Genomic DNA, 52,944 nt, shown 5'->3' on the forward strand with positions numbered 1-52,944 from the left:
TTGTCGTCGAGAAACTCGATCAGGCTCAGGCGGGGCAATCGGCGCCCGGGCTGAGCCTGATAGCGTTCATGAGACACGGTTCCAGCAGCCTTGCGTGACTGCCTTCCCATACGCTTATTCATGCTTTCGGGGCTTGACAATCGTCGCCATGATCTATGGGTGTCGACGTCGCCAAAACCCTACATATGGGGTGTGAGCTGATTTTGGACACAAGATAGTGTTGTTTGGTGGGGCGTGCAAGTGGATAACTTGTGGGTAAGGTGTGGTTGAAAATCCGGCCTTGTCGCTGGGGGATGTCAAGAGTTCAGGTGTTAAATTTTCTGCGCTCCGTCAATGCAGATGGTGCCTGCGCTGCTGGCGCGTAAACGCCCAAATTGGCGTATCATTCGTGACAAATCACCCTGAAAAGGTTACGACGTGGCACAGGAAAGTAACTGCTTGTGAGCTGCTGGCCACGTTGACCCAACGATGCGGATGGAATGCCCTTGGATACCAATGCGCAAGAACATGTATTGATTGTTGAGGATGACGAGCGTCTGGCGACACTGACGCGCGAATACCTCGAAGCCAACAACTTCCGCGTGAGCGTCGAGAATGACGGCGCGCGGGCGGTGGACCTGATCATCAGTCTGCGCCCCGACATCGTGATTCTGGACCTGATGCTGCCGGGCGAGGATGGTCTGTCCATCTGTCGTCGCGTGCGGCCTCAGTTCGCCGGGCCGATCCTGATGCTGACGGCGCGTACCGATGACATGGATCAGGTGCTGGGTCTGGAGATGGGCGCCGACGATTACGTGCCCAAGCCGGTGCAGCCGCGTGTATTGCTTGCACGCATGCGGGCCTTGCTGCGTCGCGCCGATGGCCCCGAAGTGGCCGCCGGTGAGACGCGCCTGGTGTTCAATGATCTCGAGATCGACAACGCCACCCGTGAGGCATGGTTGGCGCGCGAGCGCATCGAACTGACCAGTGCCGAGTTCGACCTGCTGTGGCTACTGTCCTCGAACGCGGGACGCGTGCTGACGCGCGAGGAAATCTTCTCTGCGCTGCGCGGCATCAAGTACGACGGCCAGGACCGCTCCATCGATGTGCGTGTCTCGCGCATCCGCCCCAAGATTGGCGATGACCCCAATCATCCTGAGCGGATCAAGACGGTGCGCAGCAAGGGATACCTGTTCGTCAAGGACCTCTAGAAGATGCGCCGGGCTCTCTCCGACAGCATCTTCCTGCGTGTCTATGTCGCCTTGCTGGTGGCATTGGTGCTCACGCTGGGCATCGCGCTGGGCGGCTTTCAGCTGACCAACATGGTCCGGCTGGAGGCCTACCAGACGCGTCTGGGCGCAGCGCCGATGCGCCTGCTGGTGAGCCAGATCGCGGCCACGCCGGAGGCTGAGCGCGGGGCCTTCCTCAATCGGACCGCCCGCCTGCTGGATGGGCGGTTGTTGCTGGCACCGGCGGCGGTCTTTGACCTCAGCTGGTGGGAGCAGCGCCGCCTTGAGGCCGGGCGGCCGCTGGTGCGGCCACATGATGACGCCGGCTGGCAGCTGCTGATGGCGGTGCCCGGCGAAGAGAGAGTGCTGGAATTCCGGTTGCTGCATCTCGCGGAGCGGCAGTTGCGCGGGTTGATGGTGTCGCTGCATGACACCCTGCAGCCCATGAATGCCGAGCAGCGCAGCGACTTGCTGGCCCAGCTGCAGCAGGCCTCCGGTCTGTCCTTCGCGCTGCTGCCGGACATTCCGCAGAATCTCGATGCGCAGCAGGCCAGTCGCCTGGAGGCCGGTCGGGTGGTGCTCAACGTGGCCAGTCACGGTCAGGCGATGGCGCTCTATGCTCGACTGGGTGACCGCGCCATGCTCAAGGTCGGGCCCATTCGCGGCTTCGAGACGACACCGCCGGCCTTGATCATTGCCATGATACTGGCGGTCATCAGTCTGCTGGGCGGCGTCATCTATCTGGTGGTGCGTTCACTGGAGGCGCGCCTGACGCGTCTGGAAAAGGCCGCGACCCGCATCGCGGGCGGCTATCTCGATACGCGGGTGCGCATCGAGTCCAATGACTTTCTCGGGCGTCTCGGCATGGCCTTCAATGGCATGGCCGAGCGGGTGCAGGGGTTGCTGGGCGCGCAGCAGGACATGATTCGGGCGGTCTCGCATGAATTGCGCACGCCGGTGGCGCGTATCCGCTTCGCGCTGCAGATGATCGAGGACATGGTCGATGATGATTTCGTCCAGCGTCAGATAAAGGGCGCAGACGGCGACATCGAGGAGCTCGACAAGCTGATCGACGAGATCCTGACCTATGCACGCCTCAACAATGCCGCCGGTATCCAGCTGGACCTCGGCATGGTGGATTGCCGCGAGATCGCGGAGCAGGTCTGCGAGACGCTGGCGCCGCTGCATCCTGAGTTGCTGCTGAGCATCGAAGGCGAGGCGCTGGAGGTCGAGGCCGAGGCACGCTATCTGCAGCGGGCGCTGCAGAATCTGGTCTCCAATGCCTGCCGGCATGCGGATTTCCGTGTACTGGTGCGCATTACCAGTGACCCGCAGGTGGTCAGGCTCGATGTCGAGGACGATGGCCCCGGCATCAATGAGGAAGATCGCAAGAAGGTCTTCAAGCCCTTCGCGCGCCTGGACGATTCGCGTACGCGTGCCTCCGGCGGCTACGGGCTGGGGCTTTCCATCGTGCAGAAGATCCTGCATTCCCACGGCGGCAGCGTGGTAGTGGACAAGGGCAGGTCGCTCAAGGGCGCGCGCTTCAGCCTGTTGCTGCCACTGACCTCCAGCCAGCTGGAACGCAAGGCGCCTGTGCCCTTGCCGCCAGTCAAGCCGCCGTCACTCCAGGACGAGCACGCCACCTGATCACGACCGTTTGAGGAATCGGCCATGCGGGAATCTTCCTTGTCACTGCATCCTGACTTGATCGGCGCGTGGCGGCTCGAGCGTTTCTGGTATGCCTGGCCGGATGGACGCGAGCTGGAGCCGCTGGGCGAGTGCAAGGGCCAGCTGCATTACATGGCCAATGGCTATATGAGCGTGCAGCTGGTGTCCTGTGAGCGTCAGCCTCTGGGAATGGCGCCGACGGATGATCAGCTGGTCGCCGCCTTTCGTGAGGGCTTTGCCTACTGTGGGCGCTGGCAGTGGGACAGTGAGCGGGAGGAGGTCTGCCATCATCTGTCGCTGGCCACGATCGCTGATTGGGATGAAGTCACCCTTGTGCGGCGCGTCACGCTCGAGGGAGACCGCCTGCTGCTGGGGACCGATGCGCCGAATCTGCAGCTGCCGGAAGGGGGATTTCTGACCTGGCTGGAGTGGCATCGCTTGGCGACTGTGTGAAGTGATTGTCGAAAAGGCTTGACGTGATCATGGGTTAGCGTGCAATGTAGCCCCTGTTGGATAGCAAGACGCACCACTCAGTCGCCTGTGCTGCTCGGTAAATCGCCTTGAGCGCCCCGAGAAGCCTCGCTGATTTGATGCATGGTTTTGCTTTGCCCACGCTCTTCGGGTAATGCCCGTTATTTCAAACATGCTAATCAGAGAGGAATTTCTCATGGCTACAGGTACAGTTAAGTGGTTCAACGACGCTAAAGGTTTTGGTTTCATCGCTCCGGCTGACGGTGGTGACGATCTGTTCGTTCACTTCTCCGAAGTCCAGGCTGATGGCTTCAAGACCCTGCAGGACGGCCAGCAGGTCTCCTTCGACGTGACCCAGGGCCAGAAAGGCCTGCAGGCAGCCAACGTCAAGGCTATCGACTGATCATCACTCATTGCGGAATGCTTTCCGCTTGAGATGATAGATGTCAAGAACCGCCCCAGCTCATGCTGGGGCGGTTCTGTTTGTGCTGAAGAAAAAGTCTTGGACGCAAGCCGTAGTGATATGGCGCGAACAAGCAGTGATCAGCATATGCACGAAAGCCCCACCACTCGATGCCTTGCGGCCTGTCGAGTGATGGGGCTTTCGTGTATCCATTCTTCGTAAGCGCTGAGGCCCGGGTATCAGGCAGGCTTCACGCCACTCAGCACCTCGAATGATGTCTCACGGGCGGTACGCAGGAAGTCGTCCATCCACGGCGTGCCGAGCAGATCTTCTCTGACGGCGGCGTAGAGTGTCGCCCAGACACCGTCGCCCAGCGACAGGCCGCGCACGTAATCGCGCGTCAGATACTCGGCCAGCGCCCAGTTGGGGAGCGCCGTGACGCCGCGGCCGCTGGCGACCAGCTGCATCATCATCACCGTCATCTCAGCGCTGCGGATCTCGCGCGGGCTCACGTTGGCCGGTTCGAGGAACTGGGTGAAGACGTCCAGGCGATCATGCTCGACTGGATAGATGATCAAGGTCTCGTCACATAGGTCCTGCGGCTCCACATGGCCCTTGATGGCCAGTGCATGCTGGCGTGCCACGGCCAGCATGACCTCATAGCGGAACAGCGGAATGTACTGGATGCCGGTCATCTCCACCGGGTTGGCGGTGATGACCAGGTCCAGCTGCTCGCGGCCCAATGCCTGCAGGGGAGCGAAGCTGTGGCCCGAGGGGATATCGACTTCAATCTCCGGCCAGTGATCGCGGAAGCGATCCACCGTCGGCATCAGCCACTGAAAACAGCTATGGCACTCGATGGCCATGTGCAGCCGGCCCTGCTCGCTACCCGCCATGCGAGCAATGTCTCGCTCAGCCATGCGGAACTGCGGCAGTACCTGCTCTGCCAGCGACAACAGGCGCTGTCCGGCGCGGGTGAACTCCACGGGGCGCGTCTTGCGGATGAACAGCGGCGCGCCCAGTCGCTCCTCGAGGTCCTTCAGCTGATGGGACAGGGCGGACTGGGTAAGGTGGACACGCTCCGCGGCTTCGACCAGCGAGCCAGCATCACGCAGGGCCAGCAGGGTACGCAGATGGCGCAATTCAAGCATGATGAATGGTGCTCATGTTGAGAGGTTGAGAGAGATACATTGTGAACGGCAAGTTGAGACAGGTCAGTTGAGACAGGTCAGTTGAGACAGGCAAGCCGAGAACGTTAAGTCGAGAACGATAAGTTGAAAGTCCTGGCGCAAGCCGCGCGCGGGTCAATCACTCCCGCGTGACTGGATCAGTGGGAGAGTGGCAGCGGGATTTTCTCCCCGCCAAGCCACCATCGTGACGCGCGGCTGCCCGAGAGTGCTCATGACACTGTCTCATATTCATGGCGATTCGCGTATCACTCGGGGCGGCGGAACACGAAGGGCGCCGGAGTCAGGCGCCAGGAGGGTGTCATGCAAGGCCGGCAGGGCACGCGCCTTGTACCCTCAGTGCATTCCCATCCCCACAAGCCCCGCTGCGCTTGATAGACTTTGGCAGGGTGCGCCAGGAAAGCCGCCGTCTCCGCCTTGAAGTCCAGCCATGCCGCAGTGTCTCATCATCAGAGTCCTGCGCTGCATCTTGTCGTCCGACATGCCCAGGGAGGGTTCATCATGTCACGTCACTGCTGTCGTCTTTTTGCCATTTCCCGTGTGTTGCCCCATAGGTGGGCCGCGAGCCTCACGCCAGGGATGATCGCTGTCGGTCGAGCGGGCTTGCGCCTGTCGCCTCTGGCGGTGCCCATGCTGCTGGCCGGATGTACCTCCCTGCCGTGGAGTCAGGATGCCGCGTCAGGGACGGATGCTGGCCAGCCGCCGCTCAAGGTGCCGGCTCCCGCACAGGGCCCGGGCCCCGTGGTGCATGAGGTGGCAAAGAAACCTGCGCCGCCCAGTGCGGAATCGCTGGGCAAGGCCGCTGCCGTGACCTTGCCCTCCAGTTTTCTGCCACCGCCCCGGGCGAGTGAGTATCAGGTGTGGCGCTGCACCCCGGCGCAGGATCTGCTGATGGCCTTCAGCGAAGGCGACTCCGAGGCGTCGCATGACTGGTTGCGCCTGTGGTCGCGGCGGCATGCCTATACCCTGGAGCGGGTCGTCAGTGCCTCGGGCGAGCGCTATCAGGCCAATGCCGGTGCATCGCCGGCCGAGAAGGCGTCTGGTGATGTGAAGGCGCTGCCCGGTGAAGAGGGGCTGGAGGTGTGGTTCAAGGGTTCCGAGGCGATGCTGCAGAATGCCCATGGCAATCTGGAATGTGTGCAGGATGATCGGCGCGTGATTCATCCGACGACGCAGAAGCCGCTGTTGGTGGCGCAGGGCAACGAGCCCGGCTGGCAGGTCAGTCTCGACAGCGAGCACAACCTGCTGACGCTGACGGCCATGCAGGGCTTGCTCGAGTTGCCGCACGAGGCGCAGGCATCCGAGCGCTCTGCAGAGGCGGAGGCTGGTGCTCGCTCGTCAGGTGTCCAGGTGGTGAAGCTGCCTTATCGGGTCGCCCGTGAGGCAAACGATAGCCGTGTGCTCAAGGCGCAACTCCCGGCTGACGGCAAGCAGGGCGAGCCATTGCAGCTGGTGGTCGCGCCGGGCGCCTGCTTCGATTCCATGCAGGGCGCGCCCTATCCACTGACGGCGACCTTGACGATTGCGGGGCAGGAATTGAAGGGCTGTGGTGAGGCGTTCCGTTATCAGTCAGCGGTCGAATAAAAGGCTGGCTGGATTTAATATTCGCTTTTTTCGAATGATATGGGCGATTTAAGTCGCTTTTCGTGTGGAATGGTTCATTTATCATGCTGTCCATGCGGATCGGGTCGAATACCGTCGACAGGATCGCGCCTCACTTTCATGGAGACCCTCCACATGTCAAAAGCTTCGCTCAATGTCCTGCTGGTGTCTGCTTCCCTGTTCGCCGACAAGGGCAATTCACGTGCGCTGGCCTCATCCTTCGTCAGTGCGCTCGAGGCCTCCGGGCAGCCATTTCAGCTGACGCATCATGATCTGGTCGAGCGTGACCTGCCGCATCTCGATGGCGCGGAAATGCAGGCCTGGATGACGCCGGCGGATGAGCGTAGCGCCGAGCAACGCAAGCTCGCCGCACTGTCCGATGGCTTTCTGGCCGAGCTGAGAGCGGCAGACCTGCTGGTCGTTGCGGCACCGCTCTACAATCTGGGCTTGCCGACGCAGATGAAGGCGTGGTTCGACCGGGTGCTGCGTGCCGGAGAGACCTTCCGCTATACCGAGAAAGGGCCGGTGGGCCTGCTGGAAGGCAAGCAGGCGCTGGTACTGGCGGCGCGTGGCGGCATGTACGCGGGCACTGAAATGGACTCCCAGACACCGCATCTGAAATCCATGCTCGGGCTGATGGGCATCACGGATCAGCACTTCGTGTATGCCGAAGGCCTCAGCATGGGCGATGAGTCCAGGGCCGCCTCGCTGGCCGAGGCCAAGGCAGCCATCGCCAATCAGGTGGAAGCCCTGCAGTTCCGCTGAGAGAAGTGAAAACACGAACGCCATCGCCGCCCCTTGTCCGGGCGGCGATGGCGTTCGTGTTTGTGGAGAACCAAAGGGAGGCGCTGGCGTCGGTCAGTCGCTGGTGCAGATCAGTCGCGGGAGTCGAGCACTTCCAGCGCTCCCTTGAGGCGCGCATGCAGTTCTTCCAGCGGCGGCTGGGTGCCGCCTTGCGGCCAGCCCGCCGTCAACACCACGCCATCGGCACCATATTCGCTGGCATCCACCGGCACATCGTAGCCGCTCAACCAGTGGCGAACATCGGCCTCATGGGCGAAGCCGACTTTCAGACGCCTGGGCGTGCGCGGCGTGAAGGTCGTGGTGGGCAGGTGCTCGAGCGCCTCGAGCACCGCGCGGCTGTATGCCCGCGCCAGGCCGCCGGTGCCCAGCTTGATGCCGCCGAAGTAGCGGATCACCACGCAGGCCACCTGGCCGACGCCACTGCCTTCGAGCACCTGATACATCGGCCTGCCAGCAGTGCCGCCCGGCTCGCCATCATCGGAGAAGCCGATGGCATTCTGCTCATTGGGTGCCCCAGCGATGAACGCCGTGCAGTGATGGCGTGCGTTGGGGTGGGCGAGATGCGCCTGAGCCAGCAGCCGCGTCATGCCTTCTGGCGTCGGGGCATGGGCCAGCCAGGCGATGAAGCGGCTCTTCTCGATCTCGATGCTGTGTTCATGGTGCGCCTCGGGCGCCAGTGCCGGTATCAGATAGGTCATGGCACCATCTTACCAAAGCGTCGCCCTCAGTGAGTGACGGCATTGCCGCGCACCACGCCCATCACCATGCCCAGCACTTCGATATCGGCATTCTTGAGATAGATGGGGGCCATGCTGTCGTTGGCCGGTTGCAGGCGCACGCCGGTCTTCTCGATATACAGCTTCTTCAGCGTCACTTCCTGCTGATTGATCATCACCACGGCGGTCTCGCCATTCTCGGCGCTTTCGCTGCGTTCGATGATGATGATGTCGCCATCATGGATATTGCAGTTGATCATCGAATGGCCGCGCACGCGCAAGGCGTAGGTATTGCGGCGCACCATGCGCGTCGGCACGGCAACCGTACCGCAGTCGGCGATGGCTTCGATGGGCATGCCGGCGGTGATGTTGCCGAGCAGCGGGATATCCATCATGTCGCTGGCGGTGATTTCCTGCCAGGCCTGGTCATTGAGCGGCAGGTTGTGAAGACGCTGAAGGTAGTGCGGAGCGTGAAGACGTGACATGAGCTATCCCCTGATGCCGTGCGGTCGGCGCGGATGGTGCGTCGGCCTGCGGTGCAGCGTGGAGGGTCGTCAGGCTGAGTTCATCTGTCGCCTGCTAGGCTCCGCGAACATGCTGGCAACGCGTTGAGCCGACCCGATCAGTCTGTGCCTGCACTCGGCAGGCGTGTGATGAAGGTACTGTATGGATACTGTTTTTGTATACAGTGTCTGCATCATAGCAAGCTCTCGCGAAGTGGCAAGAGGTGAGCGGATCGACTGGCGCCAATCCAGCGAAAGTGTGTCGTATGAATGTGCACCACATGTCGCTGATATATTTCTCGAGTGCTTGACTGCCCGTCATGGCGGGGCTGCGAGGTCAGGCGATCGGCTGCTCGGTGGTCAGTGTCGACCTCAGCTCGTAGAATGGCTCGCAGTGACCCCACGGGGTCAGCCCTTGATGTCGCACTCCGCGACGGCTCAGCCGCGAGAATCCGGGATGCCCAGCCAGTCTGCCAGCGATGAAGTCTGTAGCGCGCCGCCTCTGTTGGCGGTCGTGGCGCTCGGCTGTGAGCGTGATGAGCGGTGGCTGTTCGAGGGGCTGGATCTTTCGCTGCATGCGGGAGAGATCCTGCAGGTCGAGGGCCCCAATGGCAGTGGCAAGACGACCCTGCTCAAGATTCTGTCCGGTCAGTTCCATGACTACGAGGGCGAGGTGCTGTGGCGCGGCCAGCCCACCTCGCGGGTGCGTGACGACTTTCTGGGCTCACTGCTCTATCTGGGTCACCAGCCCGGCATCAAGGGCACCCTTACCGCATTGGAAAACCTTGCCTGGTATCAGGCGCTTGGCGGTCAACCGCAGGCGAAGGCAGAGGCCCGCCGCGAGCTCGCCTGGGCAGCGCTGGACGCCGTGGGGCTGGCCGGTTTCGAGGATGTGCCTGCCCAGCAGCTGTCCGCCGGTCAGCAGCGACGTATCGCGCTGGCGCGGCTGCATCTGACGCCACGCCGGCTGTGGGTGCTCGATGAGCCCTTTACCGCCATCGATCGTGACGGCGTTCAGGCGCTGGAGGCATTGCTGCTGGCTCACGCCCAGCGTGGGGGCAGCGTGGTGATGACGACTCATCATCGCTTCTCACAGGCCTCGCGCTTGCGCCGCCTGTGCCTGGGCGCGAAGGAAGGGGAGAAGGCCGGACAGGGATCGGAGCAGGGGCTAGAACAGGGTTCAGAGCAGGGCGTGGGCGGGAAAGACACAGCCTCGACACAAGGCGCCTCGGCATGAACCATGAGCTGCTGACGGCACTGCCCGAGGCCCCGCCCACCAGTTCGCTGGCCGGGGCCTTCAAGGCGACCCTCGCGCGCGACCTGCGTCAGGCGCTGCGCCGACGCAGTGAGCTGATCAATCCACTGGTGTTCTTCGCCCTGGTGATCACGCTGTTCCCGCTGGGCATCTCACCGGACAAGGCGCTGCTGGCGACGCTGGCGCCGGGCCTGCTGTGGGTGGCGGCATTGCTGGCGACGCTGCTGTCACTGGACGGTCTGTTCCGGCAGGATCTGGAGGACGGCAGCCTCGAGCAACTGTTGCTGACGCCGCAGCCATTGCCGTTGCTGGTGCTGGCCAAGGTGGCGGGCCACTGGCTGCTGACCGGCCTGCCGCTGGCGCTGATGGCACCCTTGCTGGGCGTGATGCTGGGGCTGCCGAGCGGCGCCTTTGGCGTGTTGATCGCCTCGCTGGCGCTGGGCAGCATGAGCCTGTCATTGATCGGCGCGATCGGTGCGGCGCTCACGGTGGGGCTGCGGCGCGGCGGAGTGCTGCTCTCGCTGATCATCCTGCCGCTGTACATTCCGGTGCTGATCTTCGGCGCCGGCGCCGTACAGAGCGCCGTCAACGGCATGCCCAGCCTGGCCCATCTGGCCATTCTGGGCGCGATGCTGGCGCTGGCCCTGCTGCTGGCACCGCTCGCCATCGCCGCCGGACTCAGGCTGAGCATCAATGGCTAGCCCGATCAAGAACTGCATGACGCTGCCCGAGCATTCTCGGGCATTCGCAAGGCTCTTCATTGCCCCTGACAAGAGGCCCGTGTGACCGCCGACTCCGACTCTCCTCAAGCGCCTGCCCGCAAGGTTCGCCCCCGCAAGGGCGGGCTATGGCCGTGGCTGCATCGCATGGGCGCACCGGCGACCTTCTTCGCGGCCAGCCAGCGCTGGCTGCCATGGTTCTGGGCCCTGGCCATCATCGCGCTGGTGGCCGGCAGTGTCTGGGGGCTGGCCTTCGCGCCCGCCGACTACCAGCAGGGCAACAGCTTCCGCATCATCTATGTGCATGTGCCGGCGGCGATTCTCGCCCAGTCGTGCTTCATGCTGCTGGCGGTGTGCGCGCTCATCTTCCTGGTGTGGAAGATCAAGCTGGCGGACATGGTCGCCACGGCCGCCGCGCCCGTCGGTGCGCTGATGACGGCGCTGGCGCTGTTTTCCGGCTCGGTGTGGGGCATTCCCACCTGGGGCACCTGGTGGATCTGGGATGCCCGGCTGACCTCGATGCTGATCCAGCTGTTCCTGTATCTGGGCGTGATCGTGCTGCGTGGCTCCTTCGCCAGCCGTGACAGCGGTTCGCGCGCGGCCTCGATCCTGGCGCTGGTCGGCATGGTCAACATCCCGATCATCAAGTATTCGGTGGACTGGTGGAGCACACTGCATCAACCGGCCACCTTCACGCTCAGCGAAGCGCCGCCGATGCCGGCCAGCATGTGGATCCCCTTGCTGATGATGGTGATCGGCTTCTACGCCCTGTTCGGCGCGCTGGTGCTGATGCGCACGCGGGTCGAGTTGCTGAGACGCGAGAGTCGCAAGCAGTGGGTGCGTGATCTGCTGAGTCCATCTGCGCATGCGCACCCCGACGCGGCGGTAGTCGCGACAGAAGGGGACAAGCCATGAACCTGCCGGGCATCGCCTTCTCGAGTGTCAGCGAGTTCTTCGCCATGGGCGGCCATGCGCTGTATGTGTGGTCGGCCTGGGGGCTGACGGCGGCGTGTCTGGTGGGGCTGGTGATCGCCACGCGGTTGTCGCGTCGCGCGCTGGAGGCGGATATCCGTCGCCGCCTGCGCCGTGACGCTTCCCGTCATTCTTCGCACCCTGCTTCACACCGCGCTTCGCATCGTTCGTCACATCAGGCTTCGCGCCACACCTCTCGTGATTGAACCTGTTTTCTCCCTCCCGCGGCGGTTGTCCCGCTGACCGCGAGAGGCTTGACCGTCCCTTGCCCTGATCGAGCCCTGACCATGACTCCCAAACGCAAGCAGCGCCTGTATATCGTCACGGCCATCGTGCTGCTGGCCGCCCTCGCGGTGGGCCTGACCCTCTATGCCCTGCGCGCCAACATCAACGCCTTCTATACCCCGACGCAGATCGCCACCGGCGAAGCGCCCCAGGGGCGGCAGATCCGTGCGGGCGGCATGGTGCGTGATGGCAGTGTCAGGCGCGACAACGAGACGCTGGATGCCATCTTCACCGTCACGGATTTCGATCATGACGTGACGGTGCATTATCAGGGCATCCTGCCGGACCTGTTCCGTGAAGGGCAGGGCGTGGTGGTGATGGGCACCTTCGATGGTGAGTATCTCGAGGCCAGCGAGGTGCTGGCCAAGCATGACGAGAAGTACATGCCGCCGGAGGTGACCGATGCACTCAAGGCCTCCGGGCGTGATGTGTCTGGTAACAGGACGGGCAACCTGACCAGCGACAGCAGCGCAGCCAAGGCCGCGCTCGATCCGCAGGAGACCCCGTGATGGTGACGCAACTGTTGCCGGAAATCGGCCACTTCGCGCTGATTCTGGGCGCCTGTCTGGCCTGTGTGCAGGCGGTCGTACCGCTGGCGGGGGCCAGTACGCGCCGTCCGCTGTGGATGAGCTTCGCCCAGCCGATGGCCTGGGGGCAGTTCCTGTTCGTGCTGATCGCCTATGCCTGCCTGACCGCGAGCTTCCTGCTGGATGATTTCAGCGTCACCTACATCGCCAACAACTCAAACAGTCAGCTGCCGTGGTACTTCAAGTTCAGCGCCGTGTGGGGCAGCCATGAGGGCTCGGTGCTGCTGTGGAGCCTGATACTGGCCGGCTGGGGCTTTGCCGTCTCGCTGGGCGCGCGCCATCTGCCGCGCGACATGCTGGCACGGGTGCTGGGCATCATGGGGCTGATCTCCACCGGCTTCATGGCCTTCGTGCTGCTGACCTCCAATCCCTTCGCACGCCTGCTGCCGGACATGCCGGCTGACGGCGCGGACCTCAATCCGCTGCTGCAGGACATCGGGCTGATCATCCATCCGCCGATGCTCTACATGGGCTATGTGGGCTTCTCGGTGGCGTTCGCATTCGCGATGGCGGCACTGATGGGCGGGCGTCTCGATGCCGCCTGGGCACGCTGGGCGCGCCCCTGGACCAACATCGCCTGGGCCTTCCTCACCGTCGGCATCGCGCTGGGCAGCTGGTGGGCCTACTACGAGCTCGGCTGGGGCGGCTGGTGGTTCTGGGACCCGGTGGAGAATGCCTCCTTGATGCCGTGGCTGGCCGGTACCGCCCTGATCCACTCGCTGGCGGTCACCGAGAAGCGCGGCGCCTTCAAGAGCTGGACGGTGCTGCTGTCGATCTTCGCCTTCTCGCTGTCACTGCTGGGCACCTTCCTGGTGCGCTCCGGCGTGCTGACCTCGGTGCACGCCTTCGCCAGCGACCCCGATCGCGGGCTGTTCATTCTGGTGCTGCTCGGCATTACCGTCGGTGGCTCGCTGCTGCTGTTCGCGCTGCGCGCGCCGCGCGTGCGTTCGACGCTGGGCTTTCACTGGTTGTCGCGGGATGCCTTCCTGCTGGTCAACAATCTCGTACTGCTGGTGATGATGGTCACCGTGCTGCTGGGCACCCTCTATCCTCTGGTGCTGGATTCGCTGGGGCTGGGCAAGATCTCGGTGGGCCCGCCGTACTTCAATGCGCTGTTCGTGCCGCTGACCACGCTGCTGTGTGCCTTCATGGGCCTCGGGCCGGCCTCGCGCTGGAAGCAGATGCCGGGCCGCGAGCTTATGCGTCGTCTGGCGCTGGCCGGCTGCGCGGCACTCGTCATCGGCGGCCTGCTGCCACTGACGCTGGATATCGAGTGGAGCTTCTCGGTGGCGCTCGGACTGGTCATCGCGCTGTGGGTGGTGCTGCCGCTGCTGCGCGACCTGTGGGACAAGAGTGCCTCTAAGGCGGGTCGCTGGGCGGGGCTCAAGCGCCTCACACCCAGCTACTGGGGCATGCAGCTGGCGCATCTGGGGCTGGCGGTGACCATCGTCGGCGTGACGCTGGTCTCCAATGCCGAGGTCGCCGAGAACGTGCGCATGGTGCAGGGCAAGGAAGTCAGCGTGGGCGGCTATCAGTTCCGCATGACAGAGCTTGGTGAATATCGCGGCCCCAACTACCTGTCGGACCGCGCCACGGTGGAGGTCAGCCGTGATGGCAAGGCGGTGACGACACTGCATCCCGAGAAGCGACTGTTCCTGGCCAGCGGCATGCCGATGACCGAGACCGCGCTCGATGCCGGCTTCACGCGTGACCTCTACGTCGCCATGGGCGAGAAGCTGGATGACGACAGCTGGGCGGTACGCATCCAGGTCAAACCCTTCGTGCGCTGGCTGTGGCTGGGCGCCCTGTTGATGGGGGCGGGCGGCGTGATCGCCGTGCTGGATCGCCGTTATCGCCGCCGTGTCGAGGCCAGTATGGCCTCTGACACCCGCTCCCTCGCCACGCAGGAGGCTCGCCCATGAATATTCGTCGTCTGGTGCTGTTCGTGCCGCTGGTGGTCGTGGTGGGGCTGGGCGCCTTCCTCTACCAGCGCCTCGATGATGACCCCTATGCACGGGACTCCGCGCTGCTGTCGCGGCCCTTCCCCGAATTCTCGCTCAGCACCTTGAGTGATCCGCAGGCGCGCCTCGATGCCTCGCTGTTCAAGGGGCAGGTCAGCCTCGTCAACGTCTGGGGCGAGTGGTGCCCGACCTGCAAGCACGAGATGCCGCAGCTGCTGGATCTCGCCAGCCGCGGCGTGCACATGGTCGGTGTCGACTACAAGGACACCCGCGCCAAGGGCCGCCAGTTCCTGGAGGAATTCGGCAACCCGTTCAGCGTCAATCTGTTCGACCCCGACGGCACGCTGGGCTTTGATCTTGGCGTCTATGGGGCACCGGAAACCTTCCTGGTCGATGCCGAGGGCGTGATCCGCTATCACCACACCGGCTACATCCGCCCCGAAGATGTCCGCGACGTCATCCTGCCGACGCTGGAACGCATTGCAGAGCCCGCGACTGACGCCGCCAGCACGCCCGATGAGGAGGCCAGCTCATGAAAACCGTGCTCAGGAGTTTCGCCATCCCGCTGGTGCAGGCGCTGGTGGTGCTGATGTTTCTTGCCTGGCTGTCTGCCGGCAAGGCGCAGGCCGCCATCGAGATGCATCAGTTCGACAACCCGGTGCTGCAGAAGCGCTACGACAGCCTGACCGCCGCACTGCGCTGCCCCAAGTGTCAGAACCAGGCGATCGGTGACTCGGACTCCCCCATCGCCGGTGACATGCGCCAGAACGTGGCGGACCTGCTCAAGGACGGCCGCAGCGACAGCGAGATCCAGAATTTCATGGTCGCGCGCTTCGGCGAGTACGTGCTCTACAACCCGCGCCTCGATGGGCGCACCTGGCTGCTGTGGGGCGGTCCCGCTGTCCTGATTCTGCTCGGCTTGCTGGTCGTGACCCTGATCGTGCGCGCCCGGCGGCGTGCGCGAGTGCGTGCGCTGGATGATGATGAGCAGGCGCGCCTGTCGGCACTGCTTGCCACGCACCGCCAGTCCAGCGATGAGCAGCCCGGCGCTGGGCAACACACTGCCAAGGAGCGCTCATGATCCTGTTATGGCTGGCGATTGCCGTGCTGTTGATTCCCGCCGGCTGGCTGCTATTGCTGCCGTTGCGGCGGGCGCGTCGCGTGCATGCCGATCAGCAGGCGTTCGAGGACAACGACAGCCTCGGCGCCGAGAACGTGCGTGTCTATCGGCGTCGACTGGCATCGCTGGAGCGCGGCCATGCGCGCGGCGAGCTGGATGACACGGCGCTGGCGGAAGGGCGGGTCGAGCTGGAACGCAGCCTGCTGGAAGACGCCGAATCCCTCAAGCGCTCCCCGCTCCAGGCGGCCAGCAGCGGGCGCGTGCTGGTGCCCGTGTTGCTGGTGGCGATGGTGGCGGGCTCGCTCTACTGGTATCAGCGCGAAGGCGCGAGCGGGGACCTGGCGCTGGCGCAGGCGATTGCCGCCACGCCGATCCACGATGCTGCCAGCTTTGAGGCGCGCATCGCCCGGCTGCGCGCCGAGGCCGAGGCCCAGCCCGACAACGCCAAGGTGTGGATGGCGCTGTTCCCGCTCTACCGCGATGCCGGACGTCTCGATGAGGCCATGCAGTCGCTCGAGGCGTTGATCGCGCTCGAGGGTCGCGTGCCTGCGCTGATCGCGCAGCTGGCGCAGCTCAAGTTCTTCGCCGCCCAACGCACCCTGACTGATGAGGTCCAGGCACTGGTCGATGAAGTGCTGGCGGCCGATCCGCGTCAGCCGACGGTACTCGGCCTGCTCGGGATCGAGGCCTTCGATCATGCCCGCTATTCCGAGGCCATCGATTACTGGCGCAAGGCGATTGCCGGCTTCGAGAATCCCGATGCCGCCAAGGCGCTGCGCGAAGGCATCAAGGCCGCACGCCAGCGCATGGCCAGTGCCGGTGATGTCGATGCCTCGGTCGCCCTGGCCAACTCGGTCGCGCCAGACCAAGGCTCGGCGGCTCAGAGCACTGCGGCTGATCAGGACAGCAAGGAGGGCGCCGCACGTCTGACGCTCAAGGTGTCACTGGACCCGGCGCTCGAGGCGCAGCTGGCGGCGCTGCCGGTCAGCGCCGAAGCGGCGACCCTGTTCATCGTGGCGCGCGATGGCGAAGGCAAGCTGCCGCCGCTGGCAGTGGTGCGCACCACCGCGGACAAGCTGCCGCTGACGCTCACTCTGTCGGACGACAACGCCATGGCCCCGATGGCGCGGCTCTCGATGGCCGAGCGCGTCACGCTCGTGGCGCGTATCTCTGCCTCTGGGCAGCCGACTGCCCAGCCGGGGGATCTCGAAGGCAAGCTCGAGAATGTCATCGTCACCCGCAGTGCCGATGACGATGACGAGAAGGGCACTGATGCGACACAGGCGCCGCTGGCACTGCGCATCGATCACCGCGTCACTCAGTAAGTCGCGATTGGCCCCTGGCCCGCGCGATGACGGCTTCGTTTGTCATTGCGCCGGTTGGGGCCATCGCTGCTTTTGGGTAGACTGCGCGCTGGTTTTTCGAAAATACCCTCGATGACCGGCTGTCTCGTCGTAAGGACATGTTTACCTTGCGGCGGTGCGGGCTCTTGTCGAAAGGCCTGCGACGCCGCGGTATTTCAGGTTTTCCTGCGTCAGAGCTTCTTTCTCCAGAAGTTGTTTCTTCAGACCTTCTTTCTCCAGACTCAAGGACGCGCCAGGCGCAATGCGGCTCAAATCGATCAAGCTGGTCGGCTTCAAATCCTTCGTCGATCCGGTCACCGTGCCCTTCGACAGCAACATGACGGCGATTCTCGGCCCCAACGGCTGCGGGAAATCGAACGTCATCGATGCTGTGCGCTGGGTGATGGGCGAGTCCAGCGCCAAGAATCTGCGCGGCGAGTCGATGACGGACGTCATCTTCAATGGCTCCACCGGGCGCAAGCCGGTGGGGCAGGCCTCCATCGAGCTGACCTTCGACAATGCCGATGGCAGCCTCGGTGGCGCCTGGTCCGAGTACGCCGAGATAGCGGTCAAGCGTCTGGTGACGCGCGATGGCCAGTCCGGCTACTTCCTCAATGGCCAGAAGTGTCGCCGGCGTGATATCGCCGACGTCTTCCTCGGTACCGGCCTCGGGCCGCGCTCCTACTCCATCATCGGTCAGGGCATGATCTCGCAGCTGATCGAGGCGCGCCCGGATGACCTGCGCAGCACCCTCGAGGAAGCCGCGGGCATCTCCAAGTACAAGGAGCGCCGCCGCGAGACCGAGAACCGCATGAAGCGCACCCAGGAGAACATGGAGCGCCTGGATGACCTGCGTGAGGAGCTCGACAAGCAGCTCGAGCGCCTCAAGCGTCAGGCCGAGGCCGCCAAGCGCTATCAGACCCTCAAGCAGGATGAATACCGCCTCAAGGGCGAGCTGGCCGTGCTGCGTCGGCGGGGCCTGCGTGCGCAGCAGCGCGAGCAGCAGTCACGCGTCGCGGAGCTGGAAACCGGCGTCGAGCGCGAGATTCTCGGTCAGCGTCAGTGCGAGAGCCAGCTGGAAGAGCAGCGCTATCAGCACGACGAGCTGGCGGGAGAGCTGGAAACCCATCAGGCCGCCTTCTATGAGACCGGAGCCCAGATCGCGCGCCTCGAGCAGAGTCTCGAGCACGCCCGCACCCGTGAGCAGCAGCTGGCGGCGGATCTCGAGATGGCCAGGCGCGAGCTGAGCGACATCCAGCGCGTCGAGGGCGAGGACGGTGAGCGCCTCGAGATGATCGATGCGCGCCTGGAAGACATCGCCCCGGAACTCGAGCTGGCCCGCGAGACCCTCGAAGGGCTCGAGCTGTCATTGGAGGAGGCCGAAGAGCGCCGCCAGGACAGCCAGAGCGAGTGGGAGCGCTTCAGTCAGGCCGACAACGAATCCCAGCGTGGCGCCGAGCGGGCCCAGAGCGAGATCCAGCAGCTCGAGAATGCCATCGCCGACGCCGAGCGCCAGCGCGAACGCCGTCGCCAGCAGCTGGCGGAGCTGCCGGATGTCGCCGAGTTGCGTGAAGCCCGCGAGGAGCTGCGCGAGCAGCTCGATGAATTGTCGCTCAGTGGCGAATCGCTGGAGTCGCGCCGCGAGCAGGCCAGTGAAGCCCGTGAGCAGGCCCAGGCTGATCGTCTGGCGCTGGATGGAGAGCGTGATCAGCTGCGCCAGCGTCGCAACGTCTTGCAGGGCGAGAAGGCCTCGCTTGAGGCACTGATCAACGCGGCGCTGCGTGACGACGATGACAGTCTGGCGAGCCATCTGGAGCAGCATGGGCTCGCCGAGACCCCGGCGTTGGCCGAGGGGCTCGAGGTCGCCGAGGGATGGGAATCGGCCAGTGCCTGGGTGCTGGGGCCCTTCCTCAAGGCGCGCCTGGCGGCGAGCGAACCGTCGCGGCTGGCCACGCTGATGGATGAGCTGCCCGGCGGCGAGCTGTTGCTGGTCGATGGCACGCCGGCGTCCAGCGCGGCAGCCCGCCCCGCCGGCACATTGGCGGCGCAGGTGAGCGGCGCGGATGCCTTGGCCGGCTGGCTGGCCAGCATCCACTGTGTCGAGTCACAGGCAGCCGCCTGGGCCAGGCGTGAATCGCTGGCCGCGCACGAGAGCGTGCTGACGCCGGACGGCCTGTGGTTGGGGCAGGGCTGGAGCCGCCGTCAGGTAGCCGGTGAACGTGCCGATAGCGTCATCGCCCAGCGGGCGCGCCTCGAGCAGGTCGTGCTGGAGCTCGAGTCACTGGATGAGCGTCTCGAGGAGATCGAGACGCGTCTGGCCGCAGCCGCCGAACAGATTGCCGGCGCCGAGCAGCAACTTGAGCATCTGCGCGTCGAAGAGCGCGAGCTGGGCGAGCGCCAGCGTGAAGTCAGTCTAAAGGAGGCCGGCATCGCCAGCCGCCTGGAGCATGTCGATGGCCGCGCTCGTGAGCTGGATGAGGAGCTCGAGCAGCTGGCGGAAACGCGTGAGACTCAGGCCCTGACGCTGGAGGAGGCGCGCGAGCGCTGGCAGCAGGCATTGGAGGCGGTCGAGAACAATGCCCAGTCGCGCGAGTCGCTGGAGCGTTCACGGCGCGAACATCAGGAGGCGCTGGCCGGGCTGCGTGCCCAGCTGGCGCCCGCGCGTGAGCAGGTCAACCGTCTCGACATGGAGCGTCAGCGCCTGACTACCGAGCGTGATGGCATGCAGGGCCAGCGCATGCGAGCCGTCGAGCAGCGCGAGAAGCTCGCCGAGCGCATCGAGATGCTCGAGGCCAGCCGCGAAGAGGCCTCACTGCCGCAGGAAGAAGAGCGCGAAAAGCTCGAGATGCTGCTCGAGACGCGTCTGTATCAGGAAACCAAGCTCAACGCCTGTCGTGACAAGACTCATGAATTGGTCGAACAGATGCGTCAGGCGGAACAGGCGCGTCAGACTCATGAGCGCAATCTCGAGGGGATTCGCCAGCGCCTCGAGGAAGGCCGCATGCAGGTGCAGGCGCTGACCCTCAAGGGCGATGCGCAGGACGAGCAACTGGCGGAACTGGGTTATGACGAGGCAGCGATCACGCAGCTCGAGGACGAGCTGGACCCCAATGCCACCGAATCGGCCTGGAGCCACAACCTCGAGCAGATCGGCGAGCGCATCAAGCGGCTGGGGGCCATCAACCTGGCGGCCATCGAGGAATACGACCAGCAGGCCGAGCGTCGCAACTATCTGGAAGCCCAGCATGCCGAGCTGAGCGAAGCGCTGGAGACCCTCGAGCGCGCCATCCGCAAGATTGACCAGGAAACACGGGTGCGCTTCAAGGACACCTTCGACAAGGTCAATGCCGGAATCCAGGCGCTTTTCCCCAAGATCTTCGGGGGCGGAACCGCATGGTTGACGCTGACTGGTGATGATTTGCTGGAGACGGGAGTCGCGATCATGGCGCGGCCACCGGGCAAGAAAAACTCCACCATTCACCTGTTATCAGGCGGCGAGAAGGCACTGACGGCACTGGCGCTGGTCTTCGCCATCTTCCAGCTCAATCCGGCCCCGTTCTGCATGCTCGATGAGGTGGATGCACCGCTGGATGATGCCAACGTCGGACGCTATGCAAGGCTGGTGAAGGAGATGTCGGAAAGCGTACAGTTCATCTATATCACCCATAACAAGATCGCCATGGAAGCGGCAGATCGGCTGATGGGTGTCACCATGCAGGAACCCGGCGTCTCGCGCCTTGTCTCTGTAGGGATAGAAGAAGCTGCCGTGCTTGCCGAAGCGTGAGGGAAAAGCCGTTCAGGAGGGCAAGGTCATCCTCCGGCGCGGTAGCCAGTGGCCGCCTTGGCGGCCTAGTTGGCAAGATCGTGTTGCATCTAGAGATCGAAAGCACTACGAGTTTGCGTCATAGTGTCAGTCAGGGATAATTGAAGGGCGATTGCGCAGGTCACCACCACAGGATTGACATTCGAAAAAATGTCCCCTTTTTCTGCAATCGCGCTATGCTGTTCACGTGCATGGTGCCCAAGCAAACAGGCTAATGACCCATGGAATTGAGAGAGTGGCTCATCTTGTTGGGGTTGGTGCTGGTCGCAATCATCGTCGTTGACGGTGTGCGCAGGCTCCAACGTCAACGTCGAGTACCCCGACTGGATCGAGCGGGTACAGAGGATTCCACCGACGATGCGGGCAATCCCGCGGTGGAAGAAGAGGAAGAACGTGACAACTGGGAGCTGCCGAACGGCGGCTACCGGGTGGTTGGCGATTCCGAGACGCATGCCGAGGCCGAGGAAGATGTCGTGCTCGACAATGCGCACGGCATCAAGGCCTCGCGGGTGACTCAACCGAGTCGTCCGGCGCAGCCCATGGAGCGCCGTGAAGCGCCGGAGCGCAAGGGCTTCGGCGAGCGTGCGGCTGCCTTCGGTGCGCGTGCCAGCCAGTCAATGCGCGATGTGACGGCTAGTCTGGGCGCACGGCGTGATGACGAGCATGAGCACGACGATGCGCATCGTGAGCCCGTGCTCGGCAGCGCCTCCAGCGAGCAGGTCGAGACGGCGCGCGAAGACGACTTCCATGAGAAGCCGGTGATCACCGCCGAGGACGACAGCATCAGCGTCTCCTCCACCCAGGCCGATGATCTCGAGCCGATGGCCGAGATCGAGGAAGGTCAGGATGCGAGGACTGAGGCGTCCTCCGCTGGCAAGCCGGCCGATGTCGCCGGCAGTGCTTCCCAGCGCCAGGAACCTTCACTGGAAGCGGCCGCTGCGCCCGCTGCCGATGCCACAGCGCCCGAGGATGATCGTCATCCGCTGGTGCTGCGTGCCGAACGCAATCAGGTCGATGACCAGCTCGCACGTGACACCTTGGCCGATGCCAGTGAAGTCATCATCATCTCGGTGATGGCGCGCGGCGATGAAGGCTTCAGTGGTGAAGACGTGCTGGGTATCTCGCTGGCCTGTGGTCTGCGTCATTCCGAGATGGGGCTGTTCCTGCGCCACGAGGAAGATGATGACGACAGCCCGCTGCAGTTCGCGATGGCCAACGTGGTCAAGCCGGGCATCTTCAAGCCGGCCGAGATGGTGGACAGCCAGCTGGATGGCGTCACCTTCCTGATGCCGCTGCCGGGCGCGGACGACACCTCCGCCGCCTTCGAGACCATGGTCGAGATCGCCATGCTGCTGGTGCGCCGTCTGGGTGGTGAGCTGAAAGACGAGAACCACAGCGTGATGACGGCCCAGACCATCGAGTTCAAGCGCCAGCAGGTGCACGAGTTCGAGCGTCGCAATCGTCTGCATCGCTACCAGGCCAACTGATCGACTCCCCAGCCATTCTCTGAGTCGACCAGTCATGCCAAAACGCCAACGGCGACCTTCGGGTCGCCGTTGGCGTTTGCGTGTCCTGCCGGCCTTTTGCAGCCTCTGACGGCCCCTGCCAGCCCCCGACTGTCGCCCTGAGTGCTTGAATGTGTGGCCCGTCGTTCACATTGAGTACAATGGCAGCATCAAGGCGACCCCTCCGCCTGCAAGCCTTTGCAAGCTCTTGCGAGTGCGTCAGGTCGGAGGGTTCGCCACCCGTTTTCAGGTCGCTCAGCGCTGCCTTCTGGCAGTGCTGGCGAGCCACTGTTTCGAGTGAGTGTCATGTCAGCCCAGGATGATCTGTTTTCGGCGCCTGCCGATGATTCCAACGCCTCGAGCGCTTCTCGCTCCGCTGCACCGGCCGCGGTGGAAGGCGTGCCTGCCAAGGTGATGGAGGAGGTCGCGCAGCTGCATCGCGAGCTGCTCGAGGCCAGCCATCGCTATTACGTGCTGGATGATCCGACGCTGACCGATGCCGACTACGACACGCGCCTGCGCCGTCTCGAGGCGCTGGAAGCCGAATATCCCCAGCTGATCACCTCGGAATCGCCCACCCAGCGCGTCGGAGCCGCACCGACCAGCGGCTTCGAGGAAGTGCAGCATGCGGTGCCGATGCTGTCGCTCAACAACGCCTTCGATGACGATGAGCTGCGCGCCTTCGTGCTACGTGCGGCGAAAACGCTGGAGCTGGGAGACGCCCAGGATGCGGGTGACGAGCTGAGCTTCTGCTGCGAGCCCAAGCTCGATGGCCTGGCCGTGTCGCTCATCTACGAGAATGGCGTGCTGGTGCAGGGCGTGACGCGCGGCGATGGCCGCACCGGCGAAGGCATCACCACCAATCTGCGCACCATCCGCTCGATCCCGCTCAAGCTGCGGGGTGATGATCTGCCGGAGCTGCTGGAAGTGCGCGGCGAGGTCTACATGAGCCACGCTGGTTTCGAGGCGCTGAACGCGCGCGGCCGCGACGAGGACGGCAAGGTGTTCGCCAATCCGCGCAATGCCGCCGCCGGTAGCCTGCGCCAGCTGGATTCCAACATCGCCGCCTCGCGTCCGCTGGAATTCTGCGCCTATCAGGTCGCGCGGGTGGATGATGCGCTGCTCGCCAGCGAGGCCGGCCAGAATCATTCCGGTCTGATGGCGCTGCTCAACGACTATGGCTTCCGCACCAGCCTGCAGCTTGAGGTGGTGCGCGGCGCTCAGGGCATCATCGACTACACCCGCCGCCTCGGCGAGCAGCGTGATGGCCTCGATCACGACATCGATGGCGCGGTCATCAAGCTCGATGCACTGCGCCTGCAGCGTGAGCTGGGCTTCGTGGCGCGCGCACCGCGCTGGGCCATCGCCTACAAGTACCCGGCGCAGGAGCAGGAAACCACCCTGGAAGGCGTCGATTTTCAGGTCGGACGCACTGGCGCGCTGACACCGGTCGCCCGGCTGGCACCGGTGCAGGTCGCCGGTGTGGTGGTCTCCAATGCCACACTGCACAACATGGACGAGGTGGAGCGTCTCCGCGTGCAGATCGGTGACAGCGTCATCATTCGGCGCGCCGGCGATGTCATCCCGCAGGTGGTGCGGGTCGCCAGCGAAGGCGCCAACCGCGAAGCCATCGTGCTGCCGGACGGCTGCCCGGTGTGTGGCTCCGAGATCGAGCGCCTCGAAGGCGAGGTGGTGGCACGCTGCGCGGGCGGACTGATCTGCGCCGCGCAGCGCAAGGAAGCCCTCAAGCACTTCTCCAGCCGCAAGGCGCTGGATGTCGATGGCCTCGGTGAGAAGCTGATCGAGCAGCTGATCGAGCGTGAGCTGGTCAAGACGCCGGCGGACCTGTTCCACCTGGAAGCTGCCACCCTGGCCGAGCTGCCGCGCATGGGCGATAAGTCCGCCGCCAATCTGGTCGCCTCGCTGGACAAGAGCCGCAACACCACCCTGGCGCGCTTCATCTACGCCCTCGGCATTCGGGAAGTCGGTGAAGCCACCGCCGCGAATCTGGCCACGCACTTCGGCACCCTGGAAGCGCTGCGTGCAGCGGATCAGGCCGCGCTGGAGGCAGTGGAAGATGTCGGTCCCATCGTCGCCGCGCATATCCATACCTTCTTCCAGCAGCCGACCAACAACGAGACGCTGGACGCGTTGCTCGCCTGTGGTCTGAGCTGGGAAGAGGTCGAGATCGGTGAGCGCCCCCAGCCGCTGGCAGGCCAGACCTGGGTGCTGACCGGCAGCCTCGACAGCATGACGCGTGATGAAGGCAAGGCGCGTCTGCAGGCGCTGGGCGCCAAGGTGGCGGGCAGTGTCTCGAAGAAGACCGCCGGTGTGGTCGCCGGCGAGGCAGCGGGCAGCAAGCTCGAGAAAGCCATGCAGCTGGGCCTCACGGTGCTGGACGAAGAGACCTTCGTGAAGCGCCTGGCCGAATGGGAATCCGGTGCTGATGCACAGCAGGACAATCCGCAAGACAGTGCGCAAGCCAATGTGCAGGACAGCGCGCAAGACAGCGCGGGAGAGGATGCATGAGTACGGATACGCTGAACGATGCACCGCAGGCGGCGCCACGCCACCCTGATGAAGGACAGGAGCTACCCATGAGCCAGATGCCACTTGATCAGATGGACCCGCGGGACCGCTTCATCGAGGTACCGCAGACCATGCTGCCCGCCGATACACGGCGCGCCCTGCTGGAAGCCTTCGTCACCCGTCAGGGCTATGACACCACCGATGTCGGCGAAGGCATGGTTGGCTGGGTCGCGGAGCTGGAAGGCCAGCTGTCACGCGGCAAGCTGCTGATCGTCCACGACATCGGCACCGAATCCACCGAGGTGATGACGCTGGAGCAATGGCAGTCCTTCGGTCGCCAGCTGGCGGACGACGAGGAAGAGGGCGACTGAGCCCGGCCAGCGGTCATGCTGTGTTGAGCATGCCCTGCCCCTGACCCCGGGGCTGGAAACGACAACGCCCCTGGCACAGGCCAGGGGCGTTGTCGTTCATGATGCACCAGTTGTTGCACCAGTTGGTGCGGCTAGTGACGTCTGGCGATGCACCGGATCATGCGAACCACATCGGCACGACCAGGCTCGAGATCAACAGGATCAAGGCCCCGCCCAGGCGCGAGGAAATCTGCGCGAAGGGCATCAGCTGCATGCGATTGGCCGCCGAGAGTACGGCGACGTCACCCGTGCCGCCCATGTTGGCCATGCACAGGCCAGCGGTGATGGCCGACTCGATGGGGTAGAAGCCGACCAGCTTGCCCACCAGCCCCGCACCGAAGGCGGCACCGGCGACGACACCGAACACGATCACCACGTAGGTGATGGTGATGGCATCGATCACCTGGCCCAGATCGGTGTAGGCCACGCCGATGCCGAACAGCAGCGCGAAAGTCCAGTTGCCAGCCACGAACCGGAACCATTGGGCGGCGGCCTGATTGATGTTCTCCGGTACCAGGTTGGCGCACTTGAGCACGGCGACCGCGATGATCATCAGCGCGTAGGGGTGCAGCGGAATGACCTTGCCGAGAATCTGGCTGGCGACGAAGAAGCTCAGGGCAATCACCATGCCGATGCCCAGCTGGGACAGGTCAGGCGCGCTCTTCTCTTCGCGGACATTGACGCCCGGCATCATCTGGCCGCCACCGGTCAGCGACGGGAAGCGCTTGCCAAGCCCGTTGAGCAGCCCGGCAATGATGATGGCGAAGACATTGCCCAGGGCCAGTGCCGGCACCAGGATCGAGATATAGTAGCTGGCCGGTTGCCCCAGCAGCTGCTCGTAGATCTGGCTCATCGGCACGGCGCCGGCGCCCATGCCGCCGCCCATGATGGGCAGGGCGATGACCATGACGGCATCCTTGGGCGAGAAGCCCATGACCCAGCCGACCAGCATCGCGAAGAGCGCCGCGAACAGCACCGAGCACAGCAGCGGCAGCGCGAAGCGGGCCCCGACCTTGACCAGTACGCGGGAGTCCATGCCGAGAATGCTGCCGGTGATCAGCGCCGCGATGTAGAAGTTCAGAAAGCCACCGGCTTTCATGAACTCACTGACATTCGCCGTGACCTCCTGCGGCAGCCAGCCGCTGTAGACCAGCGCTGCGGCACCGAAGATGGCGAGAATGGCGCCGCCACCCAGATAGCTGTTGATGATCGGCAGGCGGTCGCCCAGAAAGCCCAGCAGCTCCCCGAGAATCATCATGACCAGCAGCGCGCCGATCATGCCGGCAGGCAGGGTGTCGGTGGCGATAGCGGCAATCAGGACCAGGAAGGACAGGGCGAAGATCGGCAGCGACATGCCGAAGATGTGCGTCTTCTGCCAGGGGGGCTCTGCGGCAGGCGTGGCCGTGGCGGTCTGCGAGGAATGTGTCATGCATGCTCCTTGTCCTGCACTCTGTCGTTGCAGGACCTGTTGTCATGCCCGGACGCGTTGGCGTGGCATCGCGGGATCGTTTGGGACGGGGAAGGGACATCATGTTCGCGCACTGGATGCGCGTCACAGGGAGCTTACGGTGTGGCTCCCGAGGGCCAAGTTTTGCGAATTAAAGAAAGCCTTTTGAAACTTATGAAAGCGCCGGCTGCCACTCGCCCATGCGCCGGGCCGAATGGCCATGCCACCAAGGGGGCACATGGCTTGTCCGGCGTGTTGCGGCATTCTCAACCCGGACTGAGCGCGCTGACCTCATTGCTCGCCGCCGGCATGGTGATCGTCAGCCTGCTGGTCGCGGCCTGGCTCTTCAGTGCCCAGCTTGAGCGGACCCAGCGCGAGATTCAGGGCCAGCGCATTGCCGCTCTTGCCCAGCGTATCGCGCGTCTGCCCGAGGTGCGTTCTGCCCTGAGCGAGGCCAGCTCGCCGCAGGCTGCGCCTCCTGTCGCGGACAGCCGGCTGGCGGCACGCATCGAGCGACTGCGTCGGGAGAATGCCGTCGACTTCATCGTGGTGATGCGCCCGGATGGCCTGCGGCTCAGTCACCCGGACCCCGCACGCATCGGGCAGCCCTTCCAGGGTGGAGACGAACAGCGTGCGCTTGCCGGTGCCTCCTACCTCTCCGAATCCCGCGGCACGCTCGGCGAAAGCCTGCGCAGCTTCGTTCCGGTCATGGCGCATGCGTCCAAGGGCGGTGAGCGCGCCGTCGTCGGTGCGGTGGCCATCGGTATCACGCTGGATTCCCTGGGGCGGCGTCTGGCCGATGAGAAGCGTCAGCTGCTGCTCGGACTGGGTGTGTTGATGCTGTTCGGCACGCTGGGCGCACTGGGACTTGCGCGCTATCTGCGCAGACAGCTCAAGGGACTGGAGCCGGCGGCCATCGCGCGCCTGGTGGAGGAGCATCAGGCGGTGCTGGCCAGCCTGGAAGAGGGCATCATCGTGGTCGATCCCGAGGGGCGGATCACGCTGGTGAATGCCGCGGCGCGCGAGTTGTTGGGGACCTTGCCGACGCTGGGAGAGCACCTTGATGGCTGGCTGCCCGACACCGGCATGCGTGAGTGCCTTGTTGCGCGCCAGCCGGTGAGCGAGCAGGAGGAGACCCGACTGCGGCAGGTGACTCACGGCGGGCGGCGATTGCTGGTGCGTTGCCAGCGAGTGCATGATGGCGAGCTGCTGATGGGCGGCGTGCTGGTACTGCGCGAGCACGACCGCATGCAGCGCCTCGCCGAGGAGCTGACTGGCGTCCGCCGTCAGGCGGAGTCACTGCGTGCCGCGCGTCATGAGTTCCGCAATCGGCTGCATGTGCTGTCGGGCCTGACACAGATGCAGGACCTCGCCGGTCTGCGCGATTATCTGGCGTTGCTGGTGGAGCGGGAGTTGCCGGCGGATGCCGCGGCCGCCGAGCGCATCGCGGACCCTCTGCTGGCAGGTCTTCTGATTGGCAAGCACAGCGAGGCTCGCGAGCGTGGCATCGCGCTGGCGGTCGAGCTGGAGATCGAGTGCCATCATGGCCGCTGCGCTGAGTGGGGAATGTCACAGGACGAGGGCGCTCAGGCCGAGTTTCCGGTGCTGGAGCGTAGCCTGAGTCATGATCTGGTCAGCGTGATCGGCAATCTGCTCGACAATGCCTTCGAAGCGCTGGAGGAGGTGGGCGCTGACGCTCACGCCCCGTCTGTGACCCTGGGGTTGATGCTGGAATCACTGGACCCGTCGGCAGAGGCGCAGTTGTCGATCAGCGTGGCGGACAACGGCCCCGGCATGCCGACGGAGCTGAGGCAGACGGTGCGCATGGCGGGGGTGAGCAGTCATGGAGAAGGCCGCGGACTGGGCCTGTCGCTGGTGCAGGAGATCGTGACCGCGCGCGAGGGAGAATGGCACCTCTATGCGCCCCCGGGCGGCGGTACCCTGGTCGAGCTGACCCTGCCTTGCCGACTGCTGACTGGTGTGGCGCCTTGAGCGGATCTCGAGCGCCATGGGATGGCGTTGCGGCCGGAATTTGCACAACGAAGGAGCCAGAGCGCATGCGTGTGCTGATAGTCGAAGACGACCCCATGGTCATGCGTCTCAATGTCGAATACCTCAGTCGCATCGACGGCATGCGCCTGGTGGCCCAGTGCGAGGATGTCGCGACGGCACTCGACGTGCTGGCGCAGGAAGCGGTGGACCTGGTGTTGCTGGATGTCTACCTGCGCAGCCGCAGCGGGCTGGAAGTGTTGCGATGGCTGAGGCGCCACGCCGCCCCCGATATCCAGGTGATCCTGATCACCGCCGCCAGTGAGGCGGACACGGTGCGCAGTGCACATGCGCTCGGGGTGTGCGATTACCTGGTCAAACCCTTCAGCTTCGCCCGTTTTCAGCAGGCGTTGGCACTGGCGCTTCGCGGGCGCCAGCAGCTGGAGAGTCTAGAGGGTGAAGTCAGCCAGCAACAACTGGACCAGCTCTTCGGCGTGCAAGGGCTGGTCAGCGGCGCTGCGGGCGCGGTACCCGAGGGGCGCCTGCCCAAGGGCGTGACGGCGGCGTCACTTGCCTTGGTGGCCAGTGCCATCCAGGCGTTGCCGCGTGAGGAAGGCAGCTTCACCAGTGAGGCGTTGCTGCCTGCCACCGGCATGTCGCGAGTGACCATCCGCAAGTACCTGCGCCATCTCGCGGCCTGCGGCATGCTCAGCGAGGCCTTCCACTACGGTCAGATCGGCCGGCCATCCTTTACCTACCAGGTCATCGACCGTCATGCCCTGTCCAGACAGTGCCGTCAGGCCTGAGTGATACCGACCTCTCAGCGCCGCTGGACGATATCGCGGATCAGGCGGCGTCCCGGGTGCAGGTGCTCGGCCAGTTCGCGTTCCAGCGGCAGCGGCTCGCCACACAGTTGCGAGGCGATCAGTTCGGCGCACAGTGGGGCGGTGGTGAAGCCGCGTGAGCCGTGTGCGGTGGAGAGCCACAGGCCGGGCAGGTGGGCGCCGCTCGACTGTGGCACGCGCTTTTTCGCATCGAAGGCCATGGCGGCGTAATCCTCACGCCATTGCGCGGCGTCCGGTGCCGGGCCGGCCAGCGGACTCTTGTCCGGGCTGGCGGCGCGCCAGGCGACACGTCCCTGCCAGTCATCGTCTTCCAGCGTGATGCCACGCGCCTGCTCCCAGGCGGCGACGAAGGCGGGCAGGGCGCTGCGCAGCTCCGCGACATTGGCAGCGTGGTCCGCCTCGCGGACTGCCTCATCCTCATCGCGCGGGGCGAAGGTCGCGCCGAAGCTGAGTGTCACGCTGCCATCGGCGTGGCGCTGATAGGGCGAGACATAGCCACCGGCGCACACCACGCTGTCGAGCGCGGGCAGGTGCGTGGCATGTTCCGGCGCTACCGTGATCTCGCTGACCTGGCCGCGAATCGGCTGCAGCGGCAGGTGCGCGAGCGGCTCGGGCAGGTGAGTCTGCTCCCCCAGCGCGACAATCAGCTGATCGGCTTCAATGCTGGTGCCGTCGCTGGTCTGCAGTTGCCAGCGTGGCGCGCCGTTGCCAGTAGCCCCGCTTTCCTCGGCCCCCAGCGACTGAATGGCCTCGATGCGCGCCTGCAGAAAGCGGATGCCCGGGGTGGCGGCGAGGTGCTGACAGAGCGCGCTGGGGCGCACCCAGCCCGCGACCGGATAGAAGAGGCCGTCGAAGGCGATCTCGCTGCCGGCGATTCGACTGGCCTCACTGGCGCTGACCGGCTTGAGCAGCGCCTCGGGCAGCGGGTGATTGTCGAGGAAGCGCTGCTGGCGCTTGCGCTCACGCTCGCTGGTGGCCAGCTGCAGCACGCCGCTGGCGGACCACAGGGTCTGCTCGGGATCGAGGCTTGCCAGCCAGCGCCGGCTGTACTGCAGCGCAGCCAGCTGGAAGCGACTGGCGGGGTTGGTCTCGGCGGCCAGCTTGACGTAGAGCGCACCCTGGCGATTGCCGGAGGCGCGCGCGCCGGGGGCTTCGGCATCGATCAGCGTGACCTGCACGCCGCGCCGCGCCAGCGCCTCGGCGCAGCTGGTGCCGGCGATACCGGCGCCGAGTACCGCGACATGCGTCTCGCGACTGACAGGCGCGGGCTGTGGGGGCTGGGTCCAGGGCTGCTCACGACGCAGCGGATGAAGGGCGCCACGCACCGCGTGCTCCTGCATGGGGGCATGACCGGATGCGGGTGAGGCATTAAGTCCCATCAGTTCGGCGCGCGCGGCGGCGGTCGGTTCGTCCAGCTCGCCGCAGATCATCTCGCGCTTCATGCCGTGGCCGGGCACCTTGCGCCACACGAAGCCTGCCGCGCGCAGGCCACGCCGCACGAAGCCCGCGGCGGTGAAGGTGGCGAAGGTCGCCGTGGGGCGCGAGACACCCGCCATGGCCGCGAACAGCTCGGGTGACCACATCTGCGGGTTCTTCGACGGCGAGAAGCCATCGAGGAACCAGGCATCCACGCCACCTTCCAGGCGCGAGAGGCGCTCCACCGCATCGCCGAAGTGCAGGTCCAGGGTGATGCGCTCATCCAGCCACAGGCGGTGCACGCCGAGGACGGCAGCGGGCCATTGAGCGACCAGCGGCTTTGCCAGTGAGGCGAGATCCGGCCAGGCGGACAGCGCCCGCTCGAGGTCGGCGGCGCGCATCGGGTGCTTTTCCACCGAGACGACATGCAGACGCGCCTCGGCGGGCGCCGTTGCCAGGAAGCGCTGGGCGGCGCACAGGATGTTGAGGCCGGTGCCGAAGCCGGTTTCGCCGATCACGAAGGGGCGCGCTTCCCGCCAGTCACGGAAGCGCTCGCTCAGTCGGTTGCTGTCGAGGAAGACGTGCACGGTCTCGGCACGGCCATCGTGGATCGAGAAGTACACATCGCCGTAATCGGTGGCCTGTGGCGCGGTGTCGTTCCACTCGAGCTGCGCCTCCTCCAGTGCCGCCAGTGGCGCCAGTGGTACGTCCGGCACCACGCCGGGCGCCGTGACTGGCTCGATCGCGCTCGGTGGCGTCGTGGCAGACTTGCGTGCCGCGGTGCCCGGGGCTTGCTGTGGCGGAGCCTGGCGGGTTGGCGAGGCGGCCTGATCGGGAGCTGATTGGCCGGGAGCGGGCTGGCGGGGGGAGGAGGGGCGATCGTTCACGGGCATTCCTGGCAGGAGGTCGAGCGGGAGAGCAGCACAGCGAGACAGCGGCAGAGCAAGGCCTGCAACGCAGACGACGGACAGCCAGGCTGTCCGTCGTCTGTGAGAAACCGCCGGTCAGATGACCGGTCGGGCGCCGGGCTAGGGCAGGGTCTGCTTGAAGGGCTTCACTTCGGCGCTTTCATAGACACCGGCGATGACGAAGGGATCGGCATCGGCCCACTTCTGGGCGTCTTCGAGGGAATCGAACTCGGCGATGATGACGCTGCCGCTGAAGCCGGCTTCGCCCGGTGCTTCGCTGTCGATGGCCGGGTTGGGGCCGGCGATGACCAGACGCCCGGCGGCGTGCAGCGCTTCCAGACGTGCCAGATGCGGCGGGCGCGCCGCCATGCGCGCTTCGAGGCTACCTTCGACGTCCTGACAGACAATGGAGTAGAGCATCACGAATCATCCTTTTGAGAATTGGTCGAGGAAGCGTTCTCTTCCTGAGGGGCCTGCACCATGTGGCGGGACAGGTAGACGCCCTGAACGATGACGAACAGCAGTGTCAGACCGAGCATGCCGAACAGCTTGAAATCGACCCAGATGTCTTCCGAATAGTGACTGAAGACGTAGATGTTGAGGCCGCCCATGGCGAGGAAGAATACCACCCAGGCCAGATTGAGGCGGTGCCAGATGGGGCGTGGCAGCTGAATCGCCTTTTCCATCATGCGCTCCACCAGCGGCTTGCCGCCGAACAGCGGCGACAGCAGGAAGGCGACGGCGAACAGCCAGTTGACCACGGTGGGCTTCCACTGGATGAAGGAGCTGTTGCCGAACAGCACGGTCGCGCCACCCAGCACGACGACCAGCGCCAGGGTGACCAGCTGCATCTTCTCGACGCGCTTGTGGCGCCAGTAGATGTACAGCACCTGCGCGAGGGTCGCGGGAATCAACACGGCGGTAGCCATGATCATGTCGCCAGTCATCTTGTAGACGGCGAAGAAGATCACGATCGGCAGAAAGTCGAGCAACATCTTCATGGGTAATGCGCACTCCTGAACACGACGACGCAGCCGTCGGGAAGGCAAGGGCCTGTGCGAGTGGTATCCTGTCTGACACCAGCGGCGCACCCCTGCCTGCATGTGCTCATTCTGCCGCCATTGCTGCCTGCTGACAAAGCCCCTGTGTGTCCGGGCGCGCATCGCAGCCAATACTGCCCGACGTCTGGCCCGCTGGATCGCCTGCATCCCAGGCATCGCGTGGCACAGACGTTCATCCCGAGAGGTTCCCCGTGTCCGACGTCCCGTCCGACTCTTCGCCGATTTCCGCAACCCGCAAGCCGATCGAGTTTCGCCCGCTGCCGGAGCGCTTCGATTCCGATATCGAGGTGCCGGACATCGACCTGCACATGCACTCCACCGCCTCCGATGGCGGCATGGCACCGACAGAGCTGGTGGCGCTGGCCGCGCGGCGCGGTCTGTCACGCATGTCTCTGACCGATCACGACAGCATGGAAGGCATCTTCGAGGCCCAGCAGGCCGCCCGCGCCGAGGGAATCTCGTTGCTGCCCGGCTGTGAGCTGTCGGTCCGCTGGCGCAACCAGACCATCCACATCGTGGCGTTGATGCCCGAGGGCGCCGGCGATGCGCTGAGTGCCGGTCTCAAGCAGCAGCACGAGGCGCGTGAACGCCGCAGCCACGAGATCGCCACGCGCATGGAAAAGCTCGGGCTCGAGAATGCCTTCGAGCGCGCCCGGGAGCAGGCCACGCTGAGTGGCTCAGGCGACCGCCCGCTGTCACGCCCGGATTTCGCCCGCGCGCTGGTCGAGGCCGGGATTGCACGCAACCTGCAGGACGCCTTCAAGCGGCATCTGGGCGCGGGCCAGAAAGGCGACGTCAAGGCGCACTGGCCGGAGATGGAAGAGGCGGTGGGCTGGGTGCGTGCCGATGGTGGCATCGCCGTGATGGCGCACCCGATGCGCTACAAGCTGACGCGCACCAAGCGTGGCGAGCTGCTGCGTGACTTCATTGCCGCCGGCGGCGAAGGCGCGGAGCTGGTCAGCGGCTTCCAGAATATCGATCGCGCGCGTGACCTGGCGCGTCAGCTGGATGAGCTGGGGCTCTACGCCTCCGTTGGCAGTGACTTCCACTTCCCTGGCGGCCCGCTGGCGCCCGGCAGCATGAGTCCGCCGCCCCGCACCAAGGTGCCGCCCGTGTGGTGTCATCCGCGCATTGCGCCCTTTTTTGCGGCCGACGCTGCCTCCATGTGATATCAAGAGATCACCGTGACGCCAGTCCGCCTGCCGGGCTGGTGCCCAGACGCAAGGAGCACCGCATGGGACAGTTCTTCCAGATTCATCCCGAAAATCCCCAGAAACGCCTCATCGATCAGGCCGTCACCATCATCCAGCAGGGTGGCGTGATTGCCTATCCGACCGACTCCGGCTACGCGCTGGGTTGTCATCTGGGCGAGAAGAAGGCCATCGAGCGCATCAAGCGCCTGCGTCAGCTGGACGACAAGCACAACTTTACCCTGGTGTGTTCTGACCTCTCGGAAATCGGCACCTACGCCAAGGTCGACAACGCCATCTTCCGCCTGCTCAAGAGTCACACGCCGGGCGCCTACACCTTCATCCTGCAGGCGACTTCCGAAGTGCCGCGTCTGCTGCTGCACCCCAAGCGTCGCTCCATCGGCGTGCGCGTGCCGGACCACGCCATCACCCACGCCCTGCTGGAAACCCATCGCGAACCGCTGATGAGCGTGACGCTGATTCCGCCGGGCGAGGAGTTGCCGATGACGGACGCCGAAGAGATTCGCGAGCGCTTCGGACACGCGCTGGATCTGGTCATCGATGGTGGCGCCTGCAGCTTCGAGACCACCAGTGTGGTAGACCTGCGCGAGCTGCCGCCGGTGATCGTGCGCGAAGGGCGTGGCGATATCTCGAGCTTCGTCGAGTGATCGCGACAGCGTAGCGCTTCACGGCGCTGACATCGCCTTGGCATACGAAGACGCCCCCGGACCTTGCGGTCGCGGGGGCGTTGTCATTTCTGAGGCGTTGTCGTGTGCTGAGCGACTCTCGGCTTCGTCAGCTGCGGTCGCGATCGGGAGAGTCGTCGCCTGGGGAGGCGGTCTCATCCCCCGATGGCGTCTCTGCGTCAGGCGCAGATTCGGGATCCGGCTCTGTCTCAGGTTCCGGCTCAGGCTCCGGTTCCGGTTCCGGCTCGCGCGGGTCGCGGGTGTCCTCGTCCAGCCAGGTACCGCAGAACTTGCAGTACTTGGCGTTGCGATCATGGCCTTCACGACCACAGCCCGGGCAGGCTTCGTCGCTGGTCTGCTGCATGCGCAGGCCGTTGAGGACCTCAGCCGAGAACACCCCGGTGGGCACGGCGAGAATCGAGTAGCCGAGAATCATCATCAGCGCCGAGATGAACTGCCCCAGCGGCGTGATGGGCGCGATGTCGCCATAGCCCACCGTCGTCAGCGTCACCACGCCCCAGTAGAGCGCCTTGGGGATGGAGGTGAAGCCGGCCTCGGGTGGCTCGATCAGATAGATCAGGGCGCCGAACACCGTGACGATGCTGAGCACGGTGATGAAGAACAGCAGGATCTTGCGCCGGCTGCGCGTCATGGCCTCGACCAGCATGCGGCCCTCGCCGACGAAGGCCATCAGGCGCAACACGCGGAACAGGCGCAGCACACGCAGTACGCGCACCACCAGTAGGGCCTGGGCGCCCGGTATCAGCAGCGACAGCCAGGTTGGGGCAATCGACAGCAGGTCGAGCACGCCGTAGAAGCCCTTGGCCCAGGTGCCGGGATGCTTCAGGCAGTAGAGGCGGACGGCGTATTCCAGCGTGAAGATGATCGTGAAGCCCCACTCCATGATGCGGAACAGCTCGCCGTATTGCGCATTCAGCGAGGGCACGCTGTCGAGCATCACCACGGCGACACTGGCGAAGATCATCAGGATCAGGCCGATATCGAAGGCCTTGGCCGCCTTGGTATCGGATTCGAAGATCCAGTGGAACAGCCGCGCGCGCAGGCGGCCCGTCGCGGGCTCGTAGTCGCTGGGGTGCGAGGGTGTCGCTGGGGGGCTTTGCGGTGTGCTGCCATATTCATTGGCAGGGCCCTGGCGTTCAGGCATGCAGGCTTCCTTGACGGGCGTGACGACGCCGGATGAATGTCAGGGCGTATCGGGGGGGCTCAGTGTGTGACCTTCAGTGACTGCCCGGCTGTTGTCCATCAGCCAGTGGTCTAGCGCCTGGCGGCTGGGCAGTCAGTGTCGTGCTGAGATTCAGCCGCGCAGCGTCGCGAGCAGTGACAGGCTGTGCTGGCCGAAGTCGCGAGTCGCCCAGTCCTGTGAGGCGTCGCCGTCGCTGCTTTCCAGCGCCTCGACCAGCGCCACCGCATGGATATGGCCGGGATGCTGGCAGGCGGCCAGTCGTGATGCGAGGGCCGACAGGGCAGCCAGCGCATGCGCGTGCCACTTGAGGTCATCTTTCGCCTGGCGGTCGGCGTGGGCATCGAGTGCATCGATGGCGGCGGACAGCAGCGCGCTCGGGTCAGCGGTATCCAGCGTCTTCTCATGCCATTCGCCATCCCGCAGCGCCGCGCCGCGCTTGGCCTTGCTGGCATCTGCCGGGCGCAGTGCCAGGCGGCTGGCCAGTGAATCCGCCAGCTGCCAGAGCACGCCTTCTCTCACCTCGGGGGCGAGTGCTTCGCCGCCGGTCAGCTCGAGCTCGATCTCCTGGATGGCCACTTCGCGACCACTGGCCTTCACCGCGCCCAGGTCCAGCGCCATCTCGACGCCGACGGTGACCTGCTCGTCGCTCACATTCTCGTCACTGCGTGTCGCCTTGACGTCGATCTGCCAGGCATGACGCTCGAAATCGGTGCTGAAGCTGGGTGCGAGTGCACTCAGCAGCTGTTCGCGGGCACCGTCTTCCAGCGCCTGCAGGGGCGGCAGGTCACGCAGGCCGTCGAGGTCGAGACCGGTCTGGCCCTCGGGCAGCTCCCACTCCCATTCGCCGCGTGAATGCAGTCCGCCATGGCTCTCGCCGCTGGTCTTGAGCGTCTGGCGCAGGGCGCCCGTGCTGTCGGCATCCTCACCGCTCTGGCGCAGACGCAGCGCCATGCGCGCGCGCTCCAGCGCATGCTCGGGGGTGTCGAAGTAGGTGTTGGCCAGCCAGCGCCGCCTGGGGGCGACCGTTGCCAGTTCTGCAATGCTCGTCAGTGTCTCCAGAATGGCATCGCGATCAATGACGGGTTGAGACAGTGCCAGTTTGAGTTCGATTTCCTGCGCCATGATGGGCACTCCCTGTACAGATGAAAGAAGACAGATGCTGACGGATGAGGGTGACAGCGGCGCCAGGACCGCAGAGCCTTCGGTATGCGTGGTGCATGGTGATGAAGGCCCGTGTGTCTCATGCTCGCGCCTGGCCCGCGGCAAGGCAAGCACGGGGAGGGCGGAAGGGCATGCGGGATATCGGTCTGTCGGCGGAATCACACTTATATGACAGCATGATGACATTGAAGTGACAGCAATTGCCTGTCGTCACGTCCTTGGTTATATTACGAACAGTGGATAAAGCCAGCGACCACGGGTCCTGCCGCTACATGACAATCTCTCTTCTGGAATCCTTCGTGTTCCCCCGAACTGCCGCTGTTGTTGCGTAAATGACAACAGCATGGCGGTATCATGACGTTACGATGAAAGTTATGTGATCGTCACAAAGGCTTTGCTACACTCCGCGCGTCAATCCTTAACGCCGACGGCCACTATGGTAACGACCAACCCTTTCTCTTCGATGTTCGGGCGCTCGCCTTTCAAGGCGCTGCACACCCACATCATCAAGACCGACGAGTGCGCCCAGCACTTGCTGACCTTCTTCGACGCCTGCGAGCAGGGTGATTGGGAGCAGGCAGCCAGCATTCGCAAGACCATCAGTGGTCTGGAGCGTGAAGCGGACGAGTTGAAGACGCAGCTGCGTCTCAACCTGCCCAACTCGCTGTTCCTGCCGGTCTCGCGCTCCGACCTTCTCGAGCTGATCCATGTCCAGGATTCCATCGCGAATGTCACCAAGGACATCGCCGGGATCATGCTGGGTCGTCATATGCAGATACCCACCGCACTGGTGCCCGCCATGCGTGAGTATCTCAAGACTGCGGTCGAATCGGTCTGCCAGGCGCGTCGTGCGTTGGGTGAACTGGAAGACCTCGTCGAGTCCGGTTTCGGGCGCAACATGAGCGAGCTGGTCGACAAGCTGATCAACGAGCTGCATGAGCTCGAGAAGCAGTCCGACGAACAGCAGATCGCCATCCGCCAGACCCTGTTCTCGCTGGAAGCCAGTCTCCCGCCCGTCGATGTGATCTTCCTCTACAAGATCATCGATTGGGTCGGCGATGTGGCTGACCAAGCGGAAAAGGTCGGTACCCGACTGCAGATCCTGATGGCGCGCTGAGCGCCATCAGGACGTCCTGCCATCTGTCCAAGAGTCTTCTATGTCCATCATTGCTCAATACGGCGATGTGCTCGTCATTCTTGCCTGTCTGTTCGGTTTCTTCATGGCATGGGGTGTGGGTGCGAATGACGTCGCCAATGCCATGGGAACCTCGGTAGGTTCCAAGGCGATCACCATCAAGCAGGCGATCATCATCGCCGTGATCTTCGAATTCCTCGGTGCCTGGCTTGCCGGTGGTGAGGTGACTGACACCATCCGCAAGGGCATCATCGACCCGTCACTGCTGATCGAGAATCCGCAATATCTGGTCTACGGCATGCTGGCCTCGCTGCTGGCCGCCGGTATCTGGCTGCTGATCGCTTCCATGAAGGGCTGGCCGGTCTCGACCACCCACTCCATCGTCGGCGCCATCGTCGGCTTCTCCGCTGCGGGTCTGGGCGTGGATGCCGTCGAATGGTCCAAGGTCGGTCAGATCGCGGCCTCCTGGCTGGTCTCGCCGCTGCTGGCGGGCTCCATCGCCTTCGTGCTGTTCAAGTCCGTGCAGACGCTGATCTTCGACAACGAAGACCCGTTCGCGGCCGCCAAGCGCTACGTGCCGATGTACATGTTCCTGGTCGGCTTCATCATCTCGATGGTGACCATGGTCAAGGGCCTCAAGCATGTCGGCCTGCACCTGAGCTTCGAATCCAGCCTGCTGCTGGCCGTCGTCATCGGCGCCATCGTGATGGGTATCGGCGTGCTGATGGAGCGCAAGGTCGCGCGTTCACGCCTCAAGGAGAAGAATCGCGCCACCGGTGACGACTTCGACTTCAGCGGCGTCGAGAAGGTCTTCGGCCTGCTGATGATGTTCACCGCCTGTGCGATGGCCTTCGCCCACGGCTCCAACGACGTGGCCAATGCGGTCGGTCCGTTGGCGGCCATCATCAGCGTCGTCGACTCTGCCGGTCAGATCGGCGCCAAGGCGAGCATGCCGTGGTGGGTCCTCGTACTGGGTGGCGGCGGTATCGTCTTCGGCCTGGTCACCTATGGTCGTCGCGTCATCGCCACCGTCGGCACCGGCATCACCGAGCTGACGCCGTCACGCGGCTTCGCGGCCACGCTGGCCGCCGCCTCGACTGTCGTGCTGGCCTCCGGCACCGGCCTGCCGATCTCCACCACCCACACCCTCGTCGGTGCGGTGCTGGGGGTAGGTCTGGCACGCGGCATGGCAGCGCTCAACCTGCGTGTCATCGGCACCATCGTGATGTCTTGGCTGATCACTCTGCCGGCCGGCGCGATCCTGTCGATCCTGTTCTTCTTCATGTTCAAGGGCATGTTCGGCTAAGCCGCCGCATGATCCAGAGCTGAATGGGTAAAACGAGAAAGGCGACCTTCGGGTCGCCTTTCTTGTATCTAACACATGGATGTCAGGGGGCACCGCTCGCCGTGCAGGCTGCGGCGCTGATATGATGATTCATGGGCATGCCTGACATGCCATTTTCCCTCTCTCCTGCCCGGAGCTGGCTCTTGAACACGCGTTTCCCCTTCGCGGACTGGTTTCGCAACTCCTCTCCCTATATCAATGCCCATCGTGGCCGCACCTTCGTCATTCTGATCGAGGGCGATGCCCTGTCCTCGTCACGACGAACGCAGTTGATACAGGATCTGGCGTTGCTGCATACCCTCGGCGTGAAGCTGGTGGTGGTGTTCGGGGTGCGCCCGCAGGTGGCCGAGGCGTTGCAGGCTGCCGGTATCGAGGCGGATCGCCATCAGGGCCGCTGGGTGGTGACGCGCGAGATTCTCGGCCATCTGGAGCAGCAGGTCGCCACGCTGCGTCTGCGCCTTGAGGCGAGTCTGTCCCAGGGGCTACCCAATACGCCGCTGCATGGTGTGGAGCTCTCCGCCGTCTCCGGCAATCTGGTGATGGCCAAGCCGCTGGGTGTGCGTCATGGCGTCGACTTCCTGCATGGTGGCGAGGTGCGCCGCGTGCGCAGCGAGGCGATCCAGGGGCTGCTCTCGCAGCAGGCCATCGTCGTGCTGCCGCCGCTGGGCTATTCCAGCACCGGTGAGGTGTTCGATCTGGACGCTGCTGAGGTCGCCGAACACGCCGCCGTGGCGCTGGCCGCTGACAAGCTGATCCTGCTTGGTGAAGGGGAGGGCCTGTTCGGCGAAGACGGCGAGCTGCTGCGTCAGCTCAATCCGGAGGAAGCCGCGCTGATGGCGCCGCCCCGCGATGACGACAGTGAGCTGTCGCGCCACCTGGCCGCTGCCTGTGGTGCCGCACGGCGCGGCGTCGGGCGCACTCACCTGTTGAGCTGGCGCGACCGTGACGCCCTGCTGGGCGAGCTGTTCACCCGTGACGGCATCGGCACCATGATCACGCGTCAGGGCTATGAGCAGCTGCGCAAGGCGCGCCTCGAGGATGTCGGTGGCCTGCTGGCGCTGCTGGGGCCGCTGGAGCAGCGTGGCATCCTGGTGGCCCGCTCGCGGGAGCGTCTCGAACACGAGATCGACGACTATGTGGTGCTGGAGCGCGATGGCATGGTCATCGGGTGTGCGGCACTGCACCTCAGCCGTGACGCCGCCATGGGCGAGCTGGCCTGCGTGGCTGTGCATGATGACTATCGCCGCGGACAGCGCGGCGAGCAGCTGCTGGCCGAGATCGAGCTGCGCGCGCGTCGCGCCGGCGTCGAGCGTCTGTATGCGCTGACGACCCATACCGTCCACTGGTTCATCGAGCACGGTTTCGTGTCGGCCGGCCTGCAAGACCTGCCGCCCATGCGTCGCGAGGCCTACAACTCGGCGCGTAACTCCAAGGTATTGCTCAAGTCGCTCTAGTCACACCTCACTTGCCTGCCAGTGTGAATCGCCCAGAGAACACCCGCTGATGACCCCCTCGATGAGGGCTGATCAGCGGGTGTTCTTGCGTAGGTGTCGCAGTTTTCCCCCACCTCTTGCGGGATTGTCTTGCAAAGGAGACGTTTCAAGATATTGATTCAGAAGGGAAAAATAGCATGCCCCGTATATGTGTTGGCAAATCGCGACGAATCGGCCAGTAAAACACGACTCTGTGTGCCGCCCCGGGCAACATTGGCATGCCTTTCGCCGTTATCTACTTTTCAAGTCATTGTTTTGTAATGAGTTTTCGCGTTTATGGCACGCCTTTGGCAATAGGTACCGTGAGCAAGAGATATGCGGTGCATCACCGGCCCTTTCTCTGGCCTTCCAGCGATGACGGTACTCACTACCCTGTGCGCTCCGTGATCGCTGACAGGCCAAGCGTCTGCTCCACGCGATGTGTGACTTCAGGTTGCGATGAGACAGGTACGGCCCCTGGTGGGCATGGACAGTATCTTGAGGGCAAGGACGCCCGGGCAAGGATGCCCGAAACCGATGCGGTAGCCGGAGAGATTGGCTGCCGTCATCCCCGAATTGACGATCGAGGCGGGCAAGTCGGCAAGCCATCCGACTCGATCATCCACATTGCGATGTGTTGCCCCCTGCTTCACATCCGATAGGGAGCGCGGACGCTGTCCGGCGTGAACGTCAACTGACCTGGAACGACCACCAGGTGACGTTCTTTTCTCCCGGGACTGACAGGCAGACCACCTGTCAGACCCGCCAATCACGTGGTGCCTCTGGTCTCCAGGTACCAGAGGCACCACGTGATGACTGACCCTTCAGTTCCCTGCGTACTTGGGGCCGGCTATGCCGGCCCTCTTTTTTTGTGCGTCTAGCGCTGAATGGCCAACAATTTCATGCGAAACGTTGCCAATGGGGCGGTTTGTCTCGTGGCGGCGTAATGATTTGAATAAGAGTCATATTTATTAACGAACTGGCAACCGCGATGGACGCTGGTGAACTCTGGTATTCTAGGAAGACGTGATTCGATGATGACCACCCCTTTCTTGCATAGAGTTCTTTCCATGGCCTCCACAGTGTCACGACGCTGGCGTCCCCGCTCGCTGCCGCAGCTGGTTCTGATGGCATTTCTGGTGGTGATGCTGCCGATTGCCGTGCTCATGTTTCAAGCAGGGCAGGCGCTGTCGGAGTTGTCGGAACTGGCGGATGTCAGTGCCCGCCAGGCCGTCGACCAGACCCGCCGCGCCCGCACGCTGACCAATCTCGCCGTCGAGATGGAGCGTAGCGCCCGCCAGTACGCCGTGCTGGAAAATCCCGATCTGATGAAGATCTACGCCGACAAGGCCAACAGCTTCCGCACCTTGCTGGATGAGCAGGCGCGCCTGTTGGGCGAGGGGGACCCCCGCGTCAGCGAGTTGAAGGCGACGCTGTCACAGCTCGAGCGCATGCCCGAGATGAGCGTCGATCAGGTCAGTCGCCATCTGGAAGACTTCGGGCCCTTCTCGATCCAGGCCAGCGGCCTGCTCAACTCCACGCGTGAACTCGTCGATGCGCGTATCGAAGGCATCCGCGCCCGCGCCTCCCAGGTCAAGAATCAGCTGTGGTGGCAGACCGCCGCGCTGGTCTCCATCAGTCTGCTGTTGATGCTGTTCTTCACCTGGCTGATCATCCGTCCCATCCGGCAGCTGGAGCGCCGCATCAATGGCCTCGGTAGCGGCACCGACAGCGAGCGACCCATCGTCATCAAGGGGCCGGCGGAGCTGGTGCAGCTGGGCGAGCGTCTCAACTGGCTGTCGACGCGTCTGGATGAGCTCGAGGAGCAGAAGCAGCAGTTCCTGCGTCACATGTCGCATGAGCTCAAGACCCCGCTGGCCAGCATCCGTGAAGGCACCGGCCTGCTGATCGACGAGGTCGCCGGGCCGCTGAGCCCGCACCAGACCGAGATTCTTGGCCTGCTGGATGACTCCAGCAAGGAATTGCAGAAGCTGATCGAGCAACTCCTCGACTACAATCTGCTGCAGCACAATCAGGGCCTCGAACAGAGCCGCTTCGATGTACATGAAGTGTTCAAGGAAGTGCTGGCAAAACATCGCCTGGCACTGGAAAAGAAGGGCATGCGCGTGCATCTTCCGCCTGCCAGCCTCAGTTGGGAGGCGGACAGGCCGCGTACCGGGCGTATTCTCGACAACCTGATCTCCAATGCCATCGCCTACGGCGAAGACAGTGGCGACCTGTGGTTGAGAGCCCGCAAGGAGCGTCGCAAGCTGATCATCGAAGTCGCCAACAGCGGTGAACCTATCGCCGCCCAGGACCGTGACCACCTGTTCAAGCCCTTCTATCAGGGCGCGGTGAAGCGCAAGGGCCCGCTCAAGGGCTCCGGCATCGGTCTCTCGGTCGCCGCTGACAGCGCCCGCGCCCAATTTGGTCAATTGGCGCTGGTGGATGACCCCAAGGCGGATGTCTGCTTCCGGCTGACATTGCCGACACCGAGTCGCTCGCTGACGTCAGGGGAAGGCAGTGAGCATGAACCGCAGGCAGACAGGGATGCCGCCGGAGCGGATCAGCAGTCCACACCACATGAAATGGCGTCATTGAACGCCATCAAGCACGCAAGGAACTGAAGTGATGAAGGGTCAACGACTTCTGATGCGCCTGGCTGCAGGCGTGTTGCTCAGTACGCTTAGCGCCTGTGGCGCCCTGACCAATATCACCATGCCGGGCAGCGAGCCGGAAGTGGTCAGCCCGAGTGTGCGGGAGAGCTGCTACGGCGCCGGCGACCTGCCGGACTTCACCGGCGAGGACTGCCTGCTGGATGAATGGGTCGCCTTCGCGCTGCAGGCCCAGCGTGGCAACAGCGGCTGGCGTGAAAGCACCCTGTTGCAGCTGGAAGGCAACCGCCACGACCGTCGCCTCGCGCGTGCCATCGTGCTCAGCTGGGGCGATGAATCGGACTGGGAGCTGGCCTCCGACCTCTACAAGGCGGACCTGCCCACCGCCCCGAGCCGCCTGCAGCCGCTGCTTCGTCAGTGGCTCAATGGCCTCGAGGAGCGTCGCGGTCTGATCGCCGAGCGTGACAAGAATGACGGTGCCCGTCGCAAGCTCAGCGCCGAGAACGCCCAGCTGACCAAGAAGCTGGAAGCCTTGACGGCCATCGAAGAATCAATCAATTCGCGCCGCCAGAGCACGCCCTGAACCCTCAGCGGCAGACTCTGGCCACGACCCTGTCACTCAATCCCCGCGATTGCATGACGCAAGACTGTGCGGCCCCGACGTCGATGTCCCAGGCCCTCGGGTGTCGCAAGGAGAGTTAGTGTGAAATACGCACAAGCGCATATTCTGCTCGTCGATGATGATGCGAGCCTGCTCAAGCTGCTCGGCATGCGTCTCGAAAGCCGTGGCTTCAAGGTCACGACGGCCAGCAGTGGCCGCGAGGCGCTCAGCCGTCTCGAAGCCGCACGTCCAGACCTGGTCCTGTCCGACCTGCGCATGGATGAAATGGATGGCATGGCTCTCTTCGGTGAGCTGCAGAAGCGTCAGCCGGGCATGCCCGTCATCCTGCTGACCGCACACGGCTCCATCCCTGATGCCGTCAGTGCCACCCGCCAGGGCGTGTTCAGCTTCCTGACCAAGCCGGTCGACAAGGACGAGCTGTTCGCCGCCATCGATGAGGCGCTGGCCCAGGCGCCGCCCGTAAAGGAGGGTGACGATGCCTGGCGCGCTGGCATCATCACTCGCTCCCCGCAGATGGAGCAGATTCTCGAGCAGGCGCGCATGGTAGCGGCATCCGATGTCAGCGTGCTGGTCACCGGTCCGTCCGGTTCGGGCAAGGAGCTGATGGCCAAGGCCATCCACAACGCCAGCCCGCGCGCCTCGCGTCCCTTCGTCGCCATCAACTGTGGCGCGCTGCCGGAGCAGCTGCTGGAAAGCGAGCTGTTCGGTCACGCCAAGGGCTCGTTCACTGGCGCGGTCAGTGCCCACCAGGGCCTGTTCCAGGCGGCGGACGGCGGCACCCTGTTCCTCGACGAGATCGGCGACATGCCGCTGGCGCTGCAGGTCAAGCTGCTGCGTGCCCTGCAGGAACGTCAGATCCGGCCGCTGGGTTCCACCACTTCGGTGCCCATCGACGTGCGCATCATCTCCGCCACGCACCGCAATCTCGACAAGGCGATGCATGACGGCGACTTCCGCGAAGACCTCTACTACCGCCTCAACGTGGTCAATCTGAAGCTGCCCGCCCTGCGCGAGCGTGCCGAGGATGTGCCGCTGCTGGCCAAGTATCTGATCAGCCAGGCCGCCGCGCGCCACAAGCCGTTCGTGAAGGGCTTCTCGCCGGAAGCGCTCAACCTGCTGGCCTCCAGTGCCTGGCCGGGCAACGTGCGTCAGCTGGTCAACGTGGTCGAGCAGTGTGTCGCCCTGACCAGCTCCTCGATGATTCCGGAAGCGCTGGTCTCCCAGGCGCTGGCCGCGGAAGAGAACGCCTTGCCGTCCTTCTCCGAGGCGCGTGCCGGTTTCGAGCGCAGCTACCTGATCAAGGTGCTGAAGATCACCGAAGGCAACGTGACCCAGGCGGCGCGTATCGCCGGACGTAACCGCACCGACTTCTACAAGCTGCTGGGACGTCATGATCTGGAGCCGGGCGTGTTCAAGCCGGGCGCCGAGCAGGGTCCGCCTGATTTTTGATCTAACGCGTCCGAAGCCACGCGAAAGGCATGAGGTCAAAAGCGGCCCGGCGCCGGGCAGAAGCCCAGGGTCAAGACCTGCATAGCAGTTCACGAGTGTCAGTGTGAGTTGTGCGCAAGGCGAGTGGTCAAAAGTGGCCCGGTGTGTCGGACGTAAAGCGCTCATGAAAAAGCCCCGTTACCTGTTCAGGTAGCGGGGCTTTTTGCGTCTTGTTCTCGTCTTGTTCTCGTCATATCGAGGCAAGGCAGGGGATCAGGGGCGCGGCTTGTAGCGGCGTTTGACCTCGACGGCGAGGCGGCCTTCGCCGAGGCGGATCGAGAGCATCTCGCCGGGCTGGGTCTGGTGGGCGGCGCGAATCACCTTGCTGTCGCCGGGTGTCGGCGTCTGGCTGCCGACGCGTTCGACGATGGCGTAGCCACGGTTGAGCACATTGAGCGGACTGACGGCATTCAGCGCGCGCATCGCGCCTTCCAGGCGCTCACGATCAGCGGCCAGACGACGTGGCAGGGCGTTGTTGAGGCGCGGGGTCAGCATCGCCAGTTGCTGACGATGGCGCTGGATGTCGCGCGCGGGGCTGGCCTGCTGCAGGCGGCGGGTCAGCTGGTCGGCCTTCTGCTGCTCACTGGTCATGCGCATGCGCACTGCGATGTGCAGGCGGCGCTCCAGCTCGCGGGCACGCTGGCGCTGGGTTTCCAGCTCACGGGCCGGATGTCGCAGGCGCGAGCGGGCATGATCCAGACGCTGCGCCGCCTGGTCGAGGCGGGCCCGCTGCGCGCGCCACAGGCGCTGCTTGAGGGCGGTCAGTTGCTGCACCTGGGCGCGTTGGTCCGGGTACAGCGCTTCGGCTGCGGCGGAGGGCGTCGGCGCGCGCAGGTCGGCGGCCAGCTCCGCCAGGGTGGTATCGGTCTCGTGGCCGATGGCGGCCACCACCGGCAGGCGCGAGTGGAAGATGGCACGCGCCAGATGCTGGTCATTGAAGGCCCACAGGTCTTCCAGGCTGCCACCGCCACGCGTGATCAGCAGCGCATCACAGTCGCTGTCGCGATTGGCCATCGCCACCGCGCGAATCAGCTGCGGCACCGCCTGCGGCCCCTGCACGGCGACTGGCAATACGCTCAGATGCGCCTGCGGCCAGCGCTTGCGCGTCACCGCGATCACATCCTGCAGCGCGGCACCTGTAGCAGAGGTGATCACGCCCAGATGGTGCGGCGGATGGGGCAGGGCGCGCTGATTGGCGAACACGCCCTCGGCCGCCAGTTGCTCTCTCAGGCGTGCCAGTCGCGCCAGCCACTCCCCCAGCCCCGCCTGCTGCAACGCCTCGACGATCAGCTGATAGTCGCCACGCGCCTCGAACAGCGACACCTTGGCGCGTACCCGCACTCGGTCGCCGTCCTTGGGCTTCTCGCGCAGAAACTGGGCACGGCTCTTGAACAGCGCACAGCGCACCTGGGCGTTGTCATCCTTGAGCGTGAAGTAGCAGTGGCCGGAGCGCGGCTGCGAAAAGCCCGAGATCTCCCCCTCGATCCAGAGCTCCCCCAGGCCTCGCTCCAGCAGGCCCTTGGCCTCACGGTTGAGCTGGGTCACGCTGATGGCGTTGGCGGCAGACGAGGTTTCGAACACGCGACCTTCCTTGTGCTGGAGCTGACGGGGAGCTCGTGTAAGGGCGAGCTCTGAAGCTTATGAAGAGAACAAGACAATGATGCCACAGGCGAGAAGCGAGAGACGATCCAAAGCGATCCTCGGGATGCGCTGGCCGGCACCCAGCGAGGCTCGGCTCTGGCAAGGTGACTCACCGCCCGCCAGCCCGCAGGCCGCGCCATCCGTGGCTTTAGTTGACCAGATGGTTAGTGTCGCCGGGACGTGAAGTTGCGAGTTTGATAGCCTGCGACGTTTGTCTCGGGCGGGGCGAATGGGTTATCATGGGTGATTACCTCGCAGCAACCGCTAGAACCGTAGTCATGGCGCCTGTCCATCGGGCCCTGCACTGCGGCTTTCGCGCATCCCTCATAAACTGCTACTGGGCGTTCGACATGCTACGTATAGCGCAAGAAGCTCTGACGTTTGATGACGTTCTTCTCGTCCCCGGCTACTCCGAGGTCCTCCCCAAGGACGTCAGCCTGAGATCACGTCTCACACGCGACATCAGCGTCAATATCCCGCTTATCTCCTCTGCGATGGATACCGTCACCGAAGCTCGCCTGGCCATCGCCATGGCGCAGGAAGGTGGTGTCGGCATCATCCACAAGAGCATGAGCATCGCCCAGCAGGCCGCGGAAGTCCGCAAGGTCAAGAAGCACGAAAGCGTCATCGTGCGTGACCCGGTCACTGTCAGCCCGAAGGCCAAGATCCAGGATCTGCTGGCAATGTCCGAGGAGCATGGCTACTCCGGCTTCCCGGTGGTCGAGGGCGAATACCTGGTCGGCATCGTGACCGGTCGCGACATGCGCTTCCAGCCTGACTTCAGCGATACCGTCGCCGGCATCATGACCGGCCGCGAGAAGCTGGTCACCGTGCTGGAAGGTACGCCGCTGGACCAGATCAAGGCCAAGCTGCAGGAAAGTCGCATCGAGAAGATGCCGATCGTCGATGACGAATTCCGCCTGCGCGGCCTCGTCACCGTTCGCGACATCGAGAAGGTCAAGACCTACCCGAACGCGGCGAAAGACAGCAACGGCAGCCTGCTGGTCGGCGCCGCCGTCGGCACCGGCCCGGAAACTCCGGACCGCGTCGCTGCGCTGGCCGAAGCCGGCGTTGACGTCATTGTCGTCGACACCGCTCACGGTCACTCCAAGGGCGTGATCGACCGCGTCGCCTGGGTCAAGGAGCACCACCCGAAGATTCAGGTCATCGGTGGCAACATCGCGACCGCTGAAGCCGCCATCGCCCTGGCAGAAGCCGGCGCAGACGGCGTCAAGGTCGGCATCGGCCCGGGTTCCATCTGCACCACGCGTATCGTCGCCGGTGTCGGTGTGCCGCAGATGAGCGCCGTCGCCAACGTCGCGGCCGCCATGGCCAAGTACGACGTGCCGGTCATCGCCGATGGCGGTATCCGCTTCTCCGGTGACATCGCCAAGGCCATCGCCGCAGGCGCCAGCATCGTCATGATCGGCGGCCTGCTCGCCGGGACGGAAGAAGCCCCGGGCGAAGTCGAGCTGTTCCAGGGTCGTACCTACAAGGCGTATCGCGGCATGGGTTCCATGGGCGCCATGTCCCAGACCCAGGGCTCCAGCGACCGTTACTTCCAGGACAAGAATGCCGGCGTCGAGAAGCTGGTACCGGAAGGCATCGAAGGCCGCGTGCCCTACAAGGGCATGATGAGCGCCATCGTGCACCAGCTGATGGGCGGCCTGCGTGCCTCCATGGGCTACACCGGTAGCCAGACCATCGAAGAGATGCGCACTGTGCCGCAATTCGTGCAGATCACCGGTGCCGGCTTCGCCGAATCCCACGTCCACGACGTGCAGATCACCAAGGAAGCGCCCAACTATCGGCGCGACTGATACATAGCGAAGCGCGAAGCAAAGCGGGAGCCCAACACGGGTTCCCGCTTTGCTTGGGTCGAACGAACTTTCGGTATCGGCTACCCTCGACGCCAGATTGTTTCGGCCCTGCGCTCCCTCGCAGCTCCGAAGCGGGTCTCACGACTCCCCAATGAGAGACTGAAGATGCAAGACATCCATTCCCACAAGATCCTGATCCTCGATTTCGGTTCCCAGTACACACAGCTGATCGCGCGTCGCGTGCGTGAGCTGGGCGTGTTCTCCGAGGTGCGTGCCTTCGACATCACCGAAGAAGAGATCCGCGAGTACAACCCCAACGGCATCATCCTGGCCGGTGGCCCGGAATCCGTCACCGAGCTGGACTCGCCGCGTGCGCCTGAGTGCGTGTTCGAGATGGGTCTGCCGGTGTTCGGCATCTGTTACGGCATGCAGACCATGGCCGAGCAGCTCGGCGGCAAGGTCGAAGGCTCCAACGTGCGCGAATTCGGCTATGCCCAGATTCGTGTCGACGGTGAGTCCGCGCTGTTCAAGGACATCAAGGACCACCTGGACGACGAAGGCCGCCCGCTGCTCGACGTCTGGATGAGCCACGGTGACAAGGTCGCGCAAGTCCCGGAGACCTTCACCGTCACCGCCTCCACCCCGAGCTGCCCGATCGCCGCCATGGCGTGGGAAGAGAAGCAGTTCTACGGCGTGCAGTTCCATCCGGAAGTCACCCACACCCTGCAGGGCCAGCGCATCCTCGAGCACTTCGTGATCGAGATCTGCCAGTCCGAGCGTCTGTGGACTCCGGCCAAGATCATCGAAGACCTCACCGATCGCGTTCGCGCTCAGGTCGGTGACCGCAAGGTGCTGCTCGGCCTGTCCGGCGGTGTCGACTCCTCCGTGGTCGCGGCGCTGCTGCACAAGGCCATCGGCGACCAGCTGACCTGCGTCTTCGTCGACAACGGCCTGCTGCGCAAGAAGGAAGGCGACCAGGTCATGGAAACCTTCTCTCGCCACATGGGCGTGAAGGTCATCCGTGTTGACGCTGAAGACCTCTTCCTCGGCAAGCTGGCTGGCGTCAGCGACCCGGAAGCCAAGCGCAAGGCCATCGGCAACACCTTCATCGAAGTGTTCGATGCCGAAGCCGCCAAGCTCAAGGATGTCGACTTCCTCGCCCAGGGCACCATCTACCCGGACGTGATCGAATCCGCTGCCAGCAAGACCGGCAAGTCCCACGTCATCAAGTCCCACCACAATGTCGGCGGCCTGCCGGACGACATGAAGATGGAACTGGTCGAGCCGCTGCGCGAACTGTTCAAGGACGAAGTCCGCAAGGTCGGCCTCGAACTCGGCCTGCCCTACGACATGGTCTACCGTCACCCCTTCCCGGGGCCGGGTCTGGGCGTGCGTATCCTCGGTGAAGTGAAGAAGGAATACGCAGACATCCTGCGTGAGGCCGACGCCATCTTCATCGAAGAACTGCACAACTTCGACTGGTACCACAAGACCAGCCAGGCGTTCGCCGTCTTCCTGCCGGTCAAGTCCGTCGGCGTCGTCGGCGATGGCCGTCGTTACGAGTGGGTCATCGCCATTCGTGCCGTCGAGACCGTCGACTTCATGACTGCCCGCTGGGCGCACCTGCCGTATGAGCTGCTGGAGAAGGTCTCCAACCGCATCATCAACGAGCTGGAGCACGTCTCGCGCGTCACCTATGACGTCAGCAGCAAGCCGCCGGCCACCATCGAGTGGGAATGATCGCCTGACGATCACCCCTCGCTGAGCTGACGCAGCGTTCTGTCGAGACGGTCTCTTGAACTGATCGAGACGAGAACGCAGCAAGCAAAAAGCCCTTCTGGCCAATGGCCGGAAGGGCTTTTTTGGGTTATTGCTCCATGATCCTCCTAAGATTTAGGTAATTATTGGCTTCTAGGGTTTTTTTTTAATATAATTATGCTGTTCTTAGTATTTGGGTAGTGTACATTCTGGCTAGTTATAGGTTGATGTTATGAGAAGTATTTGCTCATAGTCGCAATGATAACTGCTGTGAATGTAATGAATTATAAAAGTATATTTATTGATAGTCTCAATAAAATTCTTAGCTGAGAGTTGTATCTTTACGTAGGTTTCAATGTAGATATTATTTTAGTATAGGTATTGGATGCCAAATATTAACTCCATTAAAAGGTGTTAAATTTGTCATTTTTTGGTCATAAGAGTGATAAAGTTCTTGCCTGAAATAGAATATTAAGAGTAGACTTGGAAGTAGGAGATACATAAGTTTTGGTGCGATTTAGATTATGCAGAAAAATATTTGGTTTTCTTGATGTAGTCTATATATGTCTGTAGAGTCATTTTGCATATAATTTATTAGCTGTGTGGTTCTTCAGTTATATTTATGGGGTCGAGCTTCTTGATGAGAAATATTATTGCTATTAGTCATGCTCTAGGTCGTCTCGCTAATGCTATGCGACTCTATAACGAAGCTTTTATTTGCTACAAGAGTTTAGCTGGTATTGATTATGAAGAAGCTATTCATAATCTCGATCGTGCGTTTGAACAAAAGCTCGAATGTTTTCACTCTCTATACGATGTGTCAAAAGGGGAGTTTGACTTCAATGCACACCCTGAGACAAATCTTTTGATTAACGTTCGTAATGCCATCCATCATCGTAATCATGATTTGTTTCATAGTATTCTTCAAACTACTTGGTTAGATAGAGATCCTGAGTATTTGCTTGGAGCAGAGTTTTTAATAGCAAGGCATCGAACAATTGGCGGATTTCCGCCTCCGCCGATGCACTTGATAAAGCTAGATGATATATATTTACGGCTTGATCCAAGAGTTGAGTCTTGTCGCTTAACGACTAAGGCTGGGGTTAATTTGTTACCTAAATTTCTTTTTTTAGAAGAGGGCTTGTCTTTTAATAAGATTTGGACTAAGGCTGAACAGGAGCGCTATCCGAGAGAAAGTGTCTACTTAGATATGCTGCCTATTTTTATTTCTGCAATATCAAAAGTTTTCATCGCCTTGGATAAGGCCAAAATACCCTTCTGCGGTTTCGACGCAAATACGTACAAGTCTGTATTTATTGACGAGTTAAGGACGGATTTGGATCATTTCGATTATTATGGATTTATTATTAATGAAGCACAGATAGCGGCAGGCCCAAAATTAACAATCCAAGAGGTTGCTATAAAGAGGGGATGTACTTACTAGCATATAAAAGGTCTAAGTATTTGTTTATGGCTAAAGAGATAATGTTCATGGTGCAGACGGCGTAATGCCTGCTACGATATCCTAAATAATATTATAATTAGGCTGAAATTGAAAGTACAAAGATTTTTGAAAATAGCTTTATCTAGTGCAAGCTCTTTGTTGAGTAATTAAGTTGTTCTTTTCAATATGTGGATGTAATTTATACTGTGGGCAAAACAATAGGGTCTTTTATACATAACTATTTTCTCCTAGGATATCGGTATGACACAAGTAGCTCGAATGCGTGATGGTAGCTTGGTATATGCAAATACTATACCAATCAATGAGTGGGAAATATTGAAAAAGTCGGCGGATTCAGATGGATTCATAATGCCTTGTTGCGATGCGTCGGCAATACTTAAAACAAGTATTAACGGTGCTCAATTCTTTGCTCATACCGCTGGTGAGTGCAGTAGTGCGCCCGAAACGAAATGGCACAAAACTGGGAAAGCTACAGTGATGGCTGCCCTAGCTAGTTTAGGGGTTGAAAGCTGTGACGAAGTTAAAGGACGGCGGATGCAGGCTCTGAGTGCAACACCCTATTGAATTGAGGGTGGTGCTTCATTGTGCTTTGCCATCAGTTCATT

General features: G+C 63.4%; 43 protein-coding genes. 33 read left to right on the top strand and 10 right to left on the bottom strand.

Features of this window, described 5'->3' with window-relative positions:
* The first annotated feature begins 479 nt into the window (after positions 1-479).
* The 4 genes from R2R70_RS16180 to R2R70_RS16195 all read left to right on the top strand — a co-directional run bounded on the left by R2R70_RS16180 (position 480) and on the right by R2R70_RS16195 (position 3,750).
* Positions 480-1,190: a response regulator gene (locus R2R70_RS16180; RefSeq protein WP_043334706.1), complete on the top strand. Its 711-nt coding sequence runs from the start codon at positions 480-482 to the stop codon at positions 1,188-1,190.
* 3 nt (positions 1,191-1,193) lie between these two features.
* A complete protein-coding gene (locus tag R2R70_RS16185; protein ID WP_410978498.1) occupies positions 1,194-2,855 on the top strand; it encodes an ATP-binding protein in 1,662 nt (553 codons plus the stop codon).
* Positions 2,856-2,879: 24 nt separating this feature from the next.
* Positions 2,880-3,329: a lipocalin-like domain-containing protein gene (locus tag R2R70_RS16190; protein ID WP_043333697.1), complete on the top strand. Its 450-nt coding sequence runs from the start codon at positions 2,880-2,882 to the stop codon at positions 3,327-3,329.
* Between the two features lie 214 nt (positions 3,330-3,543).
* Positions 3,544-3,750 (top strand): cold-shock protein, encoded by a 207-nt coding sequence (locus R2R70_RS16195; protein WP_043333698.1) that lies wholly within the window; start codon positions 3,544-3,546, stop codon positions 3,748-3,750.
* A 239-nt stretch (positions 3,751-3,989) separates the two neighbouring features.
* Here the strand turns inward: R2R70_RS16195 and R2R70_RS16200 are convergent, their stop codons facing one another.
* Positions 3,990-4,901, bottom strand: coding sequence for a LysR family transcriptional regulator (locus R2R70_RS16200; RefSeq protein ID WP_054555293.1), 912 nt, complete (start codon positions 4,899-4,901; stop codon positions 3,990-3,992).
* A gap of 639 nt (positions 4,902-5,540) precedes the next feature.
* Here R2R70_RS16200 and R2R70_RS16205 point away from each other — a divergent pair.
* Positions 5,541-6,521, top strand: coding sequence for an MliC family protein (locus R2R70_RS16205; RefSeq protein ID WP_410978499.1), 981 nt, complete (start codon positions 5,541-5,543; stop codon positions 6,519-6,521).
* A gap of 153 nt (positions 6,522-6,674) precedes the next feature.
* Entirely contained in the window at positions 6,675-7,304 is a 630-nt protein-coding gene (locus R2R70_RS16210; protein ID WP_107335599.1) for an FMN-dependent NADH-azoreductase, read from the top strand.
* A 110-nt stretch (positions 7,305-7,414) separates the two neighbouring features.
* Here the strand turns inward: R2R70_RS16210 and R2R70_RS16215 are convergent, their stop codons facing one another.
* The gene (locus tag R2R70_RS16215) at positions 7,415-8,041 is read right to left on the bottom strand and encodes an IMPACT family protein (RefSeq protein ID WP_054555296.1); all 627 of its coding nucleotides are present in this window, start codon (positions 8,039-8,041) and stop codon (positions 7,415-7,417) included.
* Positions 8,042-8,067: 26 nt separating this feature from the next.
* Positions 8,068-8,544 (bottom strand): LexA family protein, encoded by a 477-nt coding sequence (locus tag R2R70_RS16220; protein ID WP_043333703.1) that lies wholly within the window; start codon positions 8,542-8,544, stop codon positions 8,068-8,070.
* Positions 8,545-9,019: 475 nt separating this feature from the next.
* On the opposite strand from R2R70_RS16220, the gene ccmA reads away from it, so the two are divergent.
* From ccmA to R2R70_RS16285, 13 genes are all read left to right on the top strand, one after another.
* Positions 9,020-9,799 (top strand): cytochrome c biogenesis heme-transporting ATPase CcmA, encoded by a 780-nt coding sequence (gene ccmA / locus R2R70_RS16225; RefSeq protein WP_131431223.1) that lies wholly within the window; start codon positions 9,020-9,022, stop codon positions 9,797-9,799.
* Positions 9,796-10,518 carry a heme exporter protein CcmB gene (gene ccmB / locus R2R70_RS16230; protein ID WP_043333704.1) on the top strand — a complete coding sequence of 241 codons (723 nt, stop codon included), beginning with the start codon at positions 9,796-9,798 and terminating at the stop codon, positions 10,516-10,518. The genes ccmA and ccmB overlap by 4 nt, the downstream gene beginning before the upstream one ends.
* A gap of 165 nt (positions 10,519-10,683) precedes the next feature.
* Positions 10,684-11,451 (top strand): heme ABC transporter permease, encoded by a 768-nt coding sequence (locus R2R70_RS16235; RefSeq protein WP_303569568.1) that lies wholly within the window; start codon positions 10,684-10,686, stop codon positions 11,449-11,451.
* Positions 11,448-11,714 carry a heme exporter protein CcmD gene (gene ccmD / locus R2R70_RS16240; protein ID WP_286173649.1) on the top strand — a complete coding sequence of 89 codons (267 nt, stop codon included), beginning with the start codon at positions 11,448-11,450 and terminating at the stop codon, positions 11,712-11,714. The genes R2R70_RS16235 and ccmD overlap by 4 nt, the downstream gene beginning before the upstream one ends.
* A gap of 81 nt (positions 11,715-11,795) precedes the next feature.
* Entirely contained in the window at positions 11,796-12,302 is a 507-nt protein-coding gene (gene ccmE / locus R2R70_RS16245; RefSeq protein ID WP_131431224.1) for a cytochrome c maturation protein CcmE, read from the top strand.
* Entirely contained in the window at positions 12,302-14,302 is a 2,001-nt protein-coding gene (locus tag R2R70_RS16250) for a heme lyase CcmF/NrfE family subunit (RefSeq protein ID WP_410978515.1), read from the top strand. Before ccmE ends, R2R70_RS16250 begins: the two co-directional genes overlap by 1 nt.
* On the top strand, positions 14,299-14,877 hold the full coding sequence (locus R2R70_RS16255) for a DsbE family thiol:disulfide interchange protein (RefSeq protein WP_410978500.1): 579 nt from the start codon (positions 14,299-14,301) through the stop codon (positions 14,875-14,877). Before R2R70_RS16250 ends, R2R70_RS16255 begins: the two co-directional genes overlap by 4 nt.
* Positions 14,874-15,422 (top strand): cytochrome c-type biogenesis protein CcmH, encoded by a 549-nt coding sequence (locus R2R70_RS16260; RefSeq protein WP_410978501.1) that lies wholly within the window; start codon positions 14,874-14,876, stop codon positions 15,420-15,422. Before R2R70_RS16255 ends, R2R70_RS16260 begins: the two co-directional genes overlap by 4 nt.
* Positions 15,419-16,786: a c-type cytochrome biogenesis protein CcmI gene (gene ccmI, locus R2R70_RS16265; protein ID WP_410978502.1), complete on the top strand. Its 1,368-nt coding sequence runs from the start codon at positions 15,419-15,421 to the stop codon at positions 16,784-16,786. Before R2R70_RS16260 ends, ccmI begins: the two co-directional genes overlap by 4 nt.
* 280 nt (positions 16,787-17,066) lie before the next feature.
* A complete protein-coding gene (smc, locus tag R2R70_RS16270) occupies positions 17,067-20,588 on the top strand; it encodes a chromosome segregation protein SMC (protein ID WP_410978503.1) in 3,522 nt (1,173 codons plus the stop codon).
* Between the two features lie 284 nt (positions 20,589-20,872).
* A complete protein-coding gene (locus R2R70_RS16275) occupies positions 20,873-22,114 on the top strand; it encodes a cell division protein ZipA C-terminal FtsZ-binding domain-containing protein (protein WP_410978504.1) in 1,242 nt (413 codons plus the stop codon).
* 432 nt (positions 22,115-22,546) lie between these two features.
* Positions 22,547-24,661, top strand: coding sequence for an NAD-dependent DNA ligase LigA (ligA, locus tag R2R70_RS16280; protein ID WP_410978516.1), 2,115 nt, complete (start codon positions 22,547-22,549; stop codon positions 24,659-24,661).
* Positions 24,662-24,753: 92 nt separating this feature from the next.
* Positions 24,754-25,032, top strand: coding sequence for a YheU family protein (locus tag R2R70_RS16285; RefSeq protein WP_410978517.1), 279 nt, complete (start codon positions 24,754-24,756; stop codon positions 25,030-25,032).
* A 157-nt stretch (positions 25,033-25,189) separates the two neighbouring features.
* On the opposite strand, the gene R2R70_RS16290 is transcribed toward R2R70_RS16285, so the two are convergent.
* Positions 25,190-26,500 carry a 2-hydroxycarboxylate transporter family protein gene (locus tag R2R70_RS16290; RefSeq protein WP_410978505.1) on the bottom strand — a complete coding sequence of 437 codons (1,311 nt, stop codon included), beginning with the start codon at positions 26,498-26,500 and terminating at the stop codon, positions 25,190-25,192.
* Between the two features lie 192 nt (positions 26,501-26,692).
* Between R2R70_RS16290 and R2R70_RS16295 the strand changes: the two genes are divergently transcribed.
* Both R2R70_RS16295 and R2R70_RS16300 read left to right on the top strand, forming a co-directional pair.
* Positions 26,693-28,510 (top strand): ATP-binding protein, encoded by a 1,818-nt coding sequence (locus R2R70_RS16295; RefSeq protein ID WP_410978518.1) that lies wholly within the window; start codon positions 26,693-26,695, stop codon positions 28,508-28,510.
* Between the two features lie 65 nt (positions 28,511-28,575).
* Positions 28,576-29,313, top strand: a complete 738-nt coding sequence (locus R2R70_RS16300; RefSeq protein ID WP_410978506.1) for a response regulator — start codon at positions 28,576-28,578, stop codon at positions 29,311-29,313.
* Between the two features lie 14 nt (positions 29,314-29,327).
* Here the strand turns inward: R2R70_RS16300 and mnmC are convergent, their stop codons facing one another.
* The 3 genes from mnmC to R2R70_RS16315 form a co-directional block, all read right to left on the bottom strand.
* Entirely contained in the window at positions 29,328-31,655 is a 2,328-nt protein-coding gene (gene mnmC / locus R2R70_RS16305) for a bifunctional tRNA (5-methylaminomethyl-2-thiouridine)(34)-methyltransferase MnmD/FAD-dependent 5-carboxymethylaminomethyl-2-thiouridine(34) oxidoreductase MnmC (protein ID WP_410978507.1), read from the bottom strand.
* Between the two features lie 141 nt (positions 31,656-31,796).
* Positions 31,797-32,096, bottom strand: a complete 300-nt coding sequence (locus tag R2R70_RS16310; protein ID WP_043333710.1) for a YciI family protein — start codon at positions 32,094-32,096, stop codon at positions 31,797-31,799.
* Positions 32,096-32,677, bottom strand: a complete 582-nt coding sequence (locus R2R70_RS16315) for a septation protein A (protein ID WP_043333711.1) — start codon at positions 32,675-32,677, stop codon at positions 32,096-32,098. Before R2R70_RS16315 ends, R2R70_RS16310 begins: the two co-directional genes overlap by 1 nt.
* A gap of 368 nt (positions 32,678-33,045) precedes the next feature.
* Here R2R70_RS16315 and R2R70_RS16320 point away from each other — a divergent pair, with 368 nt between their 5' ends.
* Together R2R70_RS16320 and R2R70_RS16325 are read left to right on the top strand one after the other, a co-directional pair.
* Positions 33,046-33,906, top strand: coding sequence for a PHP domain-containing protein (locus R2R70_RS16320; RefSeq protein ID WP_131432877.1), 861 nt, complete (start codon positions 33,046-33,048; stop codon positions 33,904-33,906).
* Between the two features lie 65 nt (positions 33,907-33,971).
* On the top strand, positions 33,972-34,595 hold the full coding sequence (locus R2R70_RS16325) for an L-threonylcarbamoyladenylate synthase (RefSeq protein WP_043333712.1): 624 nt from the start codon (positions 33,972-33,974) through the stop codon (positions 34,593-34,595).
* A gap of 127 nt (positions 34,596-34,722) precedes the next feature.
* On the opposite strand, the gene R2R70_RS16330 is transcribed toward R2R70_RS16325, so the two are convergent.
* Together R2R70_RS16330 and R2R70_RS16335 are read right to left on the bottom strand one after the other, a co-directional pair.
* Positions 34,723-35,778, bottom strand: a complete 1,056-nt coding sequence (locus R2R70_RS16330) for an ion transporter (protein WP_410978508.1) — start codon at positions 35,776-35,778, stop codon at positions 34,723-34,725.
* 150 nt (positions 35,779-35,928) lie between these two features.
* On the bottom strand, positions 35,929-36,939 hold the full coding sequence (locus R2R70_RS16335) for a CYTH domain-containing protein (protein ID WP_410978509.1): 1,011 nt from the start codon (positions 36,937-36,939) through the stop codon (positions 35,929-35,931).
* Between the two features lie 475 nt (positions 36,940-37,414).
* On the opposite strand from R2R70_RS16335, the gene R2R70_RS16340 reads away from it, so the two are divergent.
* From R2R70_RS16340 to glrR, 6 genes are all read left to right on the top strand, one after another.
* On the top strand, positions 37,415-38,095 hold the full coding sequence (locus R2R70_RS16340; protein ID WP_043333713.1) for a TIGR00153 family protein: 681 nt from the start codon (positions 37,415-37,417) through the stop codon (positions 38,093-38,095).
* A gap of 40 nt (positions 38,096-38,135) precedes the next feature.
* A complete protein-coding gene (locus tag R2R70_RS16345; RefSeq protein ID WP_410978510.1) occupies positions 38,136-39,419 on the top strand; it encodes an inorganic phosphate transporter in 1,284 nt (427 codons plus the stop codon).
* A 182-nt stretch (positions 39,420-39,601) separates the two neighbouring features.
* Positions 39,602-40,912: an amino-acid N-acetyltransferase gene (gene argA, locus R2R70_RS16350; protein WP_043333715.1), complete on the top strand. Its 1,311-nt coding sequence runs from the start codon at positions 39,602-39,604 to the stop codon at positions 40,910-40,912.
* A 1,088-nt stretch (positions 40,913-42,000) separates the two neighbouring features.
* Positions 42,001-43,557 carry a sensor histidine kinase gene (locus R2R70_RS16355; RefSeq protein WP_054555310.1) on the top strand — a complete coding sequence of 519 codons (1,557 nt, stop codon included), beginning with the start codon at positions 42,001-42,003 and terminating at the stop codon, positions 43,555-43,557.
* 4 nt (positions 43,558-43,561) lie between these two features.
* The gene (locus R2R70_RS16360; protein ID WP_052384557.1) at positions 43,562-44,128 is read left to right on the top strand and encodes a hypothetical protein; all 567 of its coding nucleotides are present in this window, start codon (positions 43,562-43,564) and stop codon (positions 44,126-44,128) included.
* Positions 44,129-44,248: 120 nt separating this feature from the next.
* Positions 44,249-45,616, top strand: coding sequence for a two-component system response regulator GlrR (gene glrR / locus R2R70_RS16365; RefSeq protein WP_054555312.1), 1,368 nt, complete (start codon positions 44,249-44,251; stop codon positions 45,614-45,616).
* Positions 45,617-45,868: 252 nt separating this feature from the next.
* Here glrR and xseA read toward each other — a convergent pair whose 3' ends face one another.
* Entirely contained in the window at positions 45,869-47,236 is a 1,368-nt protein-coding gene (gene xseA, locus R2R70_RS16370) for an exodeoxyribonuclease VII large subunit (RefSeq protein WP_410978511.1), read from the bottom strand.
* A 410-nt stretch (positions 47,237-47,646) separates the two neighbouring features.
* On the opposite strand from xseA, the gene guaB reads away from it, so the two are divergent.
* The 4 genes from guaB (at position 47,647) to R2R70_RS16390 (ending at position 52,903) form a co-directional block, all read left to right on the top strand.
* Positions 47,647-49,116 (top strand): IMP dehydrogenase, encoded by a 1,470-nt coding sequence (guaB, locus tag R2R70_RS16375; RefSeq protein ID WP_131431234.1) that lies wholly within the window; start codon positions 47,647-47,649, stop codon positions 49,114-49,116.
* Positions 49,117-49,281: 165 nt separating this feature from the next.
* On the top strand, positions 49,282-50,856 hold the full coding sequence (gene guaA / locus R2R70_RS16380) for a glutamine-hydrolyzing GMP synthase (protein ID WP_131431235.1): 1,575 nt from the start codon (positions 49,282-49,284) through the stop codon (positions 50,854-50,856).
* A gap of 658 nt (positions 50,857-51,514) precedes the next feature.
* Positions 51,515-52,318, top strand: coding sequence for a hypothetical protein (locus R2R70_RS16385; RefSeq protein WP_410978512.1), 804 nt, complete (start codon positions 51,515-51,517; stop codon positions 52,316-52,318).
* Between the two features lie 261 nt (positions 52,319-52,579).
* Positions 52,580-52,903: a hypothetical protein gene (locus tag R2R70_RS16390; RefSeq protein WP_410978513.1), complete on the top strand. Its 324-nt coding sequence runs from the start codon at positions 52,580-52,582 to the stop codon at positions 52,901-52,903.
* Positions 52,904-52,944: the final 41 nt, after the last annotated feature.

Origin of the sequence: Cobetia sp. SIMBA_158 (assembly GCF_046566945.1) — a bacterium.
Taxonomy (GTDB): Bacteria; Pseudomonadota; Gammaproteobacteria; order Pseudomonadales; family Halomonadaceae; genus Cobetia; species Cobetia amphilecti.

Coding starts and splice junctions, on each gene's coding strand:
- ccmI (WP_410978502.1), top strand. CDS start 15,419: ATGATCCTGTTATGGCTGGCGATTGCCGTGCTGTTGATTCCCGCCGGC.
- R2R70_RS16315 (WP_043333711.1), bottom strand. CDS start 32,677: ATGAAGATGTTGCTCGACTTTCTGCCGATCGTGATCTTCTTCGCCGTC.
- R2R70_RS16310 (WP_043333710.1), bottom strand. CDS start 32,096: ATGCTCTACTCCATTGTCTGTCAGGACGTCGAAGGTAGCCTCGAAGCG.
- R2R70_RS16210 (WP_107335599.1), top strand. CDS start 6,675: ATGTCAAAAGCTTCGCTCAATGTCCTGCTGGTGTCTGCTTCCCTGTTC.
- guaB (WP_131431234.1), top strand. CDS start 47,647: ATGCTACGTATAGCGCAAGAAGCTCTGACGTTTGATGACGTTCTTCTC.
- R2R70_RS16190 (WP_043333697.1), top strand. CDS start 2,880: ATGCGGGAATCTTCCTTGTCACTGCATCCTGACTTGATCGGCGCGTGG.
- R2R70_RS16355 (WP_054555310.1), top strand. CDS start 42,001: ATGGCCTCCACAGTGTCACGACGCTGGCGTCCCCGCTCGCTGCCGCAG.
- ccmB (WP_043333704.1), top strand. CDS start 9,796: ATGAACCATGAGCTGCTGACGGCACTGCCCGAGGCCCCGCCCACCAGT.
- ccmD (WP_286173649.1), top strand. CDS start 11,448: ATGAACCTGCCGGGCATCGCCTTCTCGAGTGTCAGCGAGTTCTTCGCC.
- ccmA (WP_131431223.1), top strand. CDS start 9,020: ATGCCCAGCCAGTCTGCCAGCGATGAAGTCTGTAGCGCGCCGCCTCTG.
- R2R70_RS16360 (WP_052384557.1), top strand. CDS start 43,562: ATGAAGGGTCAACGACTTCTGATGCGCCTGGCTGCAGGCGTGTTGCTC.
- R2R70_RS16185 (WP_410978498.1), top strand. CDS start 1,194: ATGCGCCGGGCTCTCTCCGACAGCATCTTCCTGCGTGTCTATGTCGCC.
- R2R70_RS16300 (WP_410978506.1), top strand. CDS start 28,576: ATGCGTGTGCTGATAGTCGAAGACGACCCCATGGTCATGCGTCTCAAT.
- R2R70_RS16340 (WP_043333713.1), top strand. CDS start 37,415: ATGGTAACGACCAACCCTTTCTCTTCGATGTTCGGGCGCTCGCCTTTC.
- R2R70_RS16250 (WP_410978515.1), top strand. CDS start 12,302: ATGGTGACGCAACTGTTGCCGGAAATCGGCCACTTCGCGCTGATTCTG.
- R2R70_RS16260 (WP_410978501.1), top strand. CDS start 14,874: ATGAAAACCGTGCTCAGGAGTTTCGCCATCCCGCTGGTGCAGGCGCTG.
- R2R70_RS16385 (WP_410978512.1), top strand. CDS start 51,515: ATGAGAAATATTATTGCTATTAGTCATGCTCTAGGTCGTCTCGCTAAT.
- R2R70_RS16335 (WP_410978509.1), bottom strand. CDS start 36,939: ATGGCGCAGGAAATCGAACTCAAACTGGCACTGTCTCAACCCGTCATT.
- ligA (WP_410978516.1), top strand. CDS start 22,547: ATGGAGGAGGTCGCGCAGCTGCATCGCGAGCTGCTCGAGGCCAGCCAT.
- guaA (WP_131431235.1), top strand. CDS start 49,282: ATGCAAGACATCCATTCCCACAAGATCCTGATCCTCGATTTCGGTTCC.
- R2R70_RS16345 (WP_410978510.1), top strand. CDS start 38,136: ATGTCCATCATTGCTCAATACGGCGATGTGCTCGTCATTCTTGCCTGT.
- smc (WP_410978503.1), top strand. CDS start 17,067: ATGCGGCTCAAATCGATCAAGCTGGTCGGCTTCAAATCCTTCGTCGAT.
- R2R70_RS16195 (WP_043333698.1), top strand. CDS start 3,544: ATGGCTACAGGTACAGTTAAGTGGTTCAACGACGCTAAAGGTTTTGGT.
- R2R70_RS16180 (WP_043334706.1), top strand. CDS start 480: ATGCCCTTGGATACCAATGCGCAAGAACATGTATTGATTGTTGAGGAT.
- R2R70_RS16235 (WP_303569568.1), top strand. CDS start 10,684: ATGGGCGCACCGGCGACCTTCTTCGCGGCCAGCCAGCGCTGGCTGCCA.
- R2R70_RS16285 (WP_410978517.1), top strand. CDS start 24,754: ATGGACCCGCGGGACCGCTTCATCGAGGTACCGCAGACCATGCTGCCC.
- R2R70_RS16290 (WP_410978505.1), bottom strand. CDS start 26,500: ATGACACATTCCTCGCAGACCGCCACGGCCACGCCTGCCGCAGAGCCC.
- R2R70_RS16325 (WP_043333712.1), top strand. CDS start 33,972: ATGGGACAGTTCTTCCAGATTCATCCCGAAAATCCCCAGAAACGCCTC.
- R2R70_RS16330 (WP_410978508.1), bottom strand. CDS start 35,778: ATGCCTGAACGCCAGGGCCCTGCCAATGAATATGGCAGCACACCGCAA.
- R2R70_RS16215 (WP_054555296.1), bottom strand. CDS start 8,041: ATGACCTATCTGATACCGGCACTGGCGCCCGAGGCGCACCATGAACAC.
- R2R70_RS16220 (WP_043333703.1), bottom strand. CDS start 8,544: ATGTCACGTCTTCACGCTCCGCACTACCTTCAGCGTCTTCACAACCTG.
- R2R70_RS16295 (WP_410978518.1), top strand. CDS start 26,693: ATGAAAGCGCCGGCTGCCACTCGCCCATGCGCCGGGCCGAATGGCCAT.
- R2R70_RS16390 (WP_410978513.1), top strand. CDS start 52,580: ATGACACAAGTAGCTCGAATGCGTGATGGTAGCTTGGTATATGCAAAT.
- R2R70_RS16320 (WP_131432877.1), top strand. CDS start 33,046: ATGCACTCCACCGCCTCCGATGGCGGCATGGCACCGACAGAGCTGGTG.
- ccmE (WP_131431224.1), top strand. CDS start 11,796: ATGACTCCCAAACGCAAGCAGCGCCTGTATATCGTCACGGCCATCGTG.
- R2R70_RS16200 (WP_054555293.1), bottom strand. CDS start 4,901: ATGCTTGAATTGCGCCATCTGCGTACCCTGCTGGCCCTGCGTGATGCT.
- R2R70_RS16255 (WP_410978500.1), top strand. CDS start 14,299: ATGAATATTCGTCGTCTGGTGCTGTTCGTGCCGCTGGTGGTCGTGGTG.